Origin of the sequence: Variovorax sp. KBW07 (assembly GCF_003852515.1) — a bacterium.
Classification (GTDB): domain Bacteria; phylum Pseudomonadota; class Gammaproteobacteria; order Burkholderiales; family Burkholderiaceae_C; genus Variovorax.
Genome location: NZ_QAJK01000145.1, coordinates 1 through 57,671 on the forward strand (window position 1 = coordinate 1; position 57,671 = coordinate 57,671).

Here is a 57,671-nt window from a genome sequence, read left to right on the forward strand (position 1 = left end):
GGCGCGGGCGTCGCCCTGAAGGCAGCGCCCAAAACGCACAACACGACAAGCAACGAGAGCAGACGTCATCCCAGCGCCCAAGGCAGAGGCTGTTCGTTCGTGCCCCAGTACATGCTCTTCTGCTCCATGTACTGGAAGATCCCTTCGCGGCCCTTCTCACGGCCCAGTCCGCTGTCGCGCCAACCACCGAACGGCGTCGACACAGAGAACTGCTTGTAGGTGTTGACCCATACCGTCCCCGCCTGCACCGCTCGGCCCAGCTTCCAGGCGCGCTTGAAGTCGCGGCTCCACACGCCCGCCGCCAATGCGTAGACGCTGTCGTTGGCCTGTGCGATCAAGGACTCTTCGTCGTCGAACGGCATCGCCACCAGCACCGGACCGAAGATCTCTTCCTGGCTGATGCGTGCGCTGTTGTCCAGGCCTTCGATGATCGTCGGCTTGTAGAAATAACCGCTGTCGTAGCCGGGGCCGTGAGGGCGCACGCCACCGGTGCGGATGCGTCCGCCTTCCGACACGCCCAGGTCTACGTATCGCTCGATGCCCTCGCGGTGCTTTGCCGTGATCAGCGGGCCCATCTGCGTGCGCTCCGACGCCGGGTCGCCCACGCGCAATGCGTTGGCGCCCTCGGCCAGCCGCGTCAGGAATTCGTCGTAGATGCTGCGGGCCACGAACAACCGCGAGCCCGCGATGCACGACTCGCCGGATGAACTGAAGATGCCGTACAGCACGCCGCTCACCGCATGGTCGAGGTCCGCGTCGTCGAGCACCATGGTCGGCGATTTGCCGCCCAGCTCCAGCGATACCGGCATCATCTTGTCGGCCGCGATGTGGGCGATGTGCTTGCCGGTGGTGGTGCCGCCGGTGAACGACACGCGCTTGACCAGCGGGTGCTTGGTGATGGCATCGCCGATGACCGAGCCCTTGCCGGGCAACACGCTGACGATGCCCCTGGGCACGCCGGCCTTCTCGCAGATGCGCGCCAGTTCCAGCGCCATCAGCGGCGTGACTTCGGCGGGCTTGACGACGACCGCATTGCCGGCCGCCAGCGCGGGGGCGAGCTTTTGCGCTTCGCTGGCAATCGGCGAGTTCCACGGCGTGATGGCGGCGACCACGCCCATGGGCTCGTGCACGCTCATCGTGACGAAGGCGCCGCGCGAAGGGGTGATGGTTTCTTCCAGCGTTTCCAGCGCAGCCGCGAAGAACTGGAAGGTGCCGGCGGCGCTGGCCACGAGGTTGCGGGTTTCGCTGATGGGCTTGCCGTTGTCCAGGCGCTGCTTCTGCGCGAGCGACTCGGCTTCTTCGCGGATCAACTGGGCCACGCGGTGCAGCACGGCCGCGCGCTCGTGCGGCAGGCGCTGAGCCCAGCCGCTGGTGCGGAATGCGTGGTCGGCGCGGGTGATGGCCTCTTCGACGTCGGCGAGGCTCGCGGCCTTCAGGCGCGCGATGGGCTCGCCCGTGGCGGGGTACAGGCTTTCGTACACGTCGCCGCCACCCAGGCGCCATTCGCCGGCAATGCAGATCGGAAGAAGTTCGGATGAAATCATGATGATGAAGCCCGGATGCTCAGATGGCCAAGGCCGCGGCCCTGTTTCGCAAGGCGCGCACGGCGCTGTAGACGGTGAGCGCGGAGGTCTTGGGGTTGGCCGCGAGCGGCTTGTTGCGCATGGTCAGCGCGAAGCTGCCGAAGGCGCCTTCGGCTTCGACGGTGTGCACGTTCTCTGCGGTGGCCGGGTCGGCAATCAGCCGCACCAGCGTCTGGTCGAGCCCCAGCCCGGCGAGCGAGACGGTGGCCGCGACGTTGGCGTTCTTCGGGTACAGCAAGGCCGCTTCGCGCGCGCTGCCTTCGAAGATCACGGTTTCGTGCGTCAGCGCATCGAGGTCGCGGCCCTGCTCGGCCGGCGTGCCCTTCCAGGCCTGCGGCGGCTTGCGCCCGGTGTAGCGCACGCTGTCGAGGCCACCGATGCGGGCGGCGGCCAGCGCGTCGATGGCACCGATGGCACCGGCGATCAGCTGTACCTGCGTGCGGCCCGACGTTGCGGCGGCTTCGAGCTTTTCAGCAAGGCCGGTGGCCGACAGCGCGCCCACGGAAGCGACGATGCAGGGCGTGCCGCGTGCAAGCGCCGGCAGCACGTGTTCTTCGATGGCCGCGTGGCCGGCGGTTTCGAGCACCAGGTCGATGCCGGTGGCGGGCACGCTGCTGCACACCTGCATGCCGGGCACGGCCTTGCGTGCCGCGGCCATGCCGTCTTCAGGCACGACGACGGCCGCAACCGCCAGGGCACTGTCGCCCTTCAGCAGTTCGAGCACCGAGGTGCCGATGGCACCGCAGCCGATGAGTGCAACGCGCAACACGGTCATGCCCTTCACTCCACCGACGCGGCAGCCTTGCCGAGTGCGGGAATCTGGGTCACGGTGTTGGTCGGCGGGCCCGCGAAGGCGCTCTTGAAATCGCCGATGGACAGCATGTCGATCTCGAGCAGGAACGGGCCGGGTTTGGCCAGCGCCTCGCCGAGCTTTGCCTTCAGCTCGTCCATGCGCTGCACGCGGGCGTGCGGCAAGGCGAGTGACGCGCACAGCATCGCGTAGTCGGGCGTGTGCAGGTCGGCATAGCAGCGGCGGCCACCGTACTGCGCGTCCTGGATGTTCTTGATGACGCCGTAGCCCTTGTCGTTCATGAGCACGATGACCATGTCGGCCTTCTCCTGAACGGCGGTCGCGAGCTCGCCCAGGTTCAGGATGAAGCCGCCGTCGCCGGCCAGGCAGAAGGTCTTGCGGCCCGAGCCCGTTTCGGCCGCGCCGACAGCCGCGCCGATGGCCATGGGCATGCCCTGCCCGATGCCGCCGCCCGTGGCGTGCACGCCGGCGCTGGGCGCGAAGATGCGCAGCTCGCGGTTGCCCCAGGTGCTGTTCGACACGGTGACGTCGCGCACCCAGTTGAAGTTGCGGCCGGCCGCGGCCTGCAGCTCCTTCACCAGCGCGGCGTACGGGCCGAGGCCATCCGTCAGCGATGCGACGGCCTGCTCGTGCGCGGCGCGCAGCTCGGTGAGCAGGGCCGGGTCGGCCTTGTACTTCGCGGCTTCGAGGCGGTCGGCCAGGCCTTCGAGGGCCAGCGCGGAATCGCCGCAGACGAACAGGTCGGTGCTGTAGCCACGGCCTTCGGCGGCCGCGTCGGCGTCGATGCGCAGCAGCGGGCGCGGCAGCTTGAGTTCGTACTTGAGCGTTTCGTTGCCGCGCAGCCGCGAGCCGACCACCAGCATCGCGTCGCAGCGCTGGTACAGCGCCTCGACGGGCTTGTGGATGTTGTACGAGCCGAGCGAGCCGGCATCGTCTTCAGGCACCGTGCCGCGGCCCTGGGTGGTCGTGACCACGCCGAAGCCCAGCGCCTGCAGCCGCTGGATGGCTGCGCCTGCATGGCGTGCGCCACCGCCGACCCACAGCATCGGGCGCTTGGCGGTTGCCAGCCGCGCGGCCAGTGCGTCGAGCGATGCGGCCGAAGGCACGGGCCGCTCGATGGGCAGCGGCGACAGGTCGGCCGGCATCGTGGTGAGCGCCGACTGGATGTCGATCGGAATCTCCACGCTGACCGGTCCGGTCGGTGCCGTCAGCGCCAGCTGCACCGCGCGCTTGAGCGTGCCGAGCACCGTCTCGACGCTGCGCACGCGCAGGGCCGCCTTCGACACCGCCTTGAGCATGGTGAGCTGGTCGGGCGCCTCGTGGATGTACGACATGCCCTTGTCCAGATACGGCGTCTCGATCTGCCCCGTGATGTGCAGCAGCGGCGCGCCGGCCGTCAGTGCCTCGACCATGCTGCCCGCGATGTTGCCGGCCGCCGGGCCGGTGCTCGTGAGGCACACGCCGAGGCTGGCGGTGGAGCGTGCATAGGCATCGGCCATGTTGCCGGCCCCGGCCTCGCCGCGCGCCGGCACGAAGCGGATCGCGCCGCGCTGCGCGAAGGCATCGAGGATCGGCATGTTGTGGATCGAGATCACGCCGAAGGCCGCCTTGACGCCGCACTGTTCGAGAAAGGCCGCGACGACTGCGCCGACCGTGACTTGGTTGTTTTTCATCTCAGATTTCCCTGGAACGTGATTGGATGGCGCACGCGTGGATACCGGCGCGGCCAAGGCGGGAAACACCGCGGAACCGGCTTTGCCGGGCCGCTGGTGTTGTCCCCTTGAGGGGGTGCAGAAGCCACACGAAGTGGGCAAGGCTGGGGGTGGGCTCAAGCATGGCGCGACAGGCCTCCGGAGATATCGATGTGACTGCCCGTCGTGTAGGACGCGAGGGGCGAAGCGAGGAAAAGGATCGCGCGCGCGGCTTCTGTCGGAAGCCCCAGGCGACCCAGCGGGATGTGTTTGTTCTGCGCGAGCTGGCCGCTCCAGGCAGGCCAGTCGAGCGACTTGTCTTCGCGCGCCTCGAAGCGGCGGCGCCACTGGCCCGACTCGACCAGGCCAATCAGGATGCCGTTGACGCGCACGCCCTGCGGCGCGAATTCGGTGGCCATCGACCGCACGAGATTCAACAGGCCGGCGCGCGCGGCCGACGTGGCAACCATGTGCGGCTCGGGCTGGCGCGCCAGCAGCGAGTTGGCGCAGACGATGGCGGCGTCGCCCAGCACCGCGCGCTGTGCGGCCAGCTGCGGCAGGAAGGCTCGCGTGGGGTTGATGACGGAGAAGAACTTCAGGTTCAGCTCTTCGGTCCAGGCGGCATCGTCGGTGTTCGCGAAGGTGGAGACGCGGCCTTGGCCTGCGTTGTTGACGAGCATCGAGGCCGCGCCGAGCGCGGCTTCGCTGGCCGCCGCAAAGGCCCTGACCGAAGCAGCGTCGAGCACGTCGCATGGCTGCGCGAAGAGCTTCGCGTGGGGGAACTGCTCGCGCAGGCCGGCCACCGCGCGGTCGAGCCGCTCGGCATTGCGGCCGCACAGCGCCACGGCGGCACCGCAGCCGAGCAGCAGCTCGACGGTCGCCAGGCCGATGCCCGACGAGCCGCCCGTGACCACGGCCACGCGGCCCGCCAGGGCGTCCGCTGCAAAGAAGGAGGTTGCTGCCTGCATCGTCATGGCATTCAGGCGCTGCGAAGCGGCACCACTTTGTTGGCGCGCGAGGGCGAGTAGTTCAAGAGGCCCGAGATTTCGTCGGCCACGCTGCGCACGCGCAGCACCATCTCGTCCATGCGGCTTTCCTCGATGTGGTCCGAGGTGATGGTGGCGCCCAGCGCCGCCACGATATGGCCGCTGTGGTCGCGCACCGGCGCGGCAATGCTGGAGATGTTCGATTCGAAAAAACCTTCGCCCAGCACATAGCCGCGCGAGCGGTCGGCCTGCACCATGTCGAAGAGTTCGTTCACGGTCTTGGGCGTGCTCGGCGAGAAGGTCTCGAGCTTGTCTTCGGGGTAGAGCGCGCGCAGTTGCGGCAGCGTGAGGTCTTCGAGCAGCACGCGGCCCAGCACCGTGGCGTGGGCCGGCAGGCGCGTGCCCACGGTGACCGAGCTGGCGAAGGGCGTGGGCGGCGCAACCTTGGCCACGTAGACGATGGAGCGGCCATCGCGCACGACCAGGTTGCAGGGCGTGCGCAGCTCGTCGCACAGGCGGTTGAGCAGCGGCGTGCCGAGCTGCGTGAGCTCCAGCGACGCCAGGTATTCGAAGCCCAGGCGCAGCACCGCGAGGCCCAGGCGGTAGTCTCGCCCGCCTTCCGCGCGTTCGAGAAAACCCATGTTCTCCAGCGTGGTGAGCAGGCGGAACACTGTGGAGCGCGGCAGGTCGAAGCGGCGCGCCAGCTCGGGCGCGGAAAGGGTGCGGCTTTCGCGGCTGAACTCGCACAGCACGCGCAGGCCGCGCTCGAGCGCGGGCACGTTGTAGCGGTCGGCGCCCTCTTCCATCACTTCGTTGTCGTTGGCCATGGTCGTTGGTTGTTTCGTTGGTTGTTCCGGGGTGCCCGTCAGGCGGCGAGTGCTTCGCGCAGCAATGCGGAAACGGCTTGCGGCCGCTCCACGTAGCTGGCGTGTCCCGCACCCTCGATGGGTTCGAGCGCCACCCCGCACTGGCGCGCGACTTCGGCGCAGGCATCGGGCGTGGTGACGGCATCGAGCGTGCCACAGGCCACGTGCACCGGCATGGCGGGCGGCAGGTCGGCCAAGAGGTCGCCGTGGCACAGCAGTTCGACGGCCTGGCGGTAGCCGCCGTCGTTCAGCCGCGCCATGTTCCAGCGCACCCATTGGCGCGCGAGTTCGCTGGCGGATTCGGACACCAGGCGGCCCGAGCGCTTCGCGGCCATGCCGGCGATGCCGAGTTGGTCGAGCGTGGCAAGGCGTTCGGCGCGCACCCTGGCGCGGGCTTCGGCACGCGACGGTGCGCCGTAGCCGGCGGCGGGGCTGATGAGCACGAGGCGGCGGATGCGCGAAGCCAGGGCCGAGCCGTTGCGCGCGGCGCAAGCGGCGGTAAGCGCGCCGAGCGAATGGCCGACCAGGACGCAGGACTGCACGTCGAGCGCATCGAGCAGGCCTTTCAGCCGCTCGGCATAGTCCGCGGCAGTAGGCGCGGCGGGTGCGAGCGGCGTCGACTCGCCGTAGCCCGGCGCATCCCATGCGATGACGCGGGCCTGCGGTGCGAGCAGCAACGCGACGTGGAGCCACGAGGCCGCGCCGGAGCCGATGCCATGCAGGCACACGATGGCCGGGCCTGCGCCGTGCTCACGCACCGACACCGCCGTGCCGCCGCCGACCTGCACCGTGCGGGCGGGAAAGCGGGCGTCGAGCAGTGCCAGCTCGGAAGCGGGCAGCGTCTGTGCGTCGGTGGCCATGGCGTCGCTCATGCCGGGCTCAGCGCTTGATCTTGGCAAGCGGGTGATCGGCCGGATACGTCGGCGTCACCGGCTTCTTCGCGCCGAGCATCACGCACATCAGCGCGTCTTCGTCGCCGATGTTGATCTCTTCGCGGTACACGCCGGGCGGCACCGAGATCAGGTCGCGGTCGGTCATGATGGTTTCGAAGCGCTCGCCGTCTTTCTCGATCACGACCTTGAGCTTGCCGCGGATCAGGAAGAACACTTCTTCCACATCGGTGTGCAGGTGCGGCGGGCCTTCGTGGCCGGCAGGAATGACCATGGTCGAGAAGGTGAAGTGCTCGGCGGCCACGGTGTTGACGTCTTTCGCGACGCCGGTGCCGCCGGTGCCCACGTAGCGCATCTGCGCACGGCGGAACTTGGGGTCGAAGTCGGCCTGAAACTTCAGCGCGTCCCAGTCGTACTTGCGGGTTTCGTAGCGCGCGATGCGGGTGTTCATCCACTCGGCAAGGCTGCTGCCTTCGGGCTGCGCCAGCGTGGTGGCGGCGGCATCGTTGATCTTCTGTTGTTCGGACAAATCGCTCATAGTGTTTACTCCTTCGTCGGAAAAATTCAGTGCATCGCGAAGCCGCCGTTGACGGCCAGCAGCTGGCCCGTCACGAAGCGCGCGAGGCCGGAAAGCAAATACAGCGTGGCGCCGCACACGTCGGCCGCCTGCTGCTCGCGCGGAATGGCGCGGCCTTCGAGGTACTTCTGGTGGCGCGCCATGGGCACGTACTCGGTGGCCTCGACCAGCGTGAGGCCCGGCGCCACGGCGTTGACGGTGATGTTGTCGCCGCCCCATTCGCGCGCCAGCGAGCGCGTCATCGAAATGACGGCGCCCTTGCTCGATGCGTACGCCAGCAGGTTGGGCGCGCCCCACAGCGCGGTGTCCGAAGCCAGGTTGACGACGGCGCCACGGCCGCTGGCCGCCAGCGCGGGCCGGCAGGCGCGGCCCATGAGCCAGGTGCCGCGCACGTTGACGTTCATCACGCGGTCCCACATGTCGATGTCGAGCTGGTGCGCGTCGCGGCCGCCCGAGTTGGTAATGGCGGCGTTGTTGACGAGGCCGTCGAGCCCGCCGAGCAGGCGGATCGCTTCGGCGGCGCAGGCGTCGATGGACGCCGGGTTCGACAGGTCGACGGAGAGCGCGTGGGCGGTATGGCCCGCCACGCGCAGCGCCCTGGCTTCGGTTGCGGCCAGCTCGCCGAGGATGTCGGCCAGCACCACGCTGGCGCCCGCCGCGGCAATGCACTGCGCGAACGCAAGGCCCAGGCCGCGCGCACCGCCGGTCACGAGAACGCGGCGGCCCGCCAGCAGGTTGGCGGGCAGTTCGGCCAGCAGTGCCTGCAGGCTCGACGGATCGGGAATGGCTTTGGGTTCGGACATGAGAGCGCTCGTTCAGTCGGCCTGGATGCCGAGTTCCTTGATGACCTTGCCGAAGCGCGCGAAGTCCGCGGCGTTGGTCTTGCCCAGCACGTCGGCGTCGCCGCCCACCGGCGCAGTGCCGAGCACGGCCATGCGCGACACGATGTCGGGCATCTTCAGGATGTCGTTGAAGTGGCCGTTGAGTGTCTTCACGATCTCGGGCGGCAGGTTGCGCGGACCCCAGAGGCCGTTCCAGGCCACCACCTCTACGTCCTTGTAGCCCAGCTCGGCGAGCGTCGGCACCTTGGGTGCGAGCGGCGAGCGCTCGCGCGAGGCCACGGCCAGCGGCAGCAGCTTGCCGTTGGCGAAGTACGGCGCCGCCGGGCCGAGCGTGATGAAGGTCACCGGCACATGGCCGCCCAGCACGTCGTTGACGGCGGGCGCCACGCCCTTGTACGGCACGTGGGCCAGGTTGGCGCCGGCCGAGCGGGCGAACATTTCGCCCAGGATGTGCATCGGCGAGCCGCTGCCAGGGCTCGCATACGAGAGCGACTTGTTGGCGCCCTTCGCGGCGGCAACGGCGTCTTTCAGGCTGCTGAAGCCACTCGCGCCGCTCGCCACCAGGAACAGCGGCTGGCTGCCGGTCTGCACGATGGGCGTGAAGCCGTTGAGCACGTCGTAGCCCGAGGCGCCGTTGGTCTTCAGCACCAGCTGCGCGATGGAGAAGGTGCTGGGCGCGAGCAGCAGCGTGTAGCCATCGGGCGCCGCCTTCGACACGTAGGCGCTGCCGATGATGCCGCTGGCACCGGGCCGATTGTCGACCACCACGGGCTGGCCGACGCGCGCCGAGAGCTTCTCGGCGAACAGCCGCGCCAGCGCGTCGGTGTCGCCGCCGGCCGGATAGGCGACGACCAGCGTGATCGGCTTGCTCGGGTAGTTGTCTGCCCAGGCAAGTCCGGTGGCGCAAGCGGCGGCCAGGGCAGTGGCGGCGGCGATGGCATGGCGGCGTGTGTGTTTCATCGGGTCCGTGGTGTCGGTGTTTTGTTTCACTAAAGAAACAACGATTTATTAATGGAACGCCACGAAGAATACCGATGAAGACAATTTCATGACTAGGTAAAAACCCTGAGAGTTGCAACCCAACGAAAACAGGGCGGCCCTTTCGGACCGCCCTGCTCTGAGGCCTGCTGCTGTGGAGGGGAAAGACTCAGCCGCCGTAGCGCGCCACGGTCAGGCCTTCCATGTCGATGTCGGGTGACCTGCCCGCGACCAGGTCGGCCATCACGCGGCCGGTGCCCGCGGCCATGGTCCAGCCCAGGGTGCCGTGGCCGGTGCTCAGCATCAGGTTGGGAATGCGCGTGGCGCCGATGACCGGCGTGCCGTCGGGCGTCATGGGGCGCAGGCCGGTCCAGAACGATGCATCGCGCACGTTGCCGCCCTTCGGAAAGAGGTCGGTCACGACGTGCTCGAGCGTGTCGCGGCGGCCCGCGTCGAGCTTCAGGTCGAAGCCCGAAAGCTGCGCGGTGCCGCCCACGCGAATGCGGTCGCCCAGCCGCGTGACGGCCACCTTGAAGGTCTCGTCCATCACCGTGGATTCGGGCGCGCCGCGCGCATCGGTGATGGGCACGGTGATCGAGAAGCCCTTGACCGGGTACACCGGCAGGCGGATGCCCAGCGGCCTGACCAGCGCGGGCGAGTAGCTGCCGAGCGCGACCACGTAGCGGTCGGCGGTGAAGTGGCCGGCATCGGTGCGCACCGCCGTCACGCCTTGGCCGGCGTTGTGCTCGATGGCCTGGATGTTGACGCCGAACCTGAACTTCACGCCGTGGGCCTCCGCGAGCCTGGCCAGTGCCTGCGTGAACTTGAAGCAGTCGCCGGTCTCGTCGCCGGGCAGGCGCAGGCCGCCGACGAACTTCTCTTTGACCGTCGCGAGCGCGGGTTCGTAGGGCACGCAGCCTTCGCGGTCGAGCACCTGGTAAGGCACGCCGGAAGCCTTGAGCACCTCGACGTCTTTTGCGGTGCCGTCGAGCTGCTGCTGCGTGCGGAACAGCTGCAGCGTGCCCTGCATGCGCTCGTCGTATCGGATGCCGGTGTCGGCGCGCAGGGCCTTCAGGCAATCGCGGCTGTATTCGGCCAGCCGCACCATGCGGCCCTTGTTGGTCTCGTAGCGCGCCTGCGTGCAGTTGCGCAGCATCGACAGGCCCCAGTGCCACATGGCGGGGTCGAGCATGGGCTTGATGACCAGCGGGCTGTGCTGCATCAGCATCCACTTGATGGCCTTGACCGGCACGCCGGGCCCGGCCCATGGCGCCGAGTAGCCCGGCGAAACCTCGCCGGCGTTGCCGAAGCTGGTTTCGAGCGCGGGCGCCGGCTGGCGCTCCAGCACCGTCACCTCGTGCCCGGCGCGTGCCAGGTAGTACGCCACCGAGGTGCCGATGACACCGCTGCCGAGAATCAGGACCTGCATGAGAACAACCCTTTGAAAGCCGCGACGCTCCGAGGGTACAGGCTGGGCGCTACAGGCCCAGTGAATCCTGCAATTGCCGTGCCGGCCAGCGCTGCGGCCGTTGCGGCCAGGCATCGAGCAAGGCGACCATGCGCGCATTGCGCGGTGCGCTCAGGCCATGCTCTTGCGCCAGCCGCACCACTTCGCCGCAGAGCGCATCGATCTCGGTGCGGCGGCCCAGCGCCAGGTCGTCGGCCATGCTGGAGCGGGCCTTGGCATCGATGCGCAGCATGCGCGCCGCGACGATGCGAAACAGCCAGTCGGGCAGCCGCAGCAGGCCCGACAGGCGCTGCGCCGGAACGGCGGCCACCTGGGCCGGCGCGATGCCCGCCACAGCAAGCACGCCCAGCGCTTCGTCGATGAGCGACGCAAAGCAGCGCCGGTAGCCGCGCTGCATCAGCTCTTCGCGCAGCGGCAGGCCCGAGAGCGCATTGACGGGGTTGTTGAGGTTCAGCAGCAGCTTGCCCCACTGCACCGACAGCAGGTCGGCATGCAGGTCGAGCGGCACGCCGGCGCGCTCGAACACGGGCAGCCAGGGCCGCAGCGCGGCATCGTCGCCGGCAGCCAGGCGGCCGGGCGTGCCGCGATGGAAGGCGCCGGCATCGATCTCGGCCACGTTGTACGGCACCATGCCGGGCAGCACCTGCAGCGAGGGGCCGGCCTGCGAAGCCACCGCGCAGTTCGAGATGCCGTTCTGCAGCGACACCACCGTGGTGCCCGCGGGCAGCGCAAAGGCCAGTTCGCCCGCGGCCTCGGCGGTGGCGCCGCTCTTCACGCACAGCAGCACCAGCGCGGGCCGGGCACCGACCGGCACCTGCTCGCACAGGCGCAGCCCGGCGGCCGGCAGCTTGTGCTTGCCGCCGTCGATGTCGGTGAGGGTCAGGCCGTGCCGTGCGAGCTTTTCCAGCACGCGCGGACGGCCGACGAAAGTCACGGGCACACCGGCTGCCGCGAGGCTGCCTCCGATAAAGCAGCCGATGGTGCCGGCACCCATCACAAGCACTTCACCGGGGATAGCGTCGGGCATGAAGTGCGCGATGTGCGTGATGGCGATGAGTGCCGTGGCCGGTGGTCGTCGGCCGGTCAGGTGCGTTCGGCAACCCAGGCCTGCACCGACTTCAGCGCGGCCGGAATGCCCGCTGCATCGGTGCCGCCGGCCATGGCCATGTCGGCCTTGCCGCCGCCCTTGCCACCGACCTGCTGGGCCACGAAGTTGACCAGCTCGCCGGCCTTGACCTTGCCCGTGCTGTCGGCGGTGACGCCGGCCGCGATCTGCACCTTGTCGCCATCGGCGGCGGCCAGCACGATCACGGCGGTCTTGAGCTTGTCCTTCAGCTTGTCCATGGTGTCGCGCAGCGTCTTGGCGTCGGCGCCGTCGAGCTTGGCCGCGAGCACCTTGATGCCGTTGACGTCGATGGCCTGCGCCAGCAGCTCGTCGCCCTTGGACGATGCGAGCTTGCCCTTGAGCGCGCCCACTTCGCGCTCGAGCGCCCTCACCTGCTCCAGCACCTGCGTGAGCCGGCCCTGCAGCTCGGCGGTGGGCGACTTGAGCGTGGCGGCCACGCTGTGCACGGTGGCTTCGAGGTCTTGCAGGTACGACAGTGCATTGGCGCCCGTGACGGCTTCGATGCGGCGCACGCCGGCGGCCACGCCGCCTTCGCTGACGATCTTGAACAGGCCGATGTCGCCGGTGCGGCCGACGTGCGTGCCGCCGCACAGCTCGCGGCTGGTGCCGATGTCGAGCACGCGCACGGTCTCGCCGTATTTCTCGCCGAACAGCATCATGGCGCCGGTCTTCTGGGCCGATTCCATGTCCATCACGCGGGCCTGCGTGGCCACGTTGGCCAGCACTTCGGCGTTGACGCGCTTTTCGATCTCGAGGATCTGGTCGTGCGTGACGGCGGCGTTGTGCGCAAAGTCGAAGCGGGTCTTGTCGGCATCGACCAGCGAGCCCTTCTGCTGCACGTGGTCGCCGAGCACTTCGCGCAGGGCCTTGTGCATCAGGTGGGTGACCGAGTGGTTGCGCATGGTGGCGGCGCGGCGCTCGCCGTCGACCGCGGCCTTGACCGCGTCGCCGACCTTGAGCGTGCCCTGCGTCTGCGTGCCGTGGTGGCCGAACACGTCGGCCTTGATCTTCAGCGTGTCTTCGACGCCGAACTGCACGCCTTCGGCAGCCAGCACGCCCTGGTCGCCGACCTGGCCGCCGCTCTCGGCATAGAACGGCGTGGTGTCGAGCACCACGATGCCGCTCTGGCCTTCCTTCAGCTCCTGCACGGCCGTGCCTTCGAGGTACAGCGCGACAACCTTGGCGCTTTCTTCGAGGTGGTCGTAGCCGGTGAAGATGTTGCCCGCGCCGGTGTATTCGACGTTGCGGTCCATCTTGAACTTGCCGCCCGCGCGGCCCGCCGCCTTCTGCTTTTCCATGGCGACGTTGAAGCCGGCTTCATCGACGCTCACGCCGCGCTCGCGGCAGACGTCCTGCGTCAGATCGAGCGGGAAACCATAGGTGTCGTGTAGCTTGAAGGCGACTTCCCCGGGCAGCTTCCTCCAGTCGTCCTTGACTCGGTGAACCTTAATTCCGTTCGCTTCAAATACCGCCAGTGGAACATCCACATCTGGGGCTAATACAGCGACCGCTGGCCTGTGCGAAGTAAAACCAACATCTTGTCGACTCTGGGGAAATGGAAGCAATTGCACTCGCTTCGGGTCGAGCGGCCCATCTGCTAGCAGCCATTCAAGATGAGCATCTTCCAGGGTTATTCGAATAACTCTCTTGTCATCGCAACCGATCTCGCGCCGATATGCCTCACAAAGTAACCGCTCAAGTTCGAGATTGCCTTCAACGTTTTCCATGCCGTTGGCCAGCGTCTCGAAGAAGCGTTCTTCTTCAACCTTGAGCGTATCGGTGATGCGCTTTTCATCGGCCACCAGCTTGGGGTACGCATCACCCATCAGCTTGACGAGGTCGGGCACCAGCTTGTGGAAGAACGGCTTCTTCTGGCCCAGCTTGTAGCCATGGCGGATGGCGCGGCGAATGATGCGGCGCTGCACGTAGCCGCGGCCTTCGTTCGAGGGAATGACGCCGTCGGCCACCAGGAACGAGGTGGCGCGGATGTGGTCGGCAATCACGCGCAGCGAGTTGTTGCCCAGGTCTTTTTCGCCGGTCTCGCGGGCCGCGGCCTTGATGAGCGCGTCGAAGATGTCGATTTCGTAGTTGCTATGCACGTGCTGCAGGATGGCGGCCAGGCGCTCCAGGCCCATGCCGGTGTCGACGCAGGGTGCGGGCAGTTTCTTGACCGAGCCGTCGGGCTGCATGTCGAACTGCATGAACACGTTGTTCCAGATCTCGATGTAGCGGTCGCCGTCTTCGTCGGGCGAGCCGGGCGGGCCACCCGGAATCTGGGGGCCGTGGTCGTAGAAGATTTCGGAGCATGGGCCGCAGGGGCCCGTGTCGGCCATCATCCAGAAGTTGTCGGACATGTAGCGGCCGCCCTTGTTGTCGCCGATGCGCACGACGCGCTCGGGCGGCAGGCCGATTTCCTTGGTCCAGATGTCGTAGGCCTCGTCGTCCTCGATGTAGACGGTGGCCCAGAGCTTCTCGGCCGGCAGCTTGTAGACCTTGGTCAGCAGCTCGAAAGCCCAGGTGAGCGATTCGCGCTTGAAGTAGTCGCCGAAGCTCCAGTTGCCCAGCATCTCGAAGAAGGTGTGGTGGCGGGCGGTGTAGCCCACGTTCTCGAGGTCGTTGTGCTTGCCGCCGGCGCGCAGGCAGGCCTGGACCGAGGCGGCGCGCACGTAGGGGCGCTTGTCTTCGCCCAGGAACACGTCCTTGAACTGGACCATGCCCGAGTTGGTGAACATGAGCGTGGGGTCGTTGCCCGGCACCAGCGAACTGGACGGCACGACCGTGTGGCCCTTGGAGGCGAAGAAATCGAGAAAGGTCTTGCGGATGTCCGCGACCGTGAATGTGGGCTGGCTCATCTTTGGATTCGTCTTCTGTCGAGGGCGGCCCAGCGATGGCGACCTTCTCGTCGAACCCACTGCGGCGAACCGGCCTAACTGCTTGATTTGCTTGAACAAACGATTATAGGTTTGGCTATGGAGCCCGGGCCGGACAAGGGCAAACTGCATGATCCGGGCGCCGCGGCTAATATGCGCCCTTGAAGCGATACGGTCGAACCAAAGACGGTCGGCTTCGTCCTATTCATATGCACGACATGAATCAAGGAGTCCGAATGGCAGGTCAAGAGGCCGAACACTGGAAGATCGAGGATCTTGATTTCTCGCGCATTGCACTCGACAAGGTGCGCCCGGACGAGAATCTTTTCTACCTGGTGACCTCCGCCTCTTTCATCGAAAGCGGATCGGACCTGTACACCCACAACCTGGTGGATTTTTTCCGCGGCGACAACGAGGTCACCGACTGGCTCTCGAACTACTGGGAGCCCGAGGAACTGCAGCACGGCAAGGCCCTGCGCGCCTACGTTCGCCACGTGTGGCCCGAATTCGAATGGGACACCGCCTACCAGGGCTTCCTGGAGGAATACGCGACCTACTGCAAGGTCGAGCTGCTGGCCCCCACCCGCGCCCTGGAAATGACCGCGCGCTGCGTGGTCGAGACCGGCACCGCCACCTACTACCGCGCCATGGCCCGCAGCACCACCGAGCCGGTGCTGCACGACCTGGCGAGCCGCATCGCGACCGACGAGGTCAACCACTACAAGCACTTCTACCGCTTCTTTCGCCGCTACCGCGCGCAGGAAAAACTGAGCCGCCTGCGGGTGTTCGGCACCATCGGGCGGCGCACGCTGGAGCTGAAGAGCGAAGACGCCGACTGCGCCATCCGCCACGTGGTGAAGGCCCGTGCGCCGGAGCGCGTGGACGACGCGGCCTACGTGCAGCAGCTGAGCGCGCGCATGAACAGCACCATCCGCACCAACCTGAGCGCCGGCACGACGCTGAAGATGCTGATGCGTCCCTTGGAACTGCCGGCCCGGGTGCAGACGGTCATCCAGTACCCGATCAAGCAGTTCATGCAGCACGTGTTCCTGCGCTGACGCGTCAGGCACACAAACGCACAGCCGAGCAGGCAAAAAAAACCCAGCACTAGGCTGGGTTGAATCTCCTGGGTGCTGTCACACACAGAGAACCCGCACTTCAAAGCGAGCCCACAAAATCTAGGGCTTCACGGAGCGGGCACGTGTCAGACAGCACCGACACTTCGAGCGCGCCGACCTGGAAAGGCACGCCCCGGGGCTCATAAAAATGCCAACTTGTTCACACTTTTACAAGTGTCCTACGGCGAATGTCTATTTCTGACTGACAGCGGCGGGGCGGCGCTGCCCCGACCATCGCTTTGCTGTCACGCAACAGGGCCGCATAAAAGAAGAGCTCTCTGTTCGTACTTAGAGCGCCCACATGGGCTCCTCGAACCCGCTTCGGCGGGTATTTTTTTGCCTGCTCCGAGCGTGCATCGTCATCGGGCCAAGGTGTGCTTCAGCACCCCTTCACTTCGCCTTCAGGCCGCGGGCGAGCCCCGCGCATACCGTCAGGACACGCACCCGCCATCGGTGCGCAGCCTCACTTTTTTCGACGGAGCATCACCCTTGTTTTCTTCACCCACATTCCCCTCGGCCCAACGCCGGCACCTGCTGCGCGCCGCGGCCGCATTGCCCGCCGGCCTTCTTCTCGCCAGCTGCGGTGGCGGCGGCGATGGCGGCGGCGGCAACCCCTGGCTGCCCCTGCCGCCCGCCACGGTAAAGACCACCGACCGGCGCATCCAGGTGGCGCCCGGCGTTTCGCTGCAGGTGCGCGACTGGCAGTCGGACCGCCTTGGCGGCACCACCTTCGTGCTGCTGCCCGGCCTGGGTGCCACGGCGTCGCACTTCAACAGCTTGGGGCCGGCGCTGGCGAAGCGCGGGCGCGCCATCGCCATCAGCTGCCGCGGCTTCGGCCGGTCCGACAAGCCGCTTCCCGATGCCAGCCACAGCTACGACACCGACACGCTGGTCAACGACGTGCACGAAGTGCTCCAGGCACTGAACGTCGGCCGCATCGTGCTCGGCGGCCACTCGATCGCGGGCAACCAGGTCACGCGCTTTGCCGGGCGATACCCGGACCGCGTGCGCGGCCTGATCTACCTGGACACCACGTTCGACTACACCACCGCGCCGCCCGACGAACCCGACAACCCGCTGCTGGCCGAGCCCGACCCTACCGACGCGGACCTGGCCTCGGTCGCCGCCGCCATTGCGTTCTTCAAGCGCACCAGCAGGAACTGGTCGGCGCCCCTGGAGGCCGACCTGCTCGACAAGCTCGACGTGCAGCCCGATGGCAGCGTGCAGCGCGGTACGCCCTTCACGGTGCTCAAGGCCATGTCCGACGCAGGCCATGCCTTCTCGCCCGACTACAAGCCGCTGCGCGCCCCCGCGCTGGTAGTGACCGCATTGCCCGGAGACTGGCGCGACATGTTCCCGTGGCTCGGCCCCAACCCCGACCCGGAGACGGAAAAGGCGGCAAGCGATGTGGTCGAGCTCTTTCTTCGCGTGCGCCCCACCGACGCCGATCGCCTGTTCGCGGCCCTGCCGGCGGGCAGCCAGCGAGCGACGTTCCGCCCCGCGACCCATGCCGACTTCTTCATCGAGCGCGAAGGCGAAGTGCTGCGCCTCGTCGATGGAATGAACTGGCTCTAGACGGCGGAACCTACGGCGCGGACGTCAGGCCCGGCTTGCGGCTCGAGTCCAGCGAATAGAGCTGCGGCCGCTCGTCCGCGACGCCGTCCGCGGGGCCGTGTTCCGTGGCGCGCGGCTGGCGGTAGAGCTCGTTTTCCAGACGCCGCACGCGCTCCGAATACATCCGGGCCAGCGCACTGTGGTGCTCCGCGGCAGCCTGGTGCTCGATGCGCGCCATCTGTGCCTCTTCCAGCAGCGCCGATGCGCGCCTCAGATAGGCCGCATGGCTCGGTCGAAACAAGAAGTCGAACGTCATTTCACGCTCCTTCCCGCAACAGTGCGGTAGCGCGATATTCCTCCCGCGTGCCACCCCGAGTCTGTCGGCCGGCGCCCTACCCTTTCACTTTGATTCGTGCCTTTTTTCGTCTAGCACACGTTTGCGACGCGTTGTCCCTTGCCGATGGGGACAACGCTGTGGAAAACCGTGTGCGCAGTGCGCGAAAGCCTTGCCTGGCGTGGCCTGCAACGCGGTGCCTGCGAAACAGGCAGCGTGCAGAACTTTTTTGAAGAGCCTCGAAAATGCGCCCGCCCCGTGGCGTTTGCGCATCACTTTCAGAAATTTTTCAGGGTATCGAGCTGCGCCTGCGTCAGCCCACGCTGGTAGACAAAATTGGTGCGGAAGTTCTTGACGATGTCCGCGGCCTGCGTGTCCACCTCGGTGGCCCTGGCCGCGGCGTCGGTGGCGGTGAGCCCGGTGTTCGTCCCCGTGAGAATCAGGAAGTTGGCCAGCGTGACCGTGCCGCCGGCCGGCACGGTGATCTCGAACGTGACCTGCACCCGGTTGCTTCCGCCCACGGTTTGCAGCGCGGTGGCGGACAGGTAGTCGACGGAACTTGCCGCGCCGAAGACAAAGCCTGCATCGCGCCCCGCGACACGGCCGGTGCCGAGGTCCGCGGCCATCCCGTCCCACACGGCCAGCCCGCCTGGCGTCGCGCCCACGCCCACGTCCACGCCCGGCAGCGGATAGATGATCCCGGCGCCGTACGAGCCGAGAAAGCTGGTGTACGTCACCGTGGCGGTGACCGGCGACGCGCCTCGGTTGTGAAAGGTGTCCGTCAGCCGCGCCCACAGCAGGTTGGGCTGCGCATAGAAAGTGCGCTGCACATCGAGCCCGTTCACGTCACGCAAGCCGGAGCGGATGTTCTGCGCGACTTTCGGGCGGACCACCGTCCAGCCGTCGAAGCCCGCGCTGAAGTCGCCGTTGACGACGAGCTCCCTGGAGCGCGGCGACGAATCGCTCGCCGTCACGTCGTCGATGTAGGCGCCCTGGCCGAAAGCGCGCTGCTCGAACGACAGCACGACCTGCTGGCCCACATACGCATCCAGCCGGGCAGAGGCCCACCGCCCCATGCGATTGCCGTCACGGTCGACATTGAACAGCGTCTGCAGCACGGCGCCGTTCGTATCGAGCAGCACGACCCGCATGTACGCCTCCTCATCGCTGAAGTTGCCCCGGAAGGTGCCCCACATCCCGTTCCAGAACAGGCGCACAGGGCTCACGGCGCCGGTCAGGTCGATCTTCTGTTGAAGGCGCGCGTCCGGCACGGCATGCAGGAAGGCCGAGGTGTCGTTGGCCTGGAACGGAGCCTCGGTCGACAAGGTCACGACCTTCAGGCCGTCGGCTTCGGTCATCTCGGGGCCGAGCGGCGTCAGTTCGGCGAAGGTCTGGTCGCCATTGAACTCGCGCGTTCTGCGCCCCACAGTCACGCCCAGCGTCCACGCTTCCGCGAACTGGCCGTTCCATCCGTCCCCGATGCCGAAGGCCGGGGTCAGGTCCCAGAAGTTGGCCTGCCCGGGGCCCACGCTTCGTTTGTCGCCGTCGTTGTTCACGATGGACTGCGCAAAGATCGTCGAGACCGGCAGGGACGAAGGCGTTGCAAGCTCTGGCCCGAGCGGTGGATTCGGCGGCGCGGGCGGGATGACCACGGGCGGTTCGACCGGAGGCGCCGGTGGTGCCGGTGGTGCCGGAGGCGGACTTCCCGCCACAGGCGGAAACGGAAAACCACCGCCGCCTCCACCCCCGCCACCACCACATCCAGCCAATACCGCCGCACCGATTGCGGTCAGCGAAAACTCTCTTCGGTTCATGGTTCTTTTCCTCGTCGATTTTTCGGGAGCGCAGTTCCTCGGCGGCACGCCAATGCGTGCCGAGGTCCGATCTCGGTCACTGAAAAATCTGATGCGAGGGGAACCGCTGCCACAGCCACTCGATGACCGTGTGCGGGCGCTATTGGAGCGGCTTCGGCTCCCGTTGCACATCACAGGAACTGGGGATGGATGCGCGATGCGCGGTCGCGAAAAATAGGAACAACGCGAACGACATGAACCGGCAAGCATCCGGCTCACGTTCCCGAAAGTCGCTCAGCCCTTGCTGTTGCCGGGCGTGGTGCCCGCGACCAGAAGCTTCTCGACCCAGCTTCGCAATGCATCGACTTCAACCGGCTTGTGCAGCACCGGGATCGAACGTGCCGCGGCTTCGATCAGGCGCGCCGGATCGGTGTCGCCACTGACCAGCAGCGCGGGAATGCCGTCGTCGTTGTATTCCTCGTGCACGCGGTCGATGGCTTCGATGCCCGTCTCGTGCTCTCGCAGCCGATAGTCGCTCACGATCAGGTTCGGCTTGCCCGGCACGTCGGCAATCAATGCGACCAGTTCGTCCACACCCGCGGCGGCAACCACGCGATGGCCCCAGCTTTCGAGCAGCAGCTGCAGGCCTTCGCGGTTCTGCGCGTCGTCGTCGACCACCAATATCAACTGCCCCTTGCTCGGCCTTGCATCGAGAAGCTGCAAGCTGATGGTGTCTGCAGCAGCGGCACCACCACTTCCACCACCGAACGCCCCTGCCTCGACCGGCGGTTCCACAGCCGATGCCCGCTTCGCTTCGACACTCAACAGAAAGGCCGTGCCGCGCCCCTCGACGGAGCGCATCGCCAGCGCATGCCCCAGCAGCGCCGCCGTGCGCCGCACGATGGCCAGGCCCAGCCCCAGGCCCTTGCTGCGGTCGCGCTCGGGGTTCTGCAGCTGATGGAACTCCCAGAAGATGCGCTCGTGCTCGTGCGGCGGAATGCCGGGGCCCGTGTCCCACACCTCGATGCGGACACTGCCGCCGCGTGCGCGGCAGCCGATCAGCACGCGACCGCTGCGCGTGTGCGCGATGGCATTGCTGACCAGGTTGCGCAGGATGCGTTCCAGCAGCATCGGGTCCGAGTGAACCAGTGCCTTGCAGCCGCGCACCTTCAGCGCGAGCCCTTTCTGCTGGGCCTGCGGTGTGTACTCCGTGCGCATCTGGTCCAGCAAACGGTCGAGCGCAAAGTTCTGCAGACGCGGATGAATCACCCCCGCGTCGAGCCGCGAAATGTTGAGCAGCGCATCGAACAGATGCCCCATCGCCGCGCTGGCCTTGGTGATGTTCTCGACCAGGTAGCGGCCGTGCACCGACACGCGCTCGTTCGCGAGCAGCCCGAGAAAAAGGCTCATCGCATGCACCGGCTGCCGCAGGTCGTGGCTGGCGGCCGCGAGAAAGCGCGACTTCTCCAGATCGCTGCGCTCGGCGGCTTCTTTTTCGAGGCGCACCTGCTGCAGCAGCGCGAGATTTTCATAGCCCAGCTGCAGCGCATTCAGGTGCGTCCTGTTCATGCGATGGATGAACGCCACCGTCGCCACGAGGTAGGCAATGCCGCTCGCGACCAGCGCCACATTCACTGCCGACGGCTGGACCGCGAGCGCGATGAAGGTCGGTGCGAAGGTCGGCACCAGGAACGCATACACCGCCGGCAGCACCATGTAGTTCGAGTAGATCGCGCCCGTGCCGAGGCCGAACAGAACCACGATGAAGAACAGCTGGTACTCGAGCGGAACGAAGAACGTCCAGTACGCGAACGGCAGCCCCCACAGCATGCCCGACGCCAGGTTGCCGGCCACCATCTGCCGCAACCACCGCTCGCCGGCGCCGGGGCGATGGCTGATGCGGTGGTAGTGCAGCATGGCGACCAGCCTGAAGGCCGCGACCACCACGGAGGCGCACAGCCAGACCACCACCTGCGTCTTCGGAACCACCGCGAGCATCACGTAGGCCACCACGCAAGCCGAGATGACCGACCCCGCCAGCGCGAACGGGAAGCTGCGCAGCAGCACCGACACCTGCACCTCGAAAACACGTTGACGGTCGTCGAGGGGCTGGGTCGGGTTGGTGGTCATGCGGGGGTGGGTTTCGGCCCCGCTTCAACGAGGGGGCCGATTCAACGGGACTGGCGGGGCGCTCAGTCGTCGGAGTCGCTGTCCGACTCGCCTTCGTCCGTGTCTTCTTCCGCGCGGCGAACCGTCACGAAATTCGTCGCGTCTTCCACGAACGCCATCAGCTTTTCATCAGGCGCCATGCCGCGGACTTCCGTCTGCGGGCCGTCGCCGTTTTTATAGTCGACCTGAACCAATGCAAAGCATGCCAGGGGTTCTTCCATCTCGCCGTCTTCACCGCCGTCGTAGACAGCCACCCAGCCCTCGGCAGGCATGATTTGCAGGATCTTCACTTCTTCCATCGATTCGCTCCAAAGCTCGAAAATTTACGTTGCGCCGCGCAGCATATCCGATGAAAAAAGAGCCCCGATGACGCACACAGCATCGGTGGCAAGCTCGGCGATATCGCTGCCCGATCCGTCGCAACGCAGGCGCATGCAAAGCGATGAAACTGGAGTACTTCTCTTGACGCCTTTCGACCTGATCCGCGCCGCCCTCATGCCCTCGGCCAGGCCGAATGGCTTTCTCGTGCCGGGCCTGCTGCTCTACGGCGACAGCATCATGGCGAACGGCATCGCGCATCGCCTGCAGGCAGCCGGCGTGTTGGTGAACGACCTGTCGCAGCCCGGTGATACCGCGGCCAATGCATGGCGCCGGTTTGCGTATGACCTTCGCAACATGCAGACCGTCGTCCTTCAACACGGGACGAACGATCTGTCGGGAGGGCGCGACCCGGTGCCGTACATGCGCCTCATGGCGAAGCGCGCGATGGCGGAAGGCCGGCGCGTGGTGTTCACCGGCATCACGCATCGGGAGCTGCCCGTGGCGTACAGCTGGCAGCGGGCGAACGACGACATCAAGGCGCTTGCTGTGGCGCTGAAGTGCACGCATGCCGGGTGGGACGGCGTTGCGTACTCTTCCGATGACTTGATACACCCCGATGCGGCGATGGCGGATCGGCTTGTGGGCCGGCTTGTGGAGGCTCTTGCTTGATAGCAAGCGCCCCTGTTCCTTATGATCCGCGTCGCGGCGAAAACATGGGAGCAATCAGTGCCAACCGAGAAAATTTGGTGTCCATACACGGACGCCGAGATCGACGAAACGTCAACCTCGCCAGAACACATCATCCCGTTGTCATTGGGTGGCTCGAACAGTTTCATCGTCCCCGTCCAGCGCGAGTTCAACGCGAAAGTAGGAAGCACGATTGACGGCGCTCTCGCGAACGATCTCATGGTCAAGGGGAGACGACGTGATCTCGACGCCCGCGGACACAGCAAGAGCCCGGCATTTCCCGTGCTCAAAAAATCCAGGATGAGTGAAGATGGGCGACCAGTGCAGGTGTCTTTTCCTCCTGACGGATTCAAGGTATGGGACTCCCGAGAAAATCGGGTAATGCGCGAGGAAGAAATTGCAGGCCAGCAGTTCGAGTCTTCGTTCACGATCGACCGGCACACCCGGCTGAAGTTCGTGGCCAAGGTTGCACTTTCGGCGGGTCAATTTATCTATGGCGACCTGTTCAGGCAGCACGTCAGACACAACGAGCTCAGGGCGACAATGAATCTGACCCCCTCTACTCCACGAGAGACATTTGCCGGATTCGAGACACTCGGCTATGACGAATTCAGCCCCGTGGCTGATGGAGACGCGAAGCAGGTAGTTCTTGATCGCTTCTTGTGCGAAACCGTGAAGGGATCGTGCGTCATGGCCATACCTGGCCCGCGAAATCTCGGCTTCGTTGTGGGAGTCCTCGGTAAATGGACTGGAACGCTCAATGTTCCGGCTGTCACGGACACGTTCCCCAGCCTGGACGACCACGATCTGGGGCATGTGATCACGCTCGTTGACGGGAAGATGGAGCGGCTGTCGTATCGGGCGTTCGTCGGCCGCGCCCGGCCCATACAAGACGCCGCCGCGCTGGACGCTCAAGACACCTCTGCTTGAGGCAAGTTTGCTTCCGTGCAGTTTCTATCGAAAAAGCCACGCCTAAACCTACGCCAACTTACCGGGCAGAGGGGTGCGGCTGTGCGATACCGAGAACACCGTCGAGGCCAGGAATCCCTGCTTTCCTCTGTAGAATCGCGCTCTTGGGTCGACAGCTCGTTGCACATCAACGGGTTGCAGATGCGGGTGTAGTTCAATGGTAGAACGGCAGCTTCCCAAGCTTCATACGAGGGTTCGATTCCCTTCACCCGCTCCAACCGATCATCCAGATCGATCCTGAAATTCCTGATTTCACTGCGCAGATGGTTTGAGATTGCCAATCTCCCATTTCATGCCTGATCGACTGCCACAGCCTCCCAATCCCAGCACAAGCTGACCCGCAACGGGTCCGACCGCGACTGAGCCACCATCAGCGCGACACACCGCCTCACCCCCTCACGGCTTGCCCGCCCCCGGCACGATCCTGCACAGCTTCGCCTGCCCTTCCATGTTCTCGACCGCCGCATGCGACAGGTGCCAGCCCAGCGGGAAATGAACGCCCTTCGGCAACAGGTTGACCGCGGTGACCGGCTCGATGTTCGCGAGCGCGGCCTTGCCTCCCATGGCCAGCCGAGCCTGCACGATGGCGTCGCCCTCTCGGGCCTCGGCCAGGCGCCCGCTGGCTCCGACGCCGCTGGTGTTGATGACGGCGAGCAGCGGCCCGATCAGGTCAAGATACGGCGTCCTGCCGCGCGCGCACAACGGACGGGCCGGCTGGTAGCGTGCGCCGATGGGCGTGGCGCAGGCGCTGTCTTCCGGTGGCATGACCTGCGCGCCGGTGGGCTGTTCGATTTCTCCGCAGTTGTTCGCTGCGGCCGCGCCCGGATCGGCCTCGTTGCGAATCATCAGCACGCGGGGCACAAGGTTCTCCTTGAGCCATGTGCGCTGGCCGGACGGTATCGCGGCGCAGGGTCCGGGCGCGGTGGCGGCGCCGTTGTTCCGTGGGCCGGCCAGGCAGGTTCCCAGCGCCCGCACGAGGTCTGAGGTGGACTGCGCGCCGCCGTTGTCGAAGTAGCCGCCATCGGCCAGGTGGCCGCAGATCCTGGTCGCGGCGGCCGGGGAATTCTTGTTGTCCGGCACCACGGGCGCGTCGGGGCCGCGATGGTCGCAAAGGTAAGCCGGCGTCTTCAGCCCGCCTATCGCATTCACATAGGGGAATCGCGCCGCGTTGTGGGCCGCCGCGCCCAGCGGCATGTCGGCCCCCACCAGGCCCAGCTGGTCCTTGCTGCCGGGAAAGTCGGCCTGCGAGACCACCAGTTCGCTTGCGATGGCGCGCTCGCCGGTTTCCACCCAGGTCGCGTTCAGCAGCAGATAGGGCACGTGGGTTCCTTCATTGCCGCCGCTGGTGTCGTCGTGGTGCAACTCGCGAATACCCTTTCTCAGCCTTGGCGCGCCGACCTCCATGGTCTGCTCGAACCACGCGCCGCGCGACATGAAGCCGCAGCCGGGGGTCTTGCACAGGCCGCTGGGCACGAGCCGGCCGAGCAGGTCTTCGAACATCCACGAAGACAGCAGCGGCGACAGAAGATCGGTCCGGGCAAATTGGTTGATGCAGCGCTCGGGGCTCTTGCCATCGGGCGGCTTCGCGCACGCCCGGTACACCGCCGCCCCGACCGCACCGCCGGAAACACCCGAAATCGCAAAGCTGCGCTGCGCGAAAGTCGGGTCTTCGGTTTCAAGGCTCTGCAAGGCCAGCGCGGTCCACATGGCGGCGCGAATGCCGCCGCCCTCGCTCGACACGAAGTACACGTCGTAGCCGCCCGTTGTGGGGTTGACCGGAATCTTCGGTTGGCACGCGCCGTTGTCGCCCGGTGCGTTGCACAAGATGCGCAACCACTTCGCAAGCGCCGCATCGAGCGGCACCGCCGGCGCAACATGGGCCTGTGCCTGCGCTTGCTGCACATCGCCAGGCCTGCGTGCCGTGGCAAGAAAATTCCCCGCCATGACGACGGCGGCCAGCACGGGCAACGTCAGCAGCAACGGCCAATACGTCTTCCACACGGTGGCACTGCCGGGGTTTCGCGCGCGTGCCATGGCCCATCGGTACGCCACCGCCATCACGCCGCCCAGCAGCGCGGTGCAGGCCAGCATGCGGATGCCGCCCCACTGGCTGGTGTCGCCCGGCAGCGGTCCGGGCCAGACGATGTGGTTGTCGGTCAGGCCGGCCAGGCCGAGCACGCCGACCCACACGAAGATCAGCACCACCCACGGCACCGCGCCATAGACCTCGAGCAGCGACAGCCATCCGAAGACGCAGAGCCAGAAGGTCAGCGACAGCAGGATGATGGGAAAAGCCATCGACGGAAAGTAGTCGCCGCTGCGGCCGGGCAGCACGTCGATGAGCCGGCACAGCAGCACCATGCCGAGCGCGGCCAGCGGTAGCAGGTACGGCGTGAGCTTGCCCAGGAAGTTGTACTTCACGCTTTCGGGGGCGCGGCGCTGTTTCGACGCTCCGGGTGCTCCGGGCGGGCCGGGCAACGGCTTCACTTCGAGCAGGCCGAACCGGGTGCTCCATTCCTTCCAGTCGATGCAGTCGTAGTACCCGCCATGCGAGCCGCGTTCGGCACGCCGCCAGATGAAGCCGCCCGCCGCAAACACCGCGAGCACGGCGAACGCCACCACGCCGAGGCTGGGCAGCAGGCAGGTCAACCAGCTGGCCGTTGCGGCGTCGTGCATGTGCGCGCCGACCTGCGCCTTCGCAAGGTCCTGCAGCACGTTGGCGCACAGCACCACCACGAGCACCACCGGCAGCAGCGCCAGGCAGCGGGCCCAGTCCCTGGCGAAGTCGTCTTCGTAGCGCTTGCCCGGCAACACTTCTCCCAACCCCGAGCTGGGTGTCACCCCGCCCACGGACCGCAGGTGGCACACGCTGCGCGTCCACAGCCAGCAGGCGAACACGAGCAATGCAAGGGCCAGCACGGAAGCCGCAAAGACCGCCACGGAGCCCAGCAGCAGCCCGATGGCACCGCTCCATTCGATGGGGCCGCCAGGCACCGGCTTGCCGTCCCAGCTCACGTGAATCATCGTGAAGAAGCGCGGCACGAAAGAAGCCGTGGACGCGATGATGTCGCGCGACTGGTCCATGACCACGGTCAGCGCGGCAAGCAACGCGATCGCGGCCAGCACGTAGCGGCTGCGCACGAAGCAATCGAAGATGGCCGCGCGCAGGTTGGCGCGCAGCATCGAGCGCTGCGCGTTGCCGGGCCGGTCCGGGCGAATCGACAGCACCACGCCGAAGAGCCAGCAGATGCCACCGGCGGCCAGCACCAGCAGCACCACGCCGATGAGCAATGACTTGGACCGGTTGGCGGCGCAACCCAGCCGGCCGAGCCAGCTCGCGCTGCCGGTCGGCGCGCAGGCGTCGGTGCCGAAGTACATGGCGGCCATCAACGCCGCCAGCGCGCCCGCCCAGAAAACCAGGGGCCGCGCGCCGATCTTCCACACGCGCAAGCCTGCAAGTTCCAAAACGCCGACCAGCCCGAATGCGATGGCGATGCCTCCGATGCTCGCGCCCCAACCGCCCGTGCGAAGGAGCCCCAGCAGGTTCTCCAGCAGGTCGGCGCCCACCAGCATCAGCACGGGAACCCAGAAGAGCGCGAACCAGCGGCGCCCCGCTGCGCTGGCCTTGCCGGTGTCGTCGTCCAGCGCGTTGGCAATCACCCAGCCGGCCTTCAGGAAAAAGGCGGCATAGATCGGCACGAAGAACACGCTGTCGAGCACAAGGTAGGTTCTTGCCAGCCAGATGACCTGGCAGCGGCGCCACAGCTCCAGCAAGGCGAGCACCGGGCCCGACGCGCCATCGTCGGCCCATGCGACGAAATCCGCGATGCCCCAGCCGGTGCGAACGTAGAGCATCGACTGGATGAGCAGCAGGATGGCCGCGGCGCCCACCAGCACGACGCCCAGCACCCGCGCGCTCCCGAAGACGAAGCGCACGCCTTTGCCGAGCTTGCTGTCGGCGACGGCTGAAAAATCGAAGCCGGCCCAGGAAAGTCCGCCGTCTCTTTCAATCGACCCGGTTGCCATTTCGCCCCTCGCTTTCTGCACGCGTCCGCGTGAGGAAATCCCTCGGATTCCATGGCTCCCTGACCGTCGGGCTCCGTCCGCCAGCGCGGCGGTGCCCGAGAATAGGAGCACCGCGGCAAGAAGAGAAGCCCTTTGATGGCGTCGCCAATGTAGGGGCCAATGCGCGCCGCGACAAGTCCACACAAGCCGATGAAACTCCTTCGCCCCCTCTTCCTGGCCAGCCTGCTGGCCGCTCCCCTGTTGGCTTTCGCCGAGCCTCGCGAGTGCCTCGTGGTGGGCGTGCGCGACGGCGACTCGATCACCGCGCGTTGCGGCGAGCCCGACGCGTACGAGCAGCTCGAGGTGCGCCTGGCCGGCATCGACGCGCCGGAGATGCGGCAGCCCTTCGGCAGGCTCGCGAAGCAGGCGATGTCCGAGCTGGTCTACATGAAAGATGTCGAGCTCGACTGCATCAAGACCGAAAGCTACGGCCGCAGCATCTGCAAGATGATGGTGGCGCCCGACTCGGCGCCCGAGGGTCCGCTGACGCTCGATGCCGGGCTGGCCATGCTCACCACGGGCATGGCCTGGTGGTATCGGGCGTATGCGCACGAGCAGCCGCCGCAGGAGCGCGGGCAGTACGAGTTCGCCGAGTTCGAGGCCAAGGCAAAGCACGCCGGCCTGTGGCGCGACGCCGCGCCCATTGCGCCCTGGGACTGGCGCAAGACGCACCGCATCGAGCGCACGCCCCGGCGGCCCGACGCCTCGCCTTTGCCCTGATTAGGCCAGCGCCACTTCTCGGCGCGCGCCGAAGGCCAGGCCCGCCAACTCGTCGTCCGACGCGGGCAATGCCGGCGGCACCAGCGGCTCCTGCAGAAAGAGCCGCAGCGCGGTCCAGCCCGACACATCGGCCTTGCGCGCCTGGCGCCACACGGCCGCCTCCAGCAACAACACCGACTGGTAGGTGCGCGCCATGCCCCATGCGAGCCGGCGGCCATCGTTTTCCTGCGCGACGGCCATGAGCTCCCGCAACTGCTGGCGGGCACGGCGAACCAGCTGCACCTCGGGCACGTCGCCACGCGGCAACGACGCCAGCCGGCGGTCGATGTCGGCCAGGAAGGCTTCGCCGGATTCCGGCGTTCTCAATGCGCGCAGCACATCGTGCGCGAGCACCGACGTCGTGCCTTCCCAGATGCAATGCACATGCAGGTTGCGCAGCACGCGCGGAATGCCGGTGTCTTCCACATAGCCCGCGCCGCCGAAGCTCTCGACCAGTTCGCTTGCGGCCCAGATGCTCTGCCGCGCGCAGGCCAGCTTGGTCAGGGGCGCCAGCAGGCGGGCAAGGCCCGGCTCGCCGGTGCCGCGCTCGTGCCGGTTGAGGGCCAATGCGGTTTCGAAATTCAGCGCCAGCATGGCTTCGTATTCCGCCGTGATGCGCGCAATCCATTGTCGGTGCAGCGGCTTGTCGCACAGCAGCTCGCCGAACACGCGGCGCCGCGTGGCGTAGTCGCGCGCCAGCATCAGCAGATGGCCGACACCCGCCGGCCCACCCCATGAGGCCCACAGCCGCGCAAGGTTCAGCAGGTCGGCGATCTTGCCCACGCCTCGCTCGATGCCGCCTACCGGCGTGGCAATGGCGCCTTCCAGTTCCAGCTCGGCGGTGGGCAAGGCACGGGTGCCGAGCTTGTCCTTCAGGCGCCGCACGCGGATGTTGTTCCAGCTGCCGTCCGGCCGGCGCAGCTCCAGCAGGAACAGCGACAGGCCCCGGCTGCCCGCCTCGGCGCCATCGGGCCGCGCCAGCGCCAACGCCATCTGCGACGTGGTGGCGGAGGTGAACCACTTGGTGCCGGTCAGCGCCCAGGTGCCGTCGCCGAGCGGGCGCGCGGTGGTCGACGTCTGGCCGACATCGGAGCCCCCTTCTTTCTCGGTCATCCACTGGCCCGAGGTCCAGCCCTGTTGCCGTGCGGTCAGGTGCGGCACGTAGCGCGCCGCCAGGGTTTTGTCGTGCAGCGTGAGCAGGCGCGCAGCGCCGTCGGTCATGACCAGCGGGCACGAAGCCACCGCACCCGCACCGTCGTACAGGTTCACAAGGCCGGCCTGCACTACGCGCGTGAATTCGCCGTACGGGTTTTCGTAAGGCAGCGCGACGAGGCCTTCTTCCTGCCCGATGTCCACCAGCCGTGTCCACGCCGGATCGACCTCGATGTGGTCGGTGCGCCGGCCCCAGGCGTCGTAAGGCACGTGCCGCGGCTCGTTGTGTTCGGCCACCGCGGCCAGCGCGGGAATCTCGTGCATGGCGCGCTCGCCCATGCGGGCCAGCAGCGGGCTGGCATCGGCGAACACCTCGGCCGGCAACAGTCGCTCGAGCGTGTGGCGCAGCGTGCGGTCGGTGGCAAAGCGGTTCGACACTTCGGGATGGGGCTGGATGAAATCGCGCATGACGGTCTCCTTGAACACGCGGCAGGACAGGGAATGACGTGAGCGGCGAATCAGCCCGCGGAACCGGTGTCCGCTTTCTTTTTCTTCACGTCGTGGTTCAGCACGGCAGCCAGGCAGAGGGCGAGGATGTCGTCCACCACCCGTTGCGCCGCGCGCTTGGACAGCACGCCCAGCGCGAGCGGGCCGATCATGGCTTCGGCCAACGCGCCGACGATGGCCGCGGCGCTGGTGTGCGGGTTCTGTGCGCGGAACTCGCCGCTCTCGATGCCGTCTTCGATCACGGTCACGAAGATGGCGCGGTAGGGTTCCCGAAAACGCAGCCGGTCTTCGTCGATCTGCGGCGCCACCGGTTCGGCCAGCAAGGCCCACGCCAGCTTGGGCCGCTTGAGCGCGCGGTGCGCGAAGGTGCGGATGATGGCGCCCAGACGCTCGGCGGGCCGGCTCTCCGATGCGGCGGCCGCGGCGCAGGCGTCGATCTCGCGCTGCGAGGCCTGCTTGAAGACTTCGTCGAACAGCTCGGTCTTCGACGGAAAGTACTGGTACAGCAAGCCAGTGGACACCTCGGCGAGCCCCGCCACCAGCGGCATGGTGGTGCCGCCGTAGCCATGCTGCGCCACGAGCTCCAGCGCGGACAGCACGATGCGCTCGCGCGTCTGCGCCATGCGCTCTTCCACTTTCGATGTACGCCTGTAGGTCATTGCCAAGAATTGAATCACAGTTCATTTCTTATTGCAATTGTCGCGCGGCTCCCTATACTTTTGCCTGCCGCATGCACGGCAACGGGCCCGCAACGGGCAACCGATCACAGCAAAAGGAAGCGACACCATGCAGAGGTTCGACGACACTTCTTTCGGTCACGGATGGTTCCAGGCCGGCTACAGCGAAGACTTGCGCAAGGGCGACGTACGCCCTGTCAGCGCAGTCGGCAAAGAGTTCGTGCTGTGGCGCGACGCAGAGGGCAAGGCGCACGCCAACGATGCCCACTGCCCGCACCTGGGCACGCACCTGGGCCACGGCGGGCGCGTGTGCGGCACCACGCTGAAGTGCCCTTTCCACGGCTGGCAATTCAACGGCGACGGTGCCTGCACCGACATTCCGTACAGCGCCAATCCGCGCCTCGAATTGCGCCACCTGAAGTCGTGGCCGCTGGTGGAGCGCAACGGCCTTCTCATGGTCTGGTGGCATCCGCAGGGCCTGGCACCGAGCTTCGAGGTTCCGCTGCTGCCCGAGCACGGCCACGCGCAGTGGTCGCGCTATCGGCGGCAACGCTGGGAGGTGTCGACCATCTGGCAGGAGGTGCAGGAGAACATCGTGGACACCACGCACTTCCACCACCTGCATGGCGTGGCCACGCTGGCCAGGCTCGACAGCTTCGAGCCCGCCGGGCCCGCGCTGCACGTCAACATCCTGCACGAGTTCAACACGCCGCGCGGCCGGCTGCCGGGCTATCTGCAGACATCGCTGTACGGCCCCTACTTCGCGACGGTGCGCTTTCGCATCGCCGACCTGGCGGAAATCTTGTTCATCGATTCGGTCGTGCCCATCGAGGCCGGGCGCGTCGAAGTCAGCTTCAGCCTGATGGCGCGGCTGCAGGGCATCGGCTCGCCCGACATGAGCCTGGCGCTGGTCGATGAAGCGATTCACCAGGTCAGCCAGGACGTGCCGATCTGGGAACACAAGATGCGCTGGAAGCGTCCGAGCCTGGCCGAAGGCGACGGGCCCATCATGCGTTTCCGCCAATGGGCCGAGCAGTTCACGCAGACGCGCGAAATGCCGGTGCACCGCATGGAGCTCGTCGCCAATGCATGAGATCAATGCCACCGATGCCGTCTTCACGCGCGCGCAAGACAACGACACCTGGCACGCCTCCGACCTGGCGCGCGGCCCGTGGGACGCGCGTGCGCAACACGGCGGCGCACCTTGCGGCCTGCTCGCGCACCTTGCCGAATCGGCCGTGGAAGGCGAAGGCTGGCAACTGGCCCGGCTGACGGTCGAGCTGGTGCGCCCGGTGCCGCTGGGCGCGCTCGATGCCAGCGTTGCAGCCGAAACAGGCCGCACGACGAGCCGCGTCGAGGTCGTGCTGCTGGCCCAGGGCAAGCCCGTGGCCAAGGCGCATGCGCTGCTGATACGCGCCCAGCCGCTGGTGCTGCCCGACGACCTTGTGCAGCCACGCGTCGCGCCGCTGCGGCCGCCGAGCGACTGCACCAGCGCGTTGCGCATTCCGGGCCTGCCCGACGTGCGCTCGTTCTACTACACGGCGATGGAAGGCCGCGTTGCAGCCGGCACGCCCGGCGCACCGGGGCCGGGCGCGGCATGGCTTCGCCTGAGGGTGCCGCTGGTCGCGGGCCTGCCGAACTCTCCGGCGATGCGCACCGCCGCAGCCGCCGATTTCGGCAACGGGCTCAGTTGGGTGTTGCCGGCCGATCGCTTCAACTTTGCCAATGCCGACATTTCACTGAACATCGCTCGGCAGCCGTCAGGCGAGTGGATCGGCCTCGATTCATCGACCACCCTCTTTGCGAACGGCAGGGGCTGCACCGTCACGCAGTTGCACGATGAAGCGGGGCCGTTCGGCATGGCAACGCAGACCTTGCTGATTGCCGCGCGCTAGCCGGCGCGGTTCTCTTTTCATCATCATCGCGTGCTTCGGCCGAACCAGCCCTTCGCGGCTTCCGTGAGCATGGCGTGGCAGGTGCGCACACGCGCACTGCCCAGGCTGGTCTTGCCGTACGCCAGGTAGAGCGGCACCGACAGCCGGGCGCGCGTCGACAGGCCGATCACGCGCCCCGCCTGCAGGTGGTCGAAGCAGATGCACTCGGGAACCACGGCCATGCCGGCGCCTTCCACGGCGGCATCGAGCGCGGCCTGGTAGTCGGGTACCACCGTCAGTGGCGCGGGCAGCGCTTCTTCCGCGAATGCCGCGCGCCAGTAACCCGCCAGCACGGGCGCGGGCCCCTGCATCTCGATGGTCGGCACACCGCGCGGCGCCTTGTTCTTGCCCAGCCGTTCCCGCCAGCGTGGTGCGCAGACCAGCAGCAGCGGGCTTTCGTGCAGCAGGTCGTACTCGATGGCCCGGTTCGGAATGCGCGCCAACGTGACCGCCAGGTCTATGTCGTTGCTCACGAGCGCGGCCACCAGCGCGGGCGGCGGCGCCACGCGCAGGTCGAGCCGGGTTCCGTAGTTCGACAGCGATGCCAGCGCCGACAGCACGACCCTCGTGAAGCCGCTGGTCGTTCCCGCGCGCACCACGCCGGAAAGCGAGTCGCCCTCGCCTTCCGACAGGCCGACGATCATTTCGAGCGCATCGATGTGCGATGCGATCCTGCGCTCCAGTTCATGGCCCGCCGGCGTCGGCACCAGGCCGCGCGGCAAGCGCTCGAACAGGCGAAAACCCAGGCGCGCCTCCAGCACCTTGATGTGCCGCGACACCGCCGGTTGCGTCAGGTGAAGCGTCTCGGCCGCGCGCGAGATCGAGCTGTGCCTGAAAACGCTGAGAAAGGTCCGGAGATAGAGCAGGTGAGACATAAATAAATTGATGCCAAGGGGAACAATTCATGATTTGTTTTTAGTCTACGGCAGACGCAAAGTGGCGGCCACATCCACTTCCCACACCGCCCGCCATGCCGACGCAACCCTCCATTCCCACTCTCTACCCCGACCTGCAAGGCAAGGTCGCACTCGTGACCGGCGGCTCGCGCGGCATCGGTGCCGCCACCTGCATGGCCTTGGCGCGCAACGGCGTGAAGGTGGCCGTCAACGGCCGCGACCAGTCCGCCATCGACACCACCGTCGGCGCACTGCGTGCCGTCCAGCCCGATGCCATGGCGGCGCCTGCCGATTGCGCCGATGCCTCGGCGGTCGAGGCCATGCGCGACCGGGTGCTCGCCCAACTGGGCGTCCCCGATTTCGTCGTGTCCTTCGCGGGCGGCGGCACGGGCCGGCCCGTTCCCTTCGTGCAGATCAGCGAAGCCGATTGGCGCTCGAGCATCGACAACAACCTCACGTCGACCTTCCTGACGCTGCGGGCCTTCCTGCCGGGAATGATCGAACGCGGAACGGGCAGCATCGCCACGATGGCCTCCGCGGGGGGACGCATCGCGCAGGGAGCGCCCGCGGCCTACGGTGCCGCGAAGGCCGGCATCATCATGCTCACCCGGCACCTGGCGAACGAGCTGGGTCCGAACGGCATCCGCGTCAATTGCGTCTCGCCGTCCGCCGTTCTGACCGAGCGCACGCGGCAGTCCATGCCCGAAGAGCAACAGCAGCGCATGCGCGCCGCCTTTCCTCTCGGCCGCCTCGGACAGCCCGACGACGTCGCCGCCGCCACGCTGTTCCTGCTGTCCTCGGCGTCGGCGTGGATCACCGGCGTGACCCTCGATGTCGCCGGCGGGCGCGTCATGTCCTGAAGCGCCTTACGGTTTGCGCCTCACGGTTTTCGCCTCACGGTTTCCAGTTGCGGCGTTCGGCCGGGGTCAGCAGCGCCTGCTGCCCCGGCGTCAGCACGCCGTCGCCCAGCACCTGGATCGCACTGCGCGGGTCCACGCGCGGCGAAGCGTCCGGGCGGTTTGACGACTGCTCGTCGCCATGCGCACCGGCCTCGTTGCCGAAGCCCAGCACCCGCACCGTGAAGACCGATGGCAGCGCCTGCCGCGCGGCGGCACGCTCGCGCTTCACCACCTCCTGCGCCGCCGTGGCCGCCTGCGAAGCGGCGGCGCTGGCATCGGTGAGCGCGCCGATGTTCACGGGCGCCGTCGTGGCGAGCCCCGTGGTCTTGCCCTGCACCTGGATGTTGTCGGCATTGACCACGCGCAGCGCGGCGATGTTGACGTCGCCCAGCACCCGAATGCCCGCATCGCCCGCGTTCACCTCGCCCTTGAAGGCCAGCAGGTCGAGGCGGCTCTTCTTGCGTTCCCGCGTGCCGGTGAAGGCATCGAGCACGCCGATGCCTGCGCCGGTGGACAGGCCGAAGCTGTCCACCGTGACCACGCCGTCGCGGTCCATGATGTAGACCAGCGGCACGTTCATCACCGAGGTCTTGGCGCCCGCGCCGGCCGTGATGTCGCCGCCCGACGTCCACATCAGGATGTCGCCGCCGCCCAGCGTGAAGACGCGCGAGATGCCCAGGTCGATGTTGCGGTCGGCCACGATCTGCACATCGCCGCCGCGGCGCGTGATGACACCGCCATTCCTTGCATCGCCAGGCTCGGTCACCGAATCGCCGATGGTGACCGCGCCATACGGCGCCAGCAGCGTGATGCTGCTGCCCGATTGCGTCTCGACCAGCCTGGAATTGAGCGCAACACGCCCGCCGGCGGAACCATCGCCCGCACGCGGCGCGCCACCCGCGGGAAACAACCGGCCCATGGCGTCATAGCCGCGCGTGTACTGCTGGAAGCGCTTGCTGCCGGGGTCGTTGTAGTCGATGCCCGTGGCACGCAACTCGTCGATCAGCACCTGCTGCAGGAACGCGTTGCGCGTGGGTGCGGGCAACGCCGCGAGCAGCGCCAGCCGGTTGGAGGGCGTCACGCCGTCGATGCCCTGGCGCGCGAGGAACTCGTCGAGTTCGCGCTCGTACGTATGCACCACCTTGCCGGCATTGGCCGCGTTGGACAGGCCGACCGACGGGTCCGCCAGGTTGGCCGGGTCCAGGTAGCGCCTTGCAAAGCCGTCGTAGTCGACGCCCTGCGCCGTGCCGGCAATGACGTGGATGTCGGCGCTGCGGTCCGGCAGCGCGAGATTGATGGCGCCGGGCGCCCCGCCTCGCTCCGCCATGTTGCCGCGCGCCTGGATGCTGCCGTTGCCCTTCAGCTCCATCTCGAAATCGCGGCCGGCCTCCAGCCAGAGCTCGCCTTCGCCGAGGATGGAGATGCGGGGGTTCAGCAGATCGCGGCCCGCGACCAGCCGCGAAACCTGGCGCGGGTTGTTGTTCTGCGCCACCACCGCCGAGCGAAGAATGTCCCGGCCGGCATACACGTCGACCGGCTTGGGCGAGACCAGGCTCCAGCCGTCGGCAAGATTCAGGGTATTGCCGATGGAGCCCGACAGCGCGACCAGCCGCACCGGCGCGGTGTCCGCGGCATGCAGCGGCGTGAAGCCCCGGTAGAAGTTGTTGCCCATCACGGCAAGCGCATCGGTCTCGATGGGTTCGACGCCGTAGCTGTAGATGCCGGCCGTCGTCATGGGTGCCGACATGCCGCGCACATAGGGTGCGGCAATGTCGAGCAGCCTGATCGACTGCGAGATGTCGGCGCCATAGTTGACCGACAGGTTCCGGTTGGCGAGCAGCTCCAGCGTGCCCGTGGGCGAGGCCGCGAGCGTCAAGCCGAAATCGCGCTGCACCACGAAAGGCTGCACGGTCGTGTCGCCCGTTGCGGCAACAAGGCGCAGTGCACCCGGCGCGATGCGCGAACCGGCCAGCACCGAGAGCGGCGCATGCGGGAAAAAGCTGGGCAACTCCATGAGCACCCGCCACTCGGCCTTGCCCGTGCGGCTGACTTCGGCCGAGGCCCAGGCGTTGTCCAGGTAGCGCAGGTTGCCGCCCAGCGAAACGGCATTCAGCGCGGTGCGCGGCGTGTTGCTGTAGAAGGCCGAGCCTCGCGCTTCGGCGTTGCTGTTGCCGGAGCAATTGCCGACCAGGTTCTCGCAGACCTGGCCCTGCATCGCCGGATCGAACGCGGCTTCGATGGCCAGGTGCCCACCGGCCGTGACGCGCGCCTGTGCGTCCATCAGCCCGAACAGCGGGTTCAATGAACGCAGTTCCGGCGCCTCCCACTGCCCGCGCCGCACGGCGGTGATGTCGCCGCCGGCGCCGACATTGCCGGCCGCCGCCACGTCGGCACGGCCACGCCCCAGCACGAACACGCCGCCCTGCACGTCGCCCGCGGCGCGAAGGTCGAGATTGCCGCCGCCGCGGATCACGATGTCGCCGTCCCCCGCATGGCCGCCCACCGGCGTGGTCATGTGGCCGGTGGTCGGGATGGCCACCGCCAGGTCCTTGATGTTGCGGCCCGCGTTGACGGCCACGTTGCCGCCGCCCAGCGCACCGACGCCCGACTCGAAGTTGCGGAACACGACCGACCAGCTCGTCTGGTCGATCACCTGCGAAGCCTCGGGCACGCCGCTCCACGAGGCCGCGCCGTGGCGGTACAGCCAGGCCGAAGTCGTCTGCCTGACGAGCGGCGCGGCAATGTCGCGCCCCGCGCTCAGGACGATGTCGCCGCCCAGCGTCGGGAACTCGCCGATCACGCGGTCGCCCGGTGAGAGTTTGCTGGTGCTGTACAGCGAACCGTCGAAGCCCGCGGCGGTGGCCGCCCTGGCGCCGGCGGTGTAGATCACGGCGGCGTTGTCGGCCAGCAGCAGGTCGCGGCCAGCGTTGATGCGCAGGTCACCGGTGCCGGTGCGAACCATCTGGCCGGCGGCCAGGCGAATGTCGCGCCCGCTGTCCATCTCGAAGCTGAAGGAGCGCCCGCTGTCGAGCACGGCATCGCGCGCGGCACTCGCAAAGCCGTCGCTCAGCGTCGCGTCGATGCGCAGGTCTCCCGCCGCCACCAAACCGAGGTAGCCGGCGCCCTGGAGCCCGCCAAGATCGATGTTGGAACTGACCGTCAGGTCGCCGGCGCTGCGCACGCGCATGCCGGCGCCCACGTCCCAGCCGGCCACGGGCGTGGCGCCTGCCAGCCAGGCCGATGCATCGCCCAGCAGGCGGCTTGCCATGGCGGCGTCGATCTCGGTGGCGCTGTAGTCCTGCATGCCGACCAGCGTTTGCTCGCGTGCACCCTGCACCGTGGCGTGGGTGTCGGCCGCCACGGCATTGCCGTTTCGGGCCGCACGCACCATCACGCGACCGCCGCCTTCGCGTCCGCCCGACACGTCGACCAGCGCGCCGCCGGCCATCGACACGCGGCCACCATCGGCCACCAGTTCGACCGAGCCGCTGGCGGCTTGCGCCGTCGCGGCTCGCGCCTCGATGCGTGCCGTGCCGTCCAGCTGCACGCCGTTGCCGCCGATCAGCCGCACACGGCCGCCGTCGGGCGTGTCGCGGTCTTCGTTGCCACCGGCGGCGATGGTGCCGCCGATGCGCACCTGGCCCGCGTCCGCGCGCAAGGTCAGCTGGTTCGCATCGATGCGCTCGCCCGTCGCCAGCACGATGTCCTGCCCGCGCAGGCGCAGCTCGCGCGCCTTGTTGAAGGCGCCAACATTCAGGGCGGTGTTGAGCGCGGAAAAATCGGTGGTGAGCGCGTCGAGCGTGAAGCGGCCCCTGCCGTACCCGGCGTTGGCGTTGCCGAGCAGCCGGCCCGCCAGCGTGGCATGGCCTCCGGCCTTGACCTGCAAGCCGCCGGCAGCACCGCCACGCGCACTGCCCGACACATCGAGCACCGCGCTCGGAGCAACTTCGACATCACCGGTCGCGCTCAGCGACAACTCGCCGCCCGGCGCAAATTTGGCGACGTCGCGGAAATCGATCGCGCGGCCCGAAACGTCGAGCACCGCTTGCGCACCCAGCGCCAGGTTTCCGCCTTCCGCGCGAATGTCGAGCCGGCCTGCGTTCATCGCGATGCGGGTGTCGATGAGTGCCTGGCCGCCCGACAGCATCAGCTTGCCGCCCAGCGTTCCCGCGGGCAGGGCCTCATGGCCCGGCGACACGCTGCCCGAGCGCAATGCCAGGCGGCCCGTGGCGCGCAAGGCATGGTCCGAGGTCATGCGGACTTCGCCGGTCAATGCATCGATGTCGCTCCCGGCGGCCACGCGGCCGGTGGACAGGTCCACGTCGCCGTTCACGGTGAACGCGCCCTGCCCGCGCAGATGCACGTCGCCCGCGCGGCCGGTCAGCGCGGCGTAGCCAGCCAGGCTGGAGATGCCAGGGCCGAAGACCAGCCTGTCGACGTCGAGCGCAAAGACGCCGCCACCGCCACCGCCAACCACCGGCGGCGTGGCCACGCCATCGCCGCTGTTCTTCAGGGTCAGCTCGCGCACGGCGAGATGCGCATCGTCGCCCTGGCCCTGCAGCAGCGCGGTGTCGAGCGTCAGCGCCGACAACGTCGCGTTGCCGCCGCCATCGCGCGAACCCAGCACGAAATTTCCGTAGAAGTTGATCGACTCATGTCCGCGCAGCACGAGGTTGGTCGAGCTTGCCAGCCGCTGCACGGTGGACACGCCGAGCGTGGTGCCGCTGGTGCCCTTCGGCACCGCGCCCAGGTTGATGCGCACGGCAGCGAGGTCGAGCGACGCAGTGTCGAGCAAGGCGCTGTCTGCCAGCACCAGGTCCTTCGTGACGTCGAAGCTCAGCGAGCCCGGCGTGCGCATGACGACGTTTTCGCCGATCAGGAGCGAGCCCGTCGCGCCGCTGGCGCCCTTGCGGGAAATGTCGACGCTCGCGCCCGGCGACAAGCGAAGGAATGCGCCGTCGCCGGCCAGTGCCAACGGAATCGCGCTGCCCTTGCCGGCCGCATCGTTGGTCACCAGCATCGCGCCGTCGCCGATGGTCAGTGCCCCGGTGGCTGTCAGCAGCAACTCGGCGCCGGTGTAGCGCGTGCCGCCGACCACCAGCACGTCGCTGGCCGTGGTGGTGACGGCGAGCTTCGTGTCGGCCGGCTTTGCGTCGTTGCTGGAAGTGCGCGGACGCATGCCGCCCAGCAAGATGCTGCCGGCGCCCAGTGCGCCCAGCTTGCCCGCATCGACCTGCAGGTAGCCGGCGGGCACGGGCACCGATGCGCCATCGCTGGTCAGCGCGATCTTCGGCGAGGAGATGTCCAGCAACCCGCGCTGGCGGCCCGCGCCGGCATCGAAGCGAACGGTGCCGTCGAGGTTCAGTGCCTGGGTCGCGGCCATCACGACCGAGCCCGCATCCGCCGCCGTGCGCACCGGCACCCTGGCGGACGCGGCCATTTCTTCCACGTTGCGGTTGAACGACGTGGTGGCGATCTCGCTGTATTGCTGCCACGTCTTGCCGTCCATCAGCAGGAAGCTGCCGTAGGCCGCATCGCGCACCGGTGTGTTCGCCACGGCCCGATAGCCGCTGACGACCATGGCGCCGTCGGCGCGTGCGGTGGCGGCCACGGGCGAGGCCGTGCCGCCAGCACCGCTCATGGGCTTCACCAGCATGCCGCCGTCCAGCGCCGCATAGGCCGCCGGCAACAGCGTGTAGTAGCCCGCCTTGAGCCCCGGCGCGGCCTCCAGCCACACGGAATCGCCGACCTTCAGGCGCGGGTCGTACTGGCCTTCGTTCTGCCCCAGCGGCGCGGGTGCGTTGCCCAGGCTCGGCAGGACGGCGAAATAGCCGGCAGCCTTTGCCAGCAGGTTCTGCGAACCGCGATTGCCGCCGGTGAACCGCAGGCCGAGCAGGTCGCCGCCGCCCGACACGTCGACCACCGCGCCCTGGGCCAGGTCCACCGTGGGGCCGCTGAGCGTGACCGACTTGGTGGCGGTCTGCCCCGCTGCCCGGTAGGGCATGAACGCCGATTGAGCCGTCACGCCGTCGGCAAATCCATACAGCGCGGTCGCGCCTTCGAGCGACACCGAGGTCAGGCTGCCGGGCCGCAGGCGCAGGCTTTCGCTCGCCTCCAGCCGGATCTGCCCCTGCGGTGCGCGCAGCACGCCGGCCTGCTCGATCACCGGGGCGCGCAAGGTCAGGCGCTCGCCGAAGGCCAGCGGCACCGGCGAGGCGGCGCCGTTGGACACGACCTCGATGGCGGCGCCGGAACGAACCAGGAAGCCGGGGTCGCTGTCCGAGCGGTCGAACTGGACGCCCTGGCCCGACATCGCATACACCTGCGCCGCGCTGAACGACAGTGCACCGCCCGACATGATGCCGCCCGTGGTGCTGGTCCCGGGCAGGGGCACCTCGCCGCCGATCGACAGGCCGGATACCAGCCGGATATCGCCGGACGAAATGAACGCGGTGCGTCCGAACCCGCCGCTGCCATGTGGCAGCGCATCGGTGGGATCGCAACTGCTGCAGCCAAGCTGCAGATAGCCGCCGAGGTCGATCAGGTCGGCGCGCACCGTCAGGCTGCCGTTCAGGTCTGTTGCAAACGGCCGGATCTCGACGACGCCATCGGTGCCGCCGTTCCATGCCACATAGGCCGCGGCAATTTCCACATTGCCGCCGGCCGCCGTCGAACGCTGCAGTTGCGGCGTGGTCAGCGTGATCGAGCGGCGCGCCTTCAGCGACACATCGCCGTCGAACACGATGCCCGCATCGACCGGGCCCCGGCTGGTGCCCGGCGTGGCAAGCGCCAATTCGTCCAGGCCCGAGCGGTTGATGCTGTCGGCCACGATCGTGAGCCCCGGGGCGGAAAAATCGCTGCCCTTGCCTACCTCCGCAATGCCTGCGCCGGACTGGCGCAGCAGCAGGCCGTCCAGCGCGGAGGTGCTCACGGCAAGCCTGCCGCCCCGTCCGCTGCTGCCGCCCGGTGCCAGGCGCAGGTCGCCCGCGATCAACCCCGCCTGTGCAAAGACTTCGATGGCACCGGCATCGCCATCGGCCTCGCGCGCAACGTAGGGCCGCGTGCCCCGGTCGCCGAGAAGGCGGTTGCCCGTGCCGTGGAAGAGGTCCACCACCCCATGGCTGCCCGACACGTCGAGCACGGCGCCCCGGCCGACCATCAGCCAGGGCGATAGCGCGGTCGATCCGATTTCGATCGTTCCGCCCGCCACCAGCGAACGCCGCTCGTCGCCGTTCACCATGACCGACTTCTGGTAGCCCGGCGCCAGCAGTTGCGCATGCTCGCCGATGCGCACGCGCGGCGGTGTCTCGGCATCTTCGGCAATGCCGTAGGGCGCGATGCGGATCGCTCCGCCGGGCGTCGAGACGGTGCCGCCTGCGAACACGTCCGTCAACGAATCGAGCAGCACGCGCGAGCCCGCCTCCATGCGAATGACGCTGCCTTCATCGAGCGACAGCTTGCCGGGGTTGGTGGCCACCGTGTTCCAGTGGATGTTGTTTCGGCTCGCACCCGTCATGTGCAGCGGCCGGCTCGCGCCGTCTTCCGCGAATTCGGCGGGCGCGGTCGACAGGATCAATTCCATCGGACTGCGCTGGCCTTCGGGCAAGGCGGAGGAGTTCACCAGCGCGACACCCGAATTGGGCTGCGTTGCCAGGCTGGCCAGGCGCGCGCCGCTTGCAATATTGGCCGGGGCGGACAGCACCAGCTTGTCGGTGGTCGGCGCGACCACCGTGCCCGACGTGACCGACAGGCCCCACGCACCGCTCAGGCCGTAGCTGGAAAAACCGCCTTGCGTGAAGAAGGCCGAGCCGATCACCCGGGGTGCCACCACCTCCACGGATTGCTGCAGCGTGGTTCCCGCCGGCAGCCGGGTGCCCCTGGGCAACGCGAGTGCCGTGGCAAGAACGCCGGCCGGCTGCACCAGGCGCGCCGTACCGCCGGTCGGAACGCCGTCCGGAAAGACATTCGATGGGGCCACGAATCCGGCCGGCAGCGCCAGCTCCGAGTAGACGATCTGCGTGCCCCGCGCGATGGTGGTGCCGGGCTCGTAGTAGTTGTACACCTCGTCGTACAGGTACACGCCCTCGGGCACCACCCAGTCGGCCTGCGTCACCACCGTGCGCTTGGAGAAGTCGGCCTCGGCGGGCTGCGCGAGCCTTGCATCCGGCGGCAGCATCCACTGGCCCCCGGCATCCTTGGTGCCGTTGTAGAACAGGTCGGACAGCAGGCGCGTGCCGGCCACGACGCGCGTGTCCGTGGCAAGCCGCAGTTCGCGCGGCGCCTTGACGCCGGCATCCAGCACGCTGCCGGCCTCCGCGGGCAGGTCGGACACCAGCACCTCGTAGGGCGTGTTGACCGTGAGCCGCCCGCCCTTGCCCAGCGCATGGCCGGCCAGCGTGCCGTTCATTTCCAGCCGGCCTTCCGGCGGCTGGCTGACGTTGGGCACGGCATTCATGAACGGCGTGCCGTTGTCGAGCAGGATGGCGCCGCCGTTGCCCACCGTGAGCGTCTTGCCGTCCACGCCCAGGCGCCCGCCACCGCCGACGTCGATCAGCGAGCCCTTGTCCAGCAGGATGTTGTGGCCCACCAGTTCCACCGTTCCGCCGTTGAGCACCGGTGGCTGCGGCAGCTTGCCGGCGCGCACATCGGCGAAGTCGTTGCTCCAGCGCCCCGCGGTGTCGATCACGCCGGTGGCGCCCAGGTGGAAGGTGGGGCGCATCGGCTGGGGAATGTCGTCCCAGTTGTTGTCGGTGCCGGCGGCTCCCAGCAACGGGGCCACCAGGTTCTCGATGTGCACCGATCCGCCCGGCGCGCGGATGGTGCCGTCGATGCGGCTCTGGCGGCCGGTGAAAGCCAGCGACCCGTAGTCGCCAAGGTTCATGGTGACGCCCTGGCCCACCGTGAGGACGCCGGCGGGCCCGGTCGGAAACGAGACCTGCTGCTTGCCGTCCGCATCGAAGGAGACCCTGGGGTCGCTGGTGCGCCCGCTCGACAGCCTGACGGTGCCGAAGGTGTGGCCGTCGAAGAACGAGGCCGGCAGCACGTGCTCGTGCGCCACGATGCCATCGACCAGCGATGCGGCGCCCTTCGCGTAGTCGAACAGCGCGCTGTCGAACTGGAAGCCGTCGCCCAGCAGCGGCGCGCGGTCGGCAATGGTGATGTTGCCCCCGAACGGATCGGCCACCGGGTCGGTCAGCCCGCGCCGGGTGTGAAACCACAATTGCGCGGCGGCGGGCCGTTCGCGCCAGGCGCGCGTGACGTCGGTCACGCCGGCACCCTTGGGCGCATCGACCTGTTGCCGGCCGCGAACGACATCGGCGCGCACCTCACCCTCGAACAGCCGCACCATGTCGGGGTAGTGCTGCCGGGTGCCTCCGCCGTTGTCCGCCCGGTTCGAGAGCTCGATGACGAGGGAGCCCGCGGCCCGGCCCTCGTCGTAGCCGACCTCGAAATGCGGCTGCGAGCCGAACATCGGCGATGCATAGGTGGTCGACACACCCCAGCGCCGGTGCGACGACACGAACTGGCCGGCCAGCGTGTAGGGCACATAGGCACTGGCCTGCTCGATGCCGATGCGCTGCCCGCCCGGACCGATCAGTTGCGTGCTCCGCGTGAAGCCGTCGAGGTAGCGCACGCTGCCGCCCGAGAGATCGATGACGGAGCCCTGCCGGGCGATGATTTCCGCGGCGCTCATCGAGATCGTGCCGCCAGTGGTCATGAACTCGTTCACGTCGCGCTGGATCAGCCCGAGGTAGCCCGACAGGTCGGCAATGCCGCTGCCATCGACCAGCTTGCCCGCCCGACGTGGATCGAAGAAGACCTTGCTGCCGCGCAGGCTGCTGTCGCGCAGCACGGGGTTGTCGCGCAGCTCGTTCGCGCGCAGTTCGCCCTGCAGCGCATTGCGTTCCATTGGCAGCTCGACGCCGGCCAGGCCGGCGACGTCCACCACGGCGCCACGGCCCATGTAGATGCGCGAGGTATTCGACTGCGTGAAATCCGCAAAGGGCCAGCCGGTCGGCTCCGTCGTGAACTTGACGGAGCCTCCGGGCGCATACACCCGGGCAGCGTCTTTCAGCAGGATCTGGTAGCCGTAGACCTCCAAGTCGGACGGCTTGTACGGGTTGCCCGTCACCTTCTGGCCGCTGTCGTCGGGCAGGATCGCGCTCAGGCTGCCGCTGCCGAAATGCACGTCGCCCACCATCAGGCCGGTGGTCCACGCCGTGCGGTAGCCGGCCACGCTGCCCAGCGCCCCGCTGTAGGCACTGAGGATGATCGATCCCTGCGCCTCGGCGCCATGCGTGACGGCAAGCACGCCGTCCTGCGCGATGTTGGCGCCGCGCAAGGTGACGTTGCCGCGCGTGGCCTGGAGCAGCCCGCTGTTCGTGACCTGGCCGCCGCGGTCCACCGTGATCGCATAGCCGCGGATGGGTGTGTCGGAAAGGTCGCCGCGCTCGTAGCGCGTGGTGCCCGCCGACAGCGACATGGCCCGGCCCGCCGCCATCAGCACCTGGCCGTCGGGCGCGGACACCGTGCCTTCATTGACCACGTTGTGGCCCACCAGCAGCGCCTGCCCGTACCTGCCCGTCGAAATCTGCGCGCCGGCCTCGACCGTGACGCCATCGCCCTTCGCATACACCTCGCCCCGCTTCGCGCGGTCGGTGATCTCGTTGAGGTTGGTGCCGTCGCTGAAGGTCAGCGGGTAGTTGCCGCCCGAGCCGGCCATGCCCGGCAACGGCGGACGCGACAGCAGGCCGTCGCTGAACACCTTGTCGCGCGCGGCCGTCTTTGCCTTCGCCCATTGCGTGGCGCTCATGCCGGCGGGTTGCCCGTCCTCGATGTCGGCGCCGCCGTAGAAATCGAGCGCCGACGCCACCAGGCTGCGCGTGTTCACCTGGCTGCTGCCACTGAACACGATGCCGTTGCGGTTGACCAGCATCACCGTGCCGTCGGCCTTGATCTGCCCGCGAATCTGGCTCGGGCGCGCCTGCGGATCGTTCACGCGGTTCAGCACCGCCCAGTCGGGCTGCTGCTGGAACTGCACCACGGTGTTCTTGCCGACGTTGAAGGTCTCCCAGTTGAGGATGGCCTTGTCGGCCGTCTGCCGGATCGCCACGTGGGCCTTGCCTTCCGCGCCGGTCTGCACCGGCGCATTGGCGTTCGTCCAGCCTGCCGTGAGGCTGTTGGTGTCCACCTTGAGGCCGCCTTCGGCCAGGCCGTCGGGCACGCCGGCGTTGCCATTGAGCGCCGCCTGGCGCGCGGCGGACTGCGCAGCCTGCTGGGCCGCCACCGCCTGCGCGGCCGAGGCCAGATTGCCGATGGAACGCTGCACCTGTGCGTTGATGCGCTGCTGGTCCGGCGAAGGGTTGAGGCTCGACGCCGCCTGCCCGTTCAGCAGCCGCCCGGTCATGGCCGCGGCATTCTGGTTCGCGCCCTTGCTGGCGAACCAGGCCGCGCCCAACGCCTGCTGGGCCTGCGCGGCCTGCATCGAGCCGCCGGCCGCCAGCATCAGCATGAGCGCATGCGCCAGCGGCTTCAGGCGCGCGCGAAGCGGCACTTCGCGCTCGGCCTGTGTGCGATGGCCCTGCCCTTCTGGCGGGTGGCTCGCGGCAAGGGTTGCTTTTTTCTCTGGGCCTGGGCGGTCAACGGACATGGAAGATTTCTTTCACGGATGGCGGTGCACGGTTCACGCAACGGTGGCGGGGATCGCTCCCCGGCCTCCTGCTCGTGACGTGTTCTCGCAACCGGAAACTGCCATCTTCGGCCCGCTTTTTTTATGACATCGCTGTCACACGGCCTCAGCTCAGCAGCACCATCCCGCCTGGCAGCCTGCGCACGTGCGCACCGAAGGCTTCCTCGATCCTGTCGATTGCCTGGTCCAGGTGCGCGATGCGGAACTTGCCGCTCACCCTGCGCTCGCCGAGCTGCGCGTTCAGCAGCACCACGCGGCCCGGCCGGTAGCGATTGATCTCGGCAACGGCTTCGGCCAGCAACGTGTCGCGGAACACCAGTGCACCGCTGCGCCAGGCCGACGCGGCATGCGCCGTCGTCCGCGGCGCGACCGCGTGGGCGTCGTAGGTCAGTTGCTCGCCCGCCGCCAGCGCGAACGTGCCCGACGGATGGCGCAGTTGCGCGCCGCCGCTCACGCAGGTGACGCACACGCTCGCGGGCAGGAGGCGCACCTCCACTTCGCCCCGCTCCATTCGCACGCGGCCGTTGCGCCCGACGATGTCGATCGCGCGTTCCGTGCCGTCGCTGGAGAGGGCCAGCTCTCCCGAGCGCAGCGCGATCTCGCGCCGCTCGCCCGTCGCATCGACGCTCAGGCTGGACTGCGTGTTCAGCACGACCTGAATGCCGCCCCGCAGATCGATGCGGCGCTGCTCGCCGACGGCGGTGCGGTAGTCCGCGCCAAGCTCCGACAACGAAGGCCACAGGCCCAGCGGTGGATACACCAGCGCCGTGGCCGCCGCGGCACCGGCGGCCGTCAGTGCGCCGCCGAGGAACGCGCGGCGCGCGGGGCTCCTGCGCCCGGCAGGCGCAACGGCGTCGCGCGGATGCGCCGCGCGAAACAGGCGCCCCGTTTCGCCCAGTTCATGCCAGGCGCTCCTGGCGCGTTCGAAGGCCTGCGCGTGCGCCGCATCCGCCGCGCACCACTGCCGCAGGCTTTGCGCGTCGCGCGTGGTGGCCCGCCCGGACTGCAGCCACAGCACCCAGGCGTCGGCCTGTTGCTGGACGGAGGAAGCCCCTGAAGGTGGAATGATGTCGGCCACGTCTACTGCTCCATCCAGACAAGACGTGTGCACGTCGAAAAAACTGCCATCGGATTCATTCGCGCCTCATGCGTTGCAGGCAGAAGGCATAGCCTTTTTCCAGTTCGCGATCGACCGTGCGCAGGGAGATGCGGTAGCGCTCGGCCAGCTTCTCGCGCGACGTGCCGTCCAGCCGCACGGCCAGCAATATCTCGCGCTGGCGGCGCGGCAGTGCCTCCAGGTCTTCGAGCATCAGCGCCAGGTCTTGCCGGCCCTGCGCGATCTGCTGCGGCCCCGGCGCGGGATCGCTCATTTCAAGCAGGTCGTCGATTTCGCCGGTGGTCAACCGACGCTCCGCGGTGCGCATGTCGTCGACGGCAATGTGGAATGCCATGCGGTAGAGGTAGGCCACCGGATGGGCGACCGAAGTGATTGCGCTTTCCGCCGCGCTCGCGTCCTCGCTCTGGAGGCGAAGGTAGGCATCGTGCAGCGCGTCGCTGGCCTGGTCGGCATTGCCCAGGCGGTAGCTCAGGCGCTTCTTGAGTTCGTCGTAGTGCGCGACGAGCGACTCGCGCAGCGAGGACAGCTTGCTTGCCGGCATGCTTCAGCGGCGCAAGGAAAGAAGTGCCCGCGAGCGCGGCGCAGTGCACGGCCTAGCCAATGCAGTCTCCGGCACGCGGCATGACCAGCAGCGTGAGCGGTTGCCTGACCTGCAACTGCGGTGCGAGCGCCGGCAGCGACATCCCGCGCAAGAGCGACGCCATGCGCGCATCGCGCTCGGCCGATCCGCTGCCGTCCAGCAGATGCACCTGCCTGACCGCGCCCGAGGCGTCGATCCACAGGCTCAGTGCCACGCGGTAGTTGCCGGGCGCCGTCAGCGAGTCGGTGCAGAAGGCCTTGCGCACGCCGGCCTGCACCAGCCCGTAGTAGGCCTCGCGGGATTCGGGTGTGCCAAGTGCATCGGATGCATCGGGTGCATCGGACGAATGCACCGTGGCTTCTTCGGGCTTCGACGTTGCCCGCATCAGGGTGAAGGTGTTGTTGTCCGCGGCGTAGCGCAGCGCCAACCCGCTGGCCGAGAGCATCTGCCGCAACGCCGCCTGAGGCGTCATCGGGCCCGAGACCTCGACCGACACCAGCCCCCGGGTGATGGCGCTGTCGTACAGGCCCGACTGGCCGGTGGCCGTCATGAACTGCTCCAGCGCGGCCTGCAATGGCTGCGACGGCAGCGCGAACGACATGGGTTCGGCCTGCGAAGACGGAAGTCGCGAAGGTGGCGGAGATGGCGCAGATGGCGCGACCTGCGCGGCGGCGCCCGCCAGCGTCATGCATTCGACAAGCGCGAACGCCATGATCGATGCCATTCTTCCCGCCATAGCGACCATTCCACAGAGATCGTCCCGCCTGCGGCGCAACGCTTGCCGTGCGGGTCAGGACGAAAAAAAGCGCATTCTGCGTAGGATTTATGACAGTTCTGGTGCTGGCCGGCGAAGCGCACCACGGCACCACGGCACCACGGCGTCATCGTCCGTCCGCCCGCCCGTCCGCCTGGATCAGATCACCAGCCGCCGCCCGGCCCCCGGCTCGCGCTCGAGCAATGCCTTCAGGCGGCTCAGCGCGTCCGCCAGCAACGCACGCCCGCGCACCGCCCCCAGCGAGAGCCGCACCGCGTTCGGCGGTGACGGCTCGGCCCCCGGCGCGAACGCGACCGACGGCGTGACCGACAGCCCTTCGGCCAGCGCGGCGCGCGCCAGTTCGGGCGCCGTCCAACGGGCGGGCAGCGCATGCCAGATGTGGATGCCGCGGCCCGACTCGCGCAGCGGCATGCCCAGGATGCCGCTTGCAAGGTCGTGGCGGCCCCAGCTCTCCGCGCGCACGCGGTCGAGCAGATGCCGCGCCGAGCCGTCGTGCACCCATTGCGTCGCCAGCGCGGTGGGCAACGGCGACGCCATGAGCGCGAACGAGCGCAAGGCGTTCAGGAAGCTCGCCTCGTCCTGCCCGGCCGGCATGAGCACATAGGCGGTTCGCAGCCCCGGCGTGATGCACTTGGAGAGCGTCGATATGTAGTAGGTCGACGCGGGCGCCCAGCAGGCGACGGGCTCGGGCGCCTGCTCTTCGAACAGCCAGTAGGGGTCGTCCTCGATGATCCGCAGCCCCTTGCGCTGCGCCACCTTCGCCAACGCCTTGCGGCGCGTGGCGGACATGGTGCGGGCCACGGGGTTCTGGATGGTCGGGTTCAGGTAGAGCACGGTCGCGCCCCGCGCATCGCATGCCTGCTCCAGCGCGCCGGGCCGCATGCCGTCTTCGTCGGTAGCCACCGCCACCACGCGGCGGCTCAGGCTCTCGGCTACGGAGATCAACCCCGGGTACACCAGCGGCTCGGCAAGGATGGTGTCGCCGGGCCGCGTCAGCGCAAGCACCAGCGCGGCCAATGCCGACTGGGCGCCGGGGCACACCGCGATGCGCGACACATCCAGCGGCCCGAACATGGGCTCGAGCCACCGGCAGCCCGCCATGCGATCGGCGCGGCTGCCACCGCCCGCGTGGTAGGTCATGAGCAGGTCGGCGTTGTTGCGCGCAAGCACTTCGGCCAGCCCTTTCCGCAGGAACGAGGACAGCTCCACGCCCTCGGGTGCCGGCGGCATGTTCATGCTCAGGTCGATGCGCTGCGCGAAGTCCACCGCCGGCGCGGACACGAAGGTGCCGCTCGGCCCGCGCGATTCCAGCAGGCCCCGCTCCTTGGCCTCGGCGTAGGCGCGGGTCACGGTGGTGAGGTCCACGCCCAGCAGTTCGGCCACGCGGCGCTGCGGCGGCAGCCGGTCGCCGGGCTGCAGCTGCCCTTCGGCGATGGACCGCTCGATCAGCGAAAGGATGCGCAGGTAGCGCGAGCCCTTGCCCGCGCCGAAGACCTCGACCCATGTACGTTCGACCGGAATGTTCATGTATGGATTATGTATGAGTCACTTTGCCTAATTCTTTCCAACTTCATAGGCAAATAGTATCCAGACATATCCGCCACATAAACCCATACATAGGGTGTTTCTTGTATGCCTCCAAATGACAGCCCCGCACCGGTGCGGGGCCACAGATCCGCCGTGCGCCAATCCGCCGGGCGTGCCACCCGCGCCGGCCGCGCCGCCCGCTGGAGCAGCCTCGGGCTGCTCGTGCTTCTCTCGGGCTGCGGCATGACGCTGTTCGATCCCAAGGGCGACATCGGGGTGCAGGAGAAGACCCTCATCGTCGTGTCGCTGGGGATCATGCTGGCCGTGGTCGTTCCAGTCATCGTGCTCACGCTGTGGTTTGCCTGGCGCTACCGCGAGACCAACACGCAAGCCGTGTACGCGCCCAAGTGGGCGCATTCGACGCGCATCGAGGTCGTGGTGTGGGGCGTGCCGTGCGTCATCGTCGCGTTTCTCGCGGTGCTCATCTGGCGCACCACCCACTCGCTCGACCCCTACAAGCCACTGGTGTCAGAGGTTGCGCCCCTGCGCGTGGAAGTGGTGGCCATGAACTGGAAGTGGCTCTTCATCTACCCGGACTATGGCGTGGCCAGCGTCAACCAGCTTGCCGTGCCCGTCGACACGCCCATCGCTTTCAAACTCACCGCGCATTCGCTGATGAATTCCTTCTTCATTCCCCAGCTGGGCAGCCAGATCTACGCCATGCCCGGCATGCAGACACAGCTGCACCTGATCGCCAACCACGCCGGCGCCTACGACGGCATGTCCGCCGCCTACAGCGGCCACGGTTTCTCGGGCATGAACTTCAAGGCGTCCGCCATGTCGCGCGGCGACTTCGACGGCTGGGTCGCGCAGGCAAGAAAGTCGAGCGAAACACTCTCCATGGACACCTACCGCAAGCTGGAAGTGCCCAGCGTCAAGACCCCGCCGGCCACCTACGCGCAGGTAGAGAACGGCCTGTTCAGCGCCATCCTCAACCAGTACATGAGCATGAGCGTGGAAGACATGGCCGCCAATGACATCTGCGGCCCCTCGACGCCGGAGTTCCCGCTGCGCCTGCAGGCCGCGCGGCCCACGATGCCGAGCACGCCGCTGAGCACCACGCTGCCCCAGGCCGCGGTCTCGACCACGACCTCGATGCAGGGCGGAGAGTAAAGCCCATGTCGCTCCTCGGAAAACTCGACCTCTCGGCGGTCCCCCTGCACGAGCCCATCATCATGGGCACGCTGCTCGTGGTGGTGCTGCTCGGCGCGGCGCTGCTCGGCGCCATTACCTACTACGGCAAGTGGCGCTACCTCTGGACCGAATGGATCACCTCGGTGGACCACAAGCGCATCGGCGTGATGTACATCCTGCTCGCGCTGGTGATGCTGCTGCGCGGCTTTGCCGACGCACTCATGATGCGCGTGCAGCAATCGATGGCCAGCGGCGGCGCCGAAGGCTACCTGCCGCCCCACCACTACGACCAGATCTTCACGGCGCACGGCGTGATCATGATCTTCTTCGTGGCCACGCCGCTGATCGTCGGGCTGATGAACGTCATCGTGCCGCTGCAGATCGGCGCGCGCGACGTCGCCTACCCCTTCGTCAACTCGCTGAGCCTGTGGCTCGGCGTGGCCGGCGCGGCGCTGGTGATGATGTCGATGTTCGTCGGCGACTTCGCCGCCACCGGCTGGGTGGCCTACCCGCCGCTCTCGGGCATCGGCTACAGCCCGACCGTGGGGGTCGACTACTACATATGGTCGCTGCAGGTCTCGGGGCTGGGAACCACGCTCACGGGCATCAACTTCATCGTGACCATCTGGCGCATGCGCGCACCCGGCATGACGCTGATGAAGATGCCGGTGTTCACCTGGACCGCGCTGATCACCAACATCCTGATCGTGGCCATCTTCCCCGTGCTCACCGCCACGCTGGCGCTGCTGACCATGGACCGCTACCTGGGCATGCACTTCTTCACGAACGACCTTGGCGGCAACGCCATGATGTACATCAACCTGATCTGGATCTGGGGCCACCCCGAGGTGTACGTGCTGATTCTTCCGTGCTTCGGCGCGTTCTCCGAGATCATCGCCACGTTCTCGCGCAAGCCGCTGTTCGGCTACACCTCGATGGTGTACGCCACCTCGTCCATCGGCGTGCTGTCGTTCTTCGTGTGGCTGCACCACTTCTTCACGATGGGCTCGGGCGCCAACGTGAACGCGTTCTTCGGGATCATGACCACCATCATCTCGATCCCGACCGGGGTGAAGCTGTTCAACTGGCTGTTCACCATGTACCGCGGCCGCATCCGCTTCCACTCGTCCACGCTGTGGACCATCGGCTTCATGGTGACCTTCGCCATCGGCGGCATGACCGGCGTGCTGCTGGCCATTCCGGGCGCCGACTTCGTGCTGCACAACAGCCTGTTCCTGGTGGCGCACTTCCACAACGTGATCATCGGCGGCGTGCTGTTCGGCTGCCTGGCGGGCATCAGCTTCTGGTTCCCGAAGGTGTTCGGCTTCACGCTGAACGAGTTCTGGGGCAAGGTGTCTTTCTGGTGCTGGCTGGTCGGTTTCTACCTGGCCTTCATGCCGCTGTACGTGCTGGGCTTCATGGGCATGACGCGCCGCATGAACAGCTACGTGGTCGAAGGCTGGCAGCCCTGGCTCATCGTGGCGCTGTGCGGCGCGGTGGTCATCGGCATGGGCATCCTGGCGACCTTCATCCAGTTCTACGTGAGCGTGCGCGACCGCAAGTCGAACCGCGACCTCACGGGCGACCCGTGGGACGGGCGAAGCCTCGAATGGGCCACGGCCTCCCCTGCCCCGTTCTACAACTTCGCGCTGGTGCCGCGCATCGACTCGCTCGAGCCGCACTGGGACGCCAAGGAAGCCGGCACCGCATACAAGCAACCGGCCCGCTATGAAGACATCCACATGCCGCGCAACACCGGCGCCGGCGTGATCGTCTCGGCCTTCGCGCTGCTGCTGTGCTTCGCGCTGGTGTGGCACATGTGGGTGGTTGCTGCGGCCGCGCTGGCCGGCGTGATCGCGGCCTTCGTCTCGCGCACCTACGACAACGACGTGGACTACATCGTGCCGGCATCAGAGGTCGAAGGCATCGAGCGCGAACGCTTCGCGCAACTGAAGGGAGCGACGGCATGAGCACGCTGCACATTGCAGGCCGCCACGCCGTGCGCGCGGTCGACGAACACGGCAAGGCCCACGGCGAAGATCATGGCCACGGCCACGGCCACGGCCACGGCGCCGAGGCCCAGACCACGATGGGGTTCTGGATCTACCTCATGAGCGACTGCCTGATCTTCGCGGTGCTGTTCGCCACCTTCGGCGTGCTCGCGGGGGCCACGGCCAACGGCCCCTCGGGGCGCAGCCTGTTCGAGCTGGAGTTCGTGCTGGGCGAAACCATGCTGCTGCTGCTGAGCAGTTTCACCTTCGGCCTGGCCACGCTGTCGCTGCAGGCCGACCGGGTGCGGCGCGGCACGGCGTGGCTGGTCGTTACCTTCCTTCTGGGCGCGGCCTTCATCGGCATGGAGGTGGTCGAGTTCGCGGAGCTGATCCATCGCGGCGCGGTGCCGCAGTCCAGCGCCTACCTCTCGGCCTACTTCACGCTGGTCGGCACGCACGGCCTGCACGTGGCCTTCGGCCTGCTGTGGCTGGCCGTGATGCTGCACCAGATCCACCACTTCGGGCTCACCCCCGTGACGCGCCGCCGCCTGGCCTGCCTGAGCCTGTTCTGGCACTTCCTGGACCTGGTGTGGATCTGCGTCTTTACCTTCGTCTACCTGCGAGAGTTCACATGAGCGCTTCCCACGCCGCCACCACCAACACCGCGCACGGCTCCCTGAAGAGCTATACCGCCGGCTTCGTTCTTTCCATCGTGCTCACGCTGGCATCGTTCGGCGCGGTGATGCTCGACGTGCTGCCGCGCCAGATGCGCCTGCCCGTGATCGTCATGCTGTGCGTCGCGCAGCTGATCGTGCAGCTGGCCTGTTTCCTGCACATCGGCACGTCGAGCGACCAGCGCTCCAACACCGGCATCTTCATCTGCACGGCGCTGCTGATCGTCATCGTCATTGCCGGATCGCTCTGGGTCATGCACAACGCCAACGAGAACATGATGCCGATGCAGATGTCGCCATCGGATGCGCGCGCCAGGGAATGACGATGCAACCCGGAACCCCCATGCCGCCCGCCATCGACATCCGCAAGCGCAGCCTCAACATCGAGATGATCTTTCACGAGGGCGGGCCGCGCGTCAGCCGCCCCATCCTCGTGGCCTCGGCCTGCGCGGTCATCCGAAACCCCTATGCCGGCCGCTTCGAGGCCGACCTGCTCGGGTTCATGGAAGCGCTCAAGCCCGTCGGCGCGAGCCTTGCCGAAGAGCTGGTGCGTTCACTCGGCAAGGACCAGGTCGAAGCCTACGGAAAGGCCGCCATCGTCGGCGTGAATGGCGAGATGGAGCATGGCGCCGTGTGGCACGAAGCCGGAGGCTGGGCCATGCGGGAGGCGCTCGGCGACCCCAAGGCCATCGTTCCTTCGGTGAAGGCCGTGGCCTGCGCGGGCTACCGGCTGATGGTGCCGCTGCACCACATCCGCGCAGCCTATGTGCGCAGCCATTTCTCTTCCGCAGAGATCGGCATCCAGGACGCGCCGCGCCCCGACGAGATCCTGTTTGCGCTGGTCATGTCGAACGGGGGCCGCATCCATCCGAGGGTGGGCGGACTCGCGGCGCACGAGATCGCGGGCCACGACGGGCAGCGCTAGCTTGCGGCGCGCACGGCCCGGTGCCGGGCGCAGAAAGGCTCAGGCCTTGTCGGCCTTGCCCGCGGCGTTGGCCAGCTTGCCGAGCATGCGGTCCACCAGCCACGGCTGGCGGTTCTGGTCTTCGGCCAGCTCCTTGCGGCGGATGGCATTGCGCACCACGATCGAGCCCACGTAGCGGATGGGCTCCGGCGGAAAGTGGCCGAGCGGCCCGTGCGTCAGCGGGCTGCGCGTCCACGCGTTGTTCTGGTCGAGCACCAGCGACGACAGGATCTGCCCGCCCATGTAGGTCGGCCCCACGCCGTTGCCCGAATAGCCGAAGCCGTAGTAGATGTGAGGCGCGCCGTCGAGCTTGCCGAAGAACGGAAAGCCCGTGACCGAGCGGTCGGACGGCCCGTTCCAGCTGGCCGAGATCGGCGTGCCGCGCAAGGCCGGAAAGAAGGAATGCAGGGCCTGCGTCAGCTCGGTCTCGTAGGGCGAGCGCTCGTCGAACACCTTGGCCATGCGGCCACCCCATGCAAAAGTGTTGCCGCCCTTGCCCAGCATGATGCGGCCGTCCATCGTGCTGCGGTAGTAGTACACGAAGGTGCGCGAGTCGAGCACCGACACGCCATCGGTCAGGCCGATCTGCCGCAGCAGATCGGGGCAGCGCTCGGTGATGACCATGTCGCTCGAGACGATGGCAATGGTCCGCTCGAACTGCGGGAAGGCACTGGCCATCCATGCATTCATCGCGAGCACCAGCTTCTTCGCACGCACGCTGCCGGTGGGCGTGCGCACCACGGCCGGGTGGCCGGTGCTGAAGTCCACCATCGGCGTGCGCTCATGGATGCGGATGCCCATGGCCAGCGCCACGCGCCGCAGCCCGCGCACCAGCTTGCCCGGGTGCACGGTGGCGGCAATGGGCGAGTACACGCCGGCCAGGTTGCGCGCCGAGCCCGACCGCCGCGCCACCTCTTCCGGCGGCAGCGCGTGGTACGAATGAATGCCGCGCGCCTCGAGCGCCTGCATCATCGGATCGAGCGTGCCGATCTGCGCTTGCGACGTGGCGGTGTAGAGCGTGCCGTCCAGCCGCAGTTCGGCGTCGATGCCGTGGGCCTTGCAGAAATCCGCGATGTGCTGCACCGCGGCCTCCGACGCCTTCACGAGGCGCACCGCCTCGTCTTCACCGAACAGGCGGCGCAGCGTCAGGAACTTGGCCGACCACGTGAGCAGGCAACCGCCGTTGCGGCCGCTCGCACCGGCGCCGCAAAGATCGCTTTCGAGAATCACGATGTCGAGCGCCGGCGCCTGCAGCTTGGCCTGGATGGCAGTCCACAAACCCGTGAAGCCGCCCCCGACGATGCAGACATCGGCGCTGTGTTCGCCTTGCAGCGCGGGCGCCAGGTCGCCGTCGTTGAAAAGAGCCTGTTCGATCCAGAAGGGGCGCATGTCGGGCTCTCGGTGTGTCAGGGCTTGCGCCGCATCTCATAGGAAATTTCGGATTCGCGCGCGACGACGAAGCCGAAGCGCTCGTAGAGCGCCTTCGCCGGATTCGCCTTCAGCACGCTGAGCGTGAGGTCGACGCCGGCGCGCGCGGCCTCGCCGATGACTTCGGCCAGCAGGCCGGTGCCGATGCCGCCGCCCTGGTGGCTGGGCGCCAGCTGGATCTGGATGACCACCCACTCGTGCGGGTCGCGCGACACCTTGAGCAGGCCGACCGGCGCGCCGTCGTCCAGCAAAACCTGCGCGCACTCGAAGCGATGCATCAGCCGCGCCATGTGGTGCGCGTCGCTCACTTCGCCGCCTGAAGCGAGCACGTGGCCGTTCATCGTTCGCTGGCGCAGGTCGAGCAGGAAGGGAATGTCTTCCGGCGTGGCCTGGCGGCGCTGCAGTGCGAGCGGTTGCGTGGCGCTCGCCGCATTCACCGCACTCGCCGCGTTCATGGCTGTGCGGTGGCAGTGGGCTTCGCCGCGATCGCCAGGTGCCTCGCGTAGTACGCCAGGTCGGGCGTCTTCGCATCGGCGCACTTGGCGGTATCGTCCCAGCGCCGCAGGCGGACCGCATCCATGGCATACGGCAAGGCCTCGAAAGCGCTGGCCTGCGCCGAGTCGAACACACCGCCCTGCAACTGCAGGCTGCGCTTGGAGTCGGCCGACAGGGCCTCCAGGTAGCCCGGTTCGCGCGCGCACAGGAAACGCTTGGCGTCCACATGCAGCCGGATCGGCTCCAGCGTGGCCGGGCCGAACAGCGCCCGAAGAAACGGCAGGCAGCGGTACTGGTGCAGGTCGTCCAGGCCCTGCTGCGTCGGCGTGCCGCCGAAGTCGTGCAGCAGGTGGCCCAGGTCGTGCAGCAGCGACGCCGCGATCAACGCGCTGCCGGCGCCCTCCTGCTCGGCCAGGTGCGCGGACTGCAGCGCGTGTTCCAGTTGCGTGACGGGCTCGCCGTCGTACTGCGCGTGGCCCTTCGACTCGAAGAGGCCGACGATGTCGGGAATGCTCAGGCTCATGCGTGCTTACCAGGGCAGCGAATAGGTCTTGCAGTTGGTGAAGCTCTTCATCGCTTCGAGCACGCCTTCCTTGTAGCCCAGGCCCGAATCCTTGATGCCGCCGAAGGGTGTCAGCTCCAGCCGGTAGCCCGGCACTTCGCGCACGTTGACGCTGCCCACGTTCAGCTCGCGGATGAAGCGCGTGATGTAGTC

General features: G+C 67.8%; 41 protein-coding genes, 1 tRNA gene and 2 pseudogenes (1 of these 44 running past the window's edge). 14 read left to right on the forward strand and 30 right to left on the reverse strand.

Annotated features, from left to right (window positions below):
- Window positions 1-65 precede the first annotated feature (65 nt).
- From DBV14_RS26615 to alaS (DBV14_RS34180), 13 genes and pseudogenes are all read right to left on the reverse strand, one after another.
- Window positions 66-1,544, reverse strand: coding sequence for an aldehyde dehydrogenase (locus DBV14_RS26615; RefSeq protein WP_124463808.1), 1,479 nt, complete (start codon window positions 1,542-1,544; stop codon window positions 66-68).
- 19 nt (window positions 1,545-1,563) lie between these two features.
- A complete protein-coding gene (locus DBV14_RS26620; protein ID WP_185546137.1) occupies window positions 1,564-2,352 on the reverse strand; it encodes an aspartate dehydrogenase in 789 nt (262 codons plus the stop codon).
- Between the two features lie 11 nt (window positions 2,353-2,363).
- Window positions 2,364-4,067, reverse strand: a complete 1,704-nt coding sequence (locus DBV14_RS26625) for a thiamine pyrophosphate-binding protein (protein ID WP_124463812.1) — start codon at window positions 4,065-4,067, stop codon at window positions 2,364-2,366.
- Between the two features lie 155 nt (window positions 4,068-4,222).
- On the reverse strand, window positions 4,223-5,059 hold the full coding sequence (locus DBV14_RS26630; protein WP_221621923.1) for an SDR family oxidoreductase: 837 nt from the start codon (window positions 5,057-5,059) through the stop codon (window positions 4,223-4,225).
- Window positions 5,060-5,064: 5 nt separating this feature from the next.
- Window positions 5,065-5,898, reverse strand: a complete 834-nt coding sequence (locus tag DBV14_RS26635; RefSeq protein ID WP_124463816.1) for an IclR family transcriptional regulator — start codon at window positions 5,896-5,898, stop codon at window positions 5,065-5,067.
- Between the two features lie 38 nt (window positions 5,899-5,936).
- A complete protein-coding gene (locus DBV14_RS26640) occupies window positions 5,937-6,809 on the reverse strand; it encodes an alpha/beta fold hydrolase (protein ID WP_124463818.1) in 873 nt (290 codons plus the stop codon).
- 7 nt (window positions 6,810-6,816) lie between these two features.
- Complete coding sequence (locus DBV14_RS26645) at window positions 6,817-7,365, reverse strand: cupin domain-containing protein (RefSeq protein ID WP_124463820.1); 549 nt, start codon at window positions 7,363-7,365, stop codon at window positions 6,817-6,819.
- A 26-nt stretch (window positions 7,366-7,391) separates the two neighbouring features.
- The gene (locus DBV14_RS26650; protein WP_124463822.1) at window positions 7,392-8,207 is read right to left on the reverse strand and encodes an SDR family oxidoreductase; all 816 of its coding nucleotides are present in this window, start codon (window positions 8,205-8,207) and stop codon (window positions 7,392-7,394) included.
- Between the two features lie 12 nt (window positions 8,208-8,219).
- Window positions 8,220-9,206 carry a tripartite tricarboxylate transporter substrate binding protein gene (locus tag DBV14_RS26655; RefSeq protein WP_124463824.1) on the reverse strand — a complete coding sequence of 329 codons (987 nt, stop codon included), beginning with the start codon at window positions 9,204-9,206 and terminating at the stop codon, window positions 8,220-8,222.
- 187 nt (window positions 9,207-9,393) lie between these two features.
- Window positions 9,394-10,653, reverse strand: coding sequence for a D-amino acid dehydrogenase (locus DBV14_RS26660; protein WP_124463825.1), 1,260 nt, complete (start codon window positions 10,651-10,653; stop codon window positions 9,394-9,396).
- A 49-nt stretch (window positions 10,654-10,702) separates the two neighbouring features.
- On the reverse strand, window positions 10,703-11,719 hold the full coding sequence (locus tag DBV14_RS26665; protein WP_124463826.1) for a 2-dehydropantoate 2-reductase: 1,017 nt from the start codon (window positions 11,717-11,719) through the stop codon (window positions 10,703-10,705).
- A 56-nt stretch (window positions 11,720-11,775) separates the two neighbouring features.
- Window positions 11,776-13,233 (reverse strand): annotated as a pseudogene (alaS, locus tag DBV14_RS34175) (alanine--tRNA ligase); the annotation flags it as partial.
- Between the two features lie 297 nt (window positions 13,234-13,530).
- Window positions 13,531-14,670, reverse strand: a pseudogene (gene alaS, locus DBV14_RS34180) (alanine--tRNA ligase); the annotation flags it as partial.
- Between the two features lie 254 nt (window positions 14,671-14,924).
- Here alaS (DBV14_RS34180) and DBV14_RS26675 point away from each other — a divergent pair.
- Window positions 14,925-15,746, forward strand: coding sequence for a ferritin-like domain-containing protein (locus DBV14_RS26675; RefSeq protein ID WP_124463830.1), 822 nt, complete (start codon window positions 14,925-14,927; stop codon window positions 15,744-15,746).
- A gap of 549 nt (window positions 15,747-16,295) precedes the next feature.
- Window positions 16,296-17,381, forward strand: coding sequence for an alpha/beta fold hydrolase (locus DBV14_RS26680; RefSeq protein ID WP_185546134.1), 1,086 nt, complete (start codon window positions 16,296-16,298; stop codon window positions 17,379-17,381).
- 10 nt (window positions 17,382-17,391) lie between these two features.
- Here the strand turns inward: DBV14_RS26680 and DBV14_RS26685 are convergent, their stop codons facing one another.
- From DBV14_RS26685 to DBV14_RS26700, 4 genes are all read right to left on the reverse strand, one after another.
- A complete protein-coding gene (locus DBV14_RS26685; protein ID WP_124463833.1) occupies window positions 17,392-17,676 on the reverse strand; it encodes a hypothetical protein in 285 nt (94 codons plus the stop codon).
- Window positions 17,677-17,972: 296 nt separating this feature from the next.
- Entirely contained in the window at window positions 17,973-19,346 is a 1,374-nt protein-coding gene (locus tag DBV14_RS26690) for a hypothetical protein (protein ID WP_185546135.1), read from the reverse strand.
- A gap of 435 nt (window positions 19,347-19,781) precedes the next feature.
- The gene (locus DBV14_RS26695; RefSeq protein ID WP_124463837.1) at window positions 19,782-21,617 is read right to left on the reverse strand and encodes a hybrid sensor histidine kinase/response regulator; all 1,836 of its coding nucleotides are present in this window, start codon (window positions 21,615-21,617) and stop codon (window positions 19,782-19,784) included.
- Window positions 21,618-21,679: 62 nt separating this feature from the next.
- A complete protein-coding gene (locus tag DBV14_RS26700) occupies window positions 21,680-21,955 on the reverse strand; it encodes a hypothetical protein (RefSeq protein WP_124463839.1) in 276 nt (91 codons plus the stop codon).
- Window positions 21,956-22,118: 163 nt separating this feature from the next.
- Here DBV14_RS26700 and DBV14_RS26705 point away from each other — a divergent pair, with 163 nt between their 5' ends.
- The 3 genes from DBV14_RS26705 to DBV14_RS26715 all read left to right on the forward strand — a co-directional run bounded on the left by DBV14_RS26705 (window position 22,119) and on the right by DBV14_RS26715 (window position 23,850).
- Entirely contained in the window at window positions 22,119-22,646 is a 528-nt protein-coding gene (locus DBV14_RS26705; protein WP_124463841.1) for an SGNH/GDSL hydrolase family protein, read from the forward strand.
- A 21-nt stretch (window positions 22,647-22,667) separates the two neighbouring features.
- Window positions 22,668-23,594, forward strand: a complete 927-nt coding sequence (locus DBV14_RS26710; RefSeq protein ID WP_124463843.1) for an HNH endonuclease — start codon at window positions 22,668-22,670, stop codon at window positions 23,592-23,594.
- A 182-nt stretch (window positions 23,595-23,776) separates the two neighbouring features.
- Window positions 23,777-23,850: transfer RNA gene (locus DBV14_RS26715), tRNA-Gly, on the forward strand.
- A gap of 179 nt (window positions 23,851-24,029) precedes the next feature.
- On the opposite strand, the gene DBV14_RS26720 is transcribed toward DBV14_RS26715, so the two are convergent.
- Window positions 24,030-27,659: a hypothetical protein gene (locus DBV14_RS26720; RefSeq protein ID WP_124463846.1), complete on the reverse strand. Its 3,630-nt coding sequence runs from the start codon at window positions 27,657-27,659 to the stop codon at window positions 24,030-24,032.
- A 189-nt stretch (window positions 27,660-27,848) separates the two neighbouring features.
- Between DBV14_RS26720 and DBV14_RS26725 the strand changes: the two genes are divergently transcribed.
- Window positions 27,849-28,418, forward strand: coding sequence for a thermonuclease family protein (locus DBV14_RS26725; protein ID WP_124463848.1), 570 nt, complete (start codon window positions 27,849-27,851; stop codon window positions 28,416-28,418).
- On the opposite strand, the gene DBV14_RS26730 is transcribed toward DBV14_RS26725, so the two are convergent.
- Together DBV14_RS26730 and DBV14_RS26735 are read right to left on the reverse strand one after the other, a co-directional pair.
- Window positions 28,419-30,077, reverse strand: a complete 1,659-nt coding sequence (locus DBV14_RS26730; protein WP_124463850.1) for an acyl-CoA dehydrogenase family protein — start codon at window positions 30,075-30,077, stop codon at window positions 28,419-28,421.
- Between the two features lie 50 nt (window positions 30,078-30,127).
- The gene (locus DBV14_RS26735) at window positions 30,128-30,775 is read right to left on the reverse strand and encodes a TetR/AcrR family transcriptional regulator (RefSeq protein WP_124463852.1); all 648 of its coding nucleotides are present in this window, start codon (window positions 30,773-30,775) and stop codon (window positions 30,128-30,130) included.
- A gap of 127 nt (window positions 30,776-30,902) precedes the next feature.
- Between DBV14_RS26735 and DBV14_RS26740 the strand changes: the two genes are divergently transcribed.
- Together DBV14_RS26740 and DBV14_RS26745 are read left to right on the forward strand one after the other, a co-directional pair.
- A complete protein-coding gene (locus tag DBV14_RS26740; protein WP_124463854.1) occupies window positions 30,903-31,886 on the forward strand; it encodes a Rieske 2Fe-2S domain-containing protein in 984 nt (327 codons plus the stop codon).
- The gene (locus DBV14_RS26745) at window positions 31,879-32,688 is read left to right on the forward strand and encodes a thioesterase family protein (RefSeq protein WP_185546136.1); all 810 of its coding nucleotides are present in this window, start codon (window positions 31,879-31,881) and stop codon (window positions 32,686-32,688) included. The genes DBV14_RS26740 and DBV14_RS26745 overlap by 8 nt, the downstream gene beginning before the upstream one ends.
- A 23-nt stretch (window positions 32,689-32,711) precedes the next feature.
- Here DBV14_RS26745 and DBV14_RS26750 read toward each other — a convergent pair whose 3' ends face one another.
- Window positions 32,712-33,602 (reverse strand): LysR family transcriptional regulator, encoded by an 891-nt coding sequence (locus DBV14_RS26750; RefSeq protein ID WP_124463858.1) that lies wholly within the window; start codon window positions 33,600-33,602, stop codon window positions 32,712-32,714.
- A gap of 95 nt (window positions 33,603-33,697) precedes the next feature.
- On the opposite strand from DBV14_RS26750, the gene DBV14_RS26755 reads away from it, so the two are divergent.
- Complete coding sequence (locus DBV14_RS26755) at window positions 33,698-34,483, forward strand: SDR family NAD(P)-dependent oxidoreductase (protein ID WP_124463860.1); 786 nt, start codon at window positions 33,698-33,700, stop codon at window positions 34,481-34,483.
- A 34-nt stretch (window positions 34,484-34,517) separates the two neighbouring features.
- On the opposite strand, the gene DBV14_RS26760 is transcribed toward DBV14_RS26755, so the two are convergent.
- From DBV14_RS26760 to DBV14_RS26780, 5 genes are all read right to left on the reverse strand, one after another.
- The gene (locus tag DBV14_RS26760) at window positions 34,518-46,172 is read right to left on the reverse strand and encodes a filamentous hemagglutinin family protein (protein WP_124463862.1); all 11,655 of its coding nucleotides are present in this window, start codon (window positions 46,170-46,172) and stop codon (window positions 34,518-34,520) included.
- Window positions 46,173-46,317: 145 nt separating this feature from the next.
- The gene (locus DBV14_RS26765; protein ID WP_124463864.1) at window positions 46,318-47,289 is read right to left on the reverse strand and encodes a FecR family protein; all 972 of its coding nucleotides are present in this window, start codon (window positions 47,287-47,289) and stop codon (window positions 46,318-46,320) included.
- Between the two features lie 55 nt (window positions 47,290-47,344).
- A complete protein-coding gene (locus tag DBV14_RS26770; RefSeq protein ID WP_124463865.1) occupies window positions 47,345-47,869 on the reverse strand; it encodes an RNA polymerase sigma factor in 525 nt (174 codons plus the stop codon).
- Between the two features lie 52 nt (window positions 47,870-47,921).
- Window positions 47,922-48,620 (reverse strand): STN domain-containing protein, encoded by a 699-nt coding sequence (locus DBV14_RS26775; protein WP_124463867.1) that lies wholly within the window; start codon window positions 48,618-48,620, stop codon window positions 47,922-47,924.
- 201 nt (window positions 48,621-48,821) lie between these two features.
- Entirely contained in the window at window positions 48,822-50,210 is a 1,389-nt protein-coding gene (locus DBV14_RS26780) for a PLP-dependent aminotransferase family protein (RefSeq protein WP_124463869.1), read from the reverse strand.
- Window positions 50,211-50,426: 216 nt separating this feature from the next.
- Between DBV14_RS26780 and cyoA the strand changes: the two genes are divergently transcribed.
- Genes cyoA through DBV14_RS26805 form a run of 5 tightly spaced genes read left to right on the forward strand, consistent with a single transcriptional unit; the run spans window position 50,427 to window position 54,994 of the window.
- The gene (gene cyoA, locus DBV14_RS26785) at window positions 50,427-51,383 is read left to right on the forward strand and encodes a ubiquinol oxidase subunit II (RefSeq protein ID WP_260397244.1); all 957 of its coding nucleotides are present in this window, start codon (window positions 50,427-50,429) and stop codon (window positions 51,381-51,383) included.
- 5 nt (window positions 51,384-51,388) lie between these two features.
- A complete protein-coding gene (cyoB, locus tag DBV14_RS26790; RefSeq protein ID WP_124463871.1) occupies window positions 51,389-53,374 on the forward strand; it encodes a cytochrome o ubiquinol oxidase subunit I in 1,986 nt (661 codons plus the stop codon).
- Window positions 53,371-54,030 carry a cytochrome o ubiquinol oxidase subunit III gene (cyoC, locus tag DBV14_RS26795; RefSeq protein ID WP_124463873.1) on the forward strand — a complete coding sequence of 220 codons (660 nt, stop codon included), beginning with the start codon at window positions 53,371-53,373 and terminating at the stop codon, window positions 54,028-54,030. Before cyoB ends, cyoC begins: the two co-directional genes overlap by 4 nt.
- The gene (cyoD, locus tag DBV14_RS26800; protein ID WP_124463874.1) at window positions 54,027-54,392 is read left to right on the forward strand and encodes a cytochrome o ubiquinol oxidase subunit IV; all 366 of its coding nucleotides are present in this window, start codon (window positions 54,027-54,029) and stop codon (window positions 54,390-54,392) included. The genes cyoC and cyoD overlap by 4 nt, the downstream gene beginning before the upstream one ends.
- A gap of 2 nt (window positions 54,393-54,394) precedes the next feature.
- Window positions 54,395-54,994, forward strand: coding sequence for an amino acid synthesis family protein (locus DBV14_RS26805; protein ID WP_260397243.1), 600 nt, complete (start codon window positions 54,395-54,397; stop codon window positions 54,992-54,994).
- A gap of 39 nt (window positions 54,995-55,033) precedes the next feature.
- Here DBV14_RS26805 and DBV14_RS26810 read toward each other — a convergent pair whose 3' ends face one another.
- The 4 genes from DBV14_RS26810 to DBV14_RS26825 all read right to left on the reverse strand — a co-directional run.
- Window positions 55,034-56,422, reverse strand: coding sequence for an FAD-dependent oxidoreductase (locus DBV14_RS26810; protein ID WP_124463876.1), 1,389 nt, complete (start codon window positions 56,420-56,422; stop codon window positions 55,034-55,036).
- A gap of 17 nt (window positions 56,423-56,439) precedes the next feature.
- Window positions 56,440-56,916: a GNAT family N-acetyltransferase gene (locus DBV14_RS26815; protein WP_124463878.1), complete on the reverse strand. Its 477-nt coding sequence runs from the start codon at window positions 56,914-56,916 to the stop codon at window positions 56,440-56,442.
- Entirely contained in the window at window positions 56,913-57,479 is a 567-nt protein-coding gene (locus DBV14_RS26820) for a phosphonate degradation HD-domain oxygenase (protein ID WP_124463880.1), read from the reverse strand. The genes DBV14_RS26815 and DBV14_RS26820 overlap by 4 nt, the downstream gene beginning before the upstream one ends.
- A 6-nt stretch (window positions 57,480-57,485) precedes the next feature.
- Window positions 57,486-57,671, reverse strand: part of the annotated coding region (locus DBV14_RS26825; protein WP_124463882.1) for an aldehyde dehydrogenase family protein (this coding region is incomplete at its 5' end). 66 nt of the annotated region lie beyond the right edge of the window; 186 of its 252 annotated nt are in view.

Coding starts and splice junctions, on each gene's coding strand:
- DBV14_RS26615 (WP_124463808.1), bottom strand. CDS start 1,544: ATGATTTCATCCGAACTTCTTCCGATCTGCATTGCCGGCGAATGGCGC.
- DBV14_RS26625 (WP_124463812.1), bottom strand. CDS start 4,067: ATGAAAAACAACCAAGTCACGGTCGGCGCAGTCGTCGCGGCCTTTCTC.
- DBV14_RS26630 (WP_221621923.1), bottom strand. CDS start 5,059: ATGACGATGCAGGCAGCAACCTCCTTCTTTGCAGCGGACGCCCTGGCG.
- DBV14_RS26635 (WP_124463816.1), bottom strand. CDS start 5,898: ATGGCCAACGACAACGAAGTGATGGAAGAGGGCGCCGACCGCTACAAC.
- DBV14_RS26640 (WP_124463818.1), bottom strand. CDS start 6,809: ATGAGCGACGCCATGGCCACCGACGCACAGACGCTGCCCGCTTCCGAG.
- DBV14_RS26645 (WP_124463820.1), bottom strand. CDS start 7,365: ATGAGCGATTTGTCCGAACAACAGAAGATCAACGATGCCGCCGCCACC.
- DBV14_RS26650 (WP_124463822.1), bottom strand. CDS start 8,207: ATGTCCGAACCCAAAGCCATTCCCGATCCGTCGAGCCTGCAGGCACTG.
- DBV14_RS26655 (WP_124463824.1), bottom strand. CDS start 9,206: ATGAAACACACACGCCGCCATGCCATCGCCGCCGCCACTGCCCTGGCC.
- DBV14_RS26660 (WP_124463825.1), bottom strand. CDS start 10,653: ATGCAGGTCCTGATTCTCGGCAGCGGTGTCATCGGCACCTCGGTGGCG.
- DBV14_RS26665 (WP_124463826.1), bottom strand. CDS start 11,719: ATGCCCGACGCTATCCCCGGTGAAGTGCTTGTGATGGGTGCCGGCACC.
- DBV14_RS26675 (WP_124463830.1), top strand. CDS start 14,925: ATGGCAGGTCAAGAGGCCGAACACTGGAAGATCGAGGATCTTGATTTC.
- DBV14_RS26685 (WP_124463833.1), bottom strand. CDS start 17,676: ATGACGTTCGACTTCTTGTTTCGACCGAGCCATGCGGCCTATCTGAGG.
- DBV14_RS26695 (WP_124463837.1), bottom strand. CDS start 21,617: ATGACCACCAACCCGACCCAGCCCCTCGACGACCGTCAACGTGTTTTC.
- DBV14_RS26700 (WP_124463839.1), bottom strand. CDS start 21,955: ATGGAAGAAGTGAAGATCCTGCAAATCATGCCTGCCGAGGGCTGGGTG.
- DBV14_RS26710 (WP_124463843.1), top strand. CDS start 22,668: ATGATCCGCGTCGCGGCGAAAACATGGGAGCAATCAGTGCCAACCGAG.
- DBV14_RS26720 (WP_124463846.1), bottom strand. CDS start 27,659: ATGGCAACCGGGTCGATTGAAAGAGACGGCGGACTTTCCTGGGCCGGC.
- DBV14_RS26725 (WP_124463848.1), top strand. CDS start 27,849: ATGAAACTCCTTCGCCCCCTCTTCCTGGCCAGCCTGCTGGCCGCTCCC.
- DBV14_RS26730 (WP_124463850.1), bottom strand. CDS start 30,077: ATGCGCGATTTCATCCAGCCCCATCCCGAAGTGTCGAACCGCTTTGCC.
- DBV14_RS26735 (WP_124463852.1), bottom strand. CDS start 30,775: ATGACCTACAGGCGTACATCGAAAGTGGAAGAGCGCATGGCGCAGACG.
- DBV14_RS26740 (WP_124463854.1), top strand. CDS start 30,903: ATGCAGAGGTTCGACGACACTTCTTTCGGTCACGGATGGTTCCAGGCC.
- DBV14_RS26745 (WP_185546136.1), top strand. CDS start 31,879: ATGCATGAGATCAATGCCACCGATGCCGTCTTCACGCGCGCGCAAGAC.
- DBV14_RS26750 (WP_124463858.1), bottom strand. CDS start 33,602: ATGTCTCACCTGCTCTATCTCCGGACCTTTCTCAGCGTTTTCAGGCAC.
- DBV14_RS26755 (WP_124463860.1), top strand. CDS start 33,698: ATGCCGACGCAACCCTCCATTCCCACTCTCTACCCCGACCTGCAAGGC.
- DBV14_RS26760 (WP_124463862.1), bottom strand. CDS start 46,172: ATGTCCGTTGACCGCCCAGGCCCAGAGAAAAAAGCAACCCTTGCCGCG.
- DBV14_RS26770 (WP_124463865.1), bottom strand. CDS start 47,869: ATGCCGGCAAGCAAGCTGTCCTCGCTGCGCGAGTCGCTCGTCGCGCAC.
- DBV14_RS26775 (WP_124463867.1), bottom strand. CDS start 48,620: ATGGCGTTCGCGCTTGTCGAATGCATGACGCTGGCGGGCGCCGCCGCG.
- DBV14_RS26780 (WP_124463869.1), bottom strand. CDS start 50,210: ATGAACATTCCGGTCGAACGTACATGGGTCGAGGTCTTCGGCGCGGGC.
- cyoB (WP_124463871.1), top strand. CDS start 51,389: ATGTCGCTCCTCGGAAAACTCGACCTCTCGGCGGTCCCCCTGCACGAG.
- cyoC (WP_124463873.1), top strand. CDS start 53,371: ATGAGCACGCTGCACATTGCAGGCCGCCACGCCGTGCGCGCGGTCGAC.
- cyoD (WP_124463874.1), top strand. CDS start 54,027: ATGAGCGCTTCCCACGCCGCCACCACCAACACCGCGCACGGCTCCCTG.
- DBV14_RS26805 (WP_260397243.1), top strand. CDS start 54,395: ATGCAACCCGGAACCCCCATGCCGCCCGCCATCGACATCCGCAAGCGC.
- DBV14_RS26810 (WP_124463876.1), bottom strand. CDS start 56,422: ATGCGCCCCTTCTGGATCGAACAGGCTCTTTTCAACGACGGCGACCTG.
- DBV14_RS26815 (WP_124463878.1), bottom strand. CDS start 56,916: ATGAACGCGGCGAGTGCGGTGAATGCGGCGAGCGCCACGCAACCGCTC.
- DBV14_RS26820 (WP_124463880.1), bottom strand. CDS start 57,479: ATGAGCCTGAGCATTCCCGACATCGTCGGCCTCTTCGAGTCGAAGGGC.